The following is a 45,975-nucleotide window of genomic DNA, read 5'->3' as shown; positions in this document are numbered from 1 at the left end:
CTTTCGTTGACTCCAAGGATGGACGACGCTTCTTTGGGTGGGACGTACCTGACAATAGCTTTTTCCTCAACTCTTGTTCTATTATAGCATATTGTCCGGTGATGTCCGGCTAATTTTTTATTGAGTTAGCACTCCTGCAAAGGCAGTACAATTACCGCCGAGGCCAGAAGTAATCGCGCAAGTATTAGTTTTTAGCATTCCCTCATAGGTATCAGCACCGGTGCCGGAGCCTCCCAACTCGTCGCTGTAAAGTTGCTTGTCCGAAATTTTGACATTTGCCTCCCTCGCCACAGTCTCCATCAACTTATGATTAGTTGTGGTTTCGACAAAAATTGTCGGCACTCCTGCAGTCTTCATTTCTGAGGACAATTCCGCAATTCTTGCTGCGGTGGGCTGTTCCTCTGTCGTCACACCCTGCAAAACTCCTGCAATTTCCAAACCATAAGCATCGGCATAGTAAGTCAGAGCATCGTGAGTTGTTACTAACTTGCGTTTTTGGGCTGGAATAGTCGCAATTTGAGATTTTATCCAAGTATCTATTTTTTGCAACTCATCTGTTAAGCTTGCTGCATTTTTGGTATAAAGTTGAGCATTGCTGGGGGAAACTTTGCTCAATTCATCCCGAATTGTTTCTACCATACGGATGCCATTTTGAGGGTTATGCCAAACGTGAGGGTCAGGAATTTTTTCGCCTTCTGCGTGGGATTTGTTTTCCGCTTTCTCTTCGCCGTGTTCGTGCTCGTGTTCGCCCATCAGCGGTTTGGGAACTGCGAGTTCGTGTACGGCGATTTTGGGCGCGGAATTACTGCTGGATTCAATTAACTTAATGATGCTGGGTTCGTGGTTGTAGCCGCCGTATAAAATCAGATTTGCTGTTTCAATCGCTTTGCGGTCTTCCGGCTTGGTTTGATAGGCGTGGGGGTCTTCTCCCGGCTCGATCAGACAGATGATGTCGATCGAACTTTGAGCAATTTCTTTTGTTATGTCGCAGATAACGCCAGTCGTGGCGACGACTTTGGGCAAGTTGGCGGCGGGACTCTCTGGCGTCGGATTGCTTGTGTTCTGTCCTCCACTGCACCCAACCACTCCGCAGCCGATCGCCAAAACAGCCGCACCGCAAAATCTCCCGGTTTTTCCAGGCAACTTCTTTAACATTTTTACCTTTGGAACGATAATCGTTATTGCTTTTTCGAGTTATCCTATTCTAGTAGGTACGAACAAGAATCGTTCTCAAAATCTCGAATTATGTTAGAAGTGCAAGACTTGGCTGTCAATTATCGCGGAATTTCGGCCCTCAACAGCGTGAATTTCCATTTAGAATCCGGGCAATTAACCGGTGTGTTCGGCCCCAACGGCGCGGGGAAAAGCACGATGGTGAAAGCGATGCTGGGATTGATCCCGGCCTGTCGGGGTTTGGTGAAATATCAGGGGCGGCTGCTGAAGCAACAGTTGTCGCGGGTGGCTTATGTGCCGCAGCGATCGCAAATTGACTGGGATTATCCGATTACGGTGTGGAATGCGGTGATGATGGCGCGAACTGTCCAGACTGGTTGGTTTCGCAGTCCCTCGAAGCAGTCGCAAGAATTGGTGAAAGCTGCTTTGCTGCGGGTGGGAATGTGGGATTTGCGCGATCGGCAAATTGGCGAACTGTCTGGCGGACAGCAGCAGCGGATTTTTTTAGCAAGGTCGATCGCCCAACAAGCCGATTTATTCTTTTTCGACGAGCCATTTAACGCGATCGACAAAGCAACAGAAGAGATTATTTTCGATATTTTTGCCGAACTCAAAGCGGAAAATAAAACATTGCTAGTAATCAGCCACGATTTAGGCGAAACTTTAAAACAGTACGACAATTTATTATTGCTCAACAAGCAGTTAATTGCGACTGGTTCCTGCCGGGAAGTGCTCACAGCCGCTAATATTCAAAAAGCCTATGGATACGATTTAAGTTTAGTTGCTGCCTAAGCAAAAAAAGATTTATCTTTAAAGCTGATTGTGGCACGGGCGTCCCGCCTGTGCAGTTGATTGTGCTTTAAAAAATCCTATTATTGATGTAATTCAATGTTAAACCTACTAATTGAGCCACTACAATTCGAGTTCATGCGAAATGCGATCGCCGTCGGAATTTTGCTAGGAATTCTCTGCGCCGTGGTTGGCTCCTACTTAATTGTACAGCAAATGGGAATGATGGTTGACATGATAGCCCATTCAGTATTAGCAGGATTGCCAGTAGCTTTTTCTTTAGGTTTCAATATTTCGATCGGCGCCTTTATATCGGGAATTATCAGCGCCGTGATTATGGCGTGGATTCAATCGCAATCACGCCTAAAAATTGATGCAGTCATGGCCTTAATTTTATCTACATTTTTAGCAATTAGCATCACCTTGATTAGCCTGTTGCGGACCACCAAATTAGACTTAGACGGGTTTTTGTTTGGGAATATCTTGTCAGTTGCGCCTGCTGACGTGCAGCAGACTTTTGTCATTACTTTGATTATTTTGGCGACGGTTAAAATGTTTTATAAAGAACTGCTATTTTATACTTTTGACCCTCTGGGGGCGCAAGCGTCCGGTTTGCCTGTAAACTGGATTTATTTCGGGATGATTTCGGCGATTACGCTGACGATTGTTGCGAGTTTGCAAACTGTAGGGGCGCTGTTAGTAATTTCGCTATTAATCGGGCCGGGAATTACGGCGTATTTGTTGGTAAAAGAGCTGCATTTTATGATGGGATTGGGAGCAATTATTGGGATTACAGCTAGCGTGACTGGTATGTATTTCAGCTATTATTTGAATATGCCCTCTGGGGCGGCAATTGTATTAGTTGTTTTTGGGTTATTTTTACTAGCTTTGCTGTTCAGTCCCAGTCAAGGGATTTTGACAAGAAAGAGAGGATAACAGTCCTGGACGCACTCTATCTGTTGTAAGTTTTTTACGCTTACTTACGCAAAAAGTAATTTAACGCCCTACTTATAACAGCTTGCTCAGCCCGAAATCTTTGCCACCCATAGATTGTGACCAAACCAGCAATTCACCTCCACAGCCCCCAGCGGCAAGAAACTGGCCTTCGGGATGCCATGCGAGACAGGAAAAACCGCCCTCTGCACCTTCTAGAATTTGCAGCAATTGTTCTGCTTCGTACCACAAACAAACTTGACCGTCTGCGGCTGCGGAAGCTAATAAAAATGTGCTAGGTTGAAAGGCGATCGCATTTACCACTTTTTCATGCACCTCTAATCCCCAGGAATCCCAACCGATACTTTCATCAGCGTGTTTTTCCCACACTGAAATACCTTCAGAACTTGCAGCAGCTAACAAAGGCGCACCCAAAGAATTAGTTTTATCCGACCAAGCTAACTCCCGAACTTTCCCCGGAAAACCCTGCATTACCCAGGGTTCAAAATTGCCCCATTCATTAACAATGAGAGTATTGTCCATATTGCCACAACCTAAATATTCCCCTTGTGGCGACCAAGCAATTGCACCTGTTGCAGAGGGTACTGATAAAATTTCCGGGTCTTCGTCCCAGTCTTCGCCATGCCAAACTTTGACACCTTGATAGCCGCTAACTGCCAGATATTGAACCATAGGATGCCATGCTAAATCGAGGATAGATGAGGAGTCGAAATTCAGCGTTACTTCAACAACATTATCCTCAGCATTCCATACTTGAACGTACCGGCCCATACTGAAAGCTAACTGGTTGCAGTTGGGACTCCAAGCTAACTTATCAACCCAGACGCGCTGGTTATCCAAATCAGCAATTAATTCTCCAGAATTAACGCGCCAAATTCGCACTTTTCCATCTTGTCCGCCAGCAGCTAGGAATTGACTGTCGCGGGAAAAAGACAAGCAATCGGCTGATTTACCCGTGGCAGTTTGTAGCGTTTGCAAGGACAATTCATTAACTGCCGCTACTGCCGCCAGCATCACTTCGCCCGCAGCAGAACAGACTGCTAAAGTTGTACCATCCGGCGACCAAGTAACAGCAGTTACGTAGTCAGACAGCATTGCTTTGGCGTGAAATTGCAGGGTTAGTTCACTTTTATTTGTCTTTTTGTTATCCATATTTATTGAATCTGAGATGTTGCACTATTTTTAAGAACGGGCAAGATGCCCGTTCCACAAAAGATGAAGTTTATTCTTGTGGAACAGGCATCTTGCCTGTTCCTAAAAAGCTGATTAAAAATACTTCAAGATTTCAGTTAAACCAAACATTTACGGAAATCCTCTCGCAATTGATTTTCGTTTAAGTTGCGGCCGATGAATACGAGTTCATTTTTCGGAGTTTCAGTGACTTTCCAAGGTCGATCCGGCCGGCCATCAAACACCATGTGTACTCCTTGGAAAACAAATCGCTTGTTGTCTCCGGCGACATTCAAAATGCCTTTTGTCCGAAAGATATTCGGCCCTTGAGTCCGCAACAATTCCTCAATCCAATCGCTGAATTTGTTGCCGTCAATAGCGCCGGATTCTACTATTGCTACGGAAGTAACTGTTTCGTCGTGTTCGTGAGTGTGTTCGCCCAAAAAGTCTGGTTCGATTTCTAATGCCCGGTTCAAATCAAATGCTTTAACGCCCAACAAAGCATCCATCTCCAATTCAGCGTTGCGGGTGCGGTGAATTTTTGCCATTGCATTCATGACGCGAATTCGCTTTTCTAATTCTGCCAATTCTTCCTCCGTCACTAAATCTGTTTTGTTGAGTAAAACTACATCTGCAAAGGCAATTTGTTCTTGAGCTTCGTCTGCGTCCCAGTGCTGCCAGATGTGCTTGGCATCAACTACCGTGACAACTGCATCTAGGAGCAATTTTTCCCGCATATCTTCGTCTACAAAAAATGTTTGAATTACGGGTGCGGGGTCGGCTAAACCTGTGGTTTCGATGACTATGTGGTCGAATTTGTCTCGCCGCTTCATCAAGTTGCCGATAATCCGAATTAAATCGCCTCGGACTGTACAGCAAATGCAGCCGTTGTTCATCTCAAAAATTTCTTCGTCGGCATCTATTATGAGTTGGTTGTCGATGCCTACTTCGCCAAATTCGTTGACGATAACTGCAACTTTTTTGCCGTGTTCTTGTGTTAAAATGCGGTTCAGTAGCGTAGTTTTGCCTGCACCGAGATAACCCGTGAGAACGGTAACAGGAACTGATTCGATCGCCCCAGCAGTCACCATACTTGACCTCGATTTTTGTACAATGATAACCATTATCGCTATTGTACACCAGACTTGCTGGCAGCCGTCACAATATTAAATAATGTTAATAAATTGTTCGTGAGAGCTTGGAGGGGCGAGTTTTACCAATAATATTTGCTGCAATTCAAAATATCGATAAACCCGCCCCTCTCAGATGACAATTAGTTGTTAATTATAGCTGCAATTCGATCGCGCTCTAACTCTCGACCGATCAGCACTAATTTGGTTTGGCGGAGTTCAGAAGGTTGCCAAGGACGATCGTAAAAATATTCTATCCGCGAACCCACACCTTGCAACACCATCCTCATCGGTTTCTTGGGAACCGCCACAAACCCTTTAATCCGATAGATTTCCTCCTGCTGCATCAAGGATTGCAGTTTTTTCACCAAAGCTTCAGGTTCAAATTCGCGATCGGCAATAAAGTAAGTCGAGTTAATATCATCATCGTGTTCGTGTTCCTCCTCAGCATCGTGGTGACTCGGGCGAGACTCCAAATCATCCTCAACCGCCGCATTAAATCCCAATAGCACATCAGGGTTAATTTCGCCACCTTTGCAGGGCACAATTTTCACACTCGGACGCAACTCTTGCTGCAACCAGCTTTGGACTTTCTGGTGAGTTTCCGCATCTACGCGATCGACCTTCGTTAAAAGTACCATATCGGCACAGGCTAACTGGTCTTCAAACAATTCCTCGATCGGAGTTTCGTGATCTAAACTAGAATCAGCTTGCCGCTGTGCCATCAAAGCATCGATATCACCGACAAAAGTACCGCTAGCAATAGCTTCGCAATCGACAACAGCAACCACACCGTCTACAGTAGCACCCGTGCGAATTTCCGGCCAGCGAAAAGCTTGAATTAAAGGTTTAGGAAGTGCGAGGCCAGAAGTCTCAATTAAGATACAATCAATTTGTTCTCGGCGCTTCAACAATTCCTGCATAGTCGGCAAGAATTCCTCTTGAACAGTGCAGCAAAGACAACCATTTGTTAGTTCAACAATATTGCTGCTGACATTTTCTTCTTCGTCGCAAACTTGGCAATCGCGCAGCAGTTCTCCGTCAATTCCGATTTCGCCAAATTCGTTAACCAGAACAGCAATGCGGCGACCTTGATTATTTTGCAATAAGTTGCGAATTAAGGTAGTTTTGCCGCTACCGAGAAAACCAGTGATGACAGTAACAGGAATTTTGTGCATTGATAATTTTCTGCTTATTTAGTGGTGAGATATCTCGTTCCCAAGCTCTGCCTGGGAATGCCGATCAAGAGGCTCTGCCTCGCTGGAATAAAGGAGCGCTTTTAATACGAGGCAGAGCCTCTGCGTATGCGTTACCAGGCAAAGCCTGGGAACGAGAAGGAAAAAACTAAAGTCCCTCCTACAAACCTATCTAATTTGCCAGCGGAGGAATCTTTGCTAAAACACCTTTTTTCAGAGCTTCAGGACGCTCAGACCAAGGCAACAAACCGTCTGGTTTAGCATAGTATTGACCCGCACATTCGAGTACAGCTTCCGCAGTTTTTGACTCATTTGCGGGTAAATCGCCAAACAGATAAGTGTACTTTCCAACAGCAGCAAAAGACACCGCACAAGAGTGACTGCAAGCACTCATGCACTCAACCTCTTGAATCTCAAATTTATCAGAAAACTCCCAATCTTTAGCGAGTTGCGACAAATTTTCCATGAATTGTTGACCGCCGCTTTTACCTTCGCGCTTGCCGTTTTTCCAAACACTAGCGCAAGCAGTGCAAACAAATAGACTGTGCTTTGTGCGTACAGCCGCATTAATTCCATCCATCATCCGTACCTCGCAGATGCGTTCAAAAGTGATTTAGATATCGGCGGGCATTCTGACTTGAGAAACCACAACGGTTTCATTACAGTTGCGGGACAGCGCCGGACTTGCACCGAACTTTCCCCGTTTCCTCTAACGGCTGCTCCCCGCTAGAACCGATCGCGAAGTCACATCATACCGCACTTGCCGTCAATCGATTTTAGATTTTAGATTTTAGATTGGAGAAAGCGACCCCAGGGATAAATCTGGGTACTTGTTTAGTAGTTTGTAGGGTGTGGCATCGGCACCTTACAAATTACAAATTATGCAGTTTCGTGCTGTTTGTGCCAAGCAGGATGCCACAGCAATTCAGCTGTCGATCGCTTCTCGACCATTTCAGGAGTAATCATACAGTGAGCCACATCCTTGCGAGAAGGCAACTCGTACATCACATCGAGCATTAACTCCTCTAAAATGCTGCGGAGAGCTCTCGCGCCGGTTTTGCGGCGGTAGGCCTCCTGGGCGATCGCCCGCAGCGCTTCCGGCTGGAATTCCAATTCCACGCTGTCCATCTTCAACAGCTTTTGATACTGCTTCACCAGCGCATTCCGGGGCTCGGTCAATATCTGCATCAAAGCGGCTTCATCCAGCGGCGAAATCACCGTTACCACCGGTATCCGCCCCACAAACTCAGGAATCAAACCAAACTTGACTAAATCGTCCGGCTGTACCTGCTGCAAAATATCAGCGGCCCGCTTGTCTTTGGCCGGCAAAGTCGAGTTGCTGTCGCTTTCTGTTGGCTGAATAAAGCCCAAGGATTTTTTACCCAAACGCTGTTCAACTATTTTTTCCAAACCGACAAAAGCACCGCCGCAAATAAATAGAATTTTGCTCGTGTCAACTTGAATAAAATCTTGGTAAGGATGTTTGCGGCCTCCTTGCGGGGGCACGTTAACCACTGTTCCTTCCAACATTTTTAGCAGCGCTTGCTGCACTCCTTCTCCTGATACATCCCTGGTAATCGAAGTATTTTCGCTTTTGCGAGCAATCTTGTCAATTTCATCAATATAAATAATGCCGCGCTGCGCCGATTCGACATCAAAATCCGACATTTGCAACAGCCGCAGCAAAATATTTTCTACATCGTCGCCGACATATCCAGCTTCTGTCAGCGTCGTCGCATCGGCTACCGCAAACGGGACTTCGAGCATTTGCGCCAAACTTTGCGCTAACAAAGTTTTGCCACAACCTGTCGGCCCGACTAGCAGGATGTTGGATTTTTGCAGTTCTACATCGCTGTCAGGGGAAGACTTGTCGCTATCTTTAGCTTGGTCAACGCTCAAGCGCTTGTAGTGGTTGTAAACTGCTACAGAAAGAACTTTTTTTGCTGAATGCTGGCCGATAACGTGGTTGTCTAAATGCTGCTTAATGTCTGTCGGTTTCGGAATTTGAGCTAAAACAATTTTCGATTTATTCGATCGACCCGGGCGCCGCGTTCCTTGTCCCTGAGACTCTCGCACCTCTGATTGGGGAATCTGTTGACCAATTGTTTTACTGGAGTCAAAGAACTCCTCCTCTAAAATTTCATTGCACAGTTCCACGCATTCATCGCAAATGTAGACCCCGGGCCCAGCTATTAACTTGCGGACGTACTCTTGCGACTTGCCGCAAAAGGAGCATCTCAGATGGGAGTCATATTTTGACATATTTGCCTCTTACTTTACGGTTGCGGTTGCTTGTTTCGACTGGGGAAGTTGCCGCGGGATCGACCTTAGCTCTGCCCTAGAAAGGTTTCCCGATCGGACACCCAAGCCAGTCAGTCGATTTTAGATTTTAGATTTTAGATTTTAGATTTACTCCACAGATGAATTTTGGAGCTGAACTATGGTCTAAAATTTGGGGCTCTGCACGACTTAAGTCGGGGGCTTGTCTCCGTTTTTTTGGCGGAGTCAAGCTTCGCGATCTCTATTTCTAAGTTAACACTTTTGAGGCCTTAGTCATTAGTCATTAGTCATTAGTCATTCGACCAAATTTTAATTTTTTAATTTTCACTTGAAGGTAAAGCAAGACTGGCTTACCATTTTTTGTATGCCAAAAATTTTCCCGACATAATTATTTTCACTCGATCGCCTTTTGGGTCTGCTTCTTTCTCGACATCCAAAGTAAAGTCGATCGCGCTCATAATCCCGTCACCAAATTTTTCCTGTATCACTGCTTTGAGCGGCATCCCGTAAACCTGCATAATTTCATAGAAACGATAAATCAGAGGATCGACCGGAACCGAGGCCTCCAAAGAACCTTTTAACGGAGGTTCACAAAGAACCGCAGCCGTCTCGCCATCTAGTCCCAAAGCCGAGACAATTTTCTCTGCTTCATCTTCAGATGTGGTTGCTTGACGGTAAATAACCGCGGCAATCCAAACTTCGTCGCGCCCCAAAAGTTTTTCCAAATCTGCAAAACTAATTCCCTTAGCTTTTTTAGCAGCCAAAAGCTTTTCTGTAATTTGTGAAATTGCCATTAAATATTCTCCTACTCACTGCTGGGTTAGATGTGAAATTTGTCTCACATTTTGGTGAATTTGTCAATACTAAATTGAGAAAAAGAACTGAATTGATAACTCGGAACTTCAGCAAAAGCTGGTTTCCTACAGCCCCACAACTGCTAAAATTTTCGATTGAATAATTGAATAATTGAGTAATTGGCAATGACTAATGACTACCAGGGTAGAGAGCTAGTCAACAGTTGCATTCTTTTTACCAACTGGTATCACAACTGATAAATCCCAAAATAACTCATAACTGCCCTGTGGCAATGCTACAGTTAGCAGTATATGTATTACAAGTTACACCAGCAAAGGCATTCGGCAAACGGCCGAATTTTTATCGTGCTAGCCTGAAGCTCAATCCTCGCTCCCGCACCCAAAGCCCCTTTACCGCTAACAACCCACAACCGAGAAAAGTATGGAGATTAAGACCAAAGATTACACGCTCCGCTACGATGGCGATACCCAAACAGTGACCTGCAGCGGCTCGTTCCGACTCAGCCAGGTGGAAGAATACGCGCCGATCGTCGATCTGCTCAACGAAGTGGCTGAATCCTCGCCAAACACGGTTACTCTAGACTTGCGACAGCTAGAATTTTTAAATAGTTCGGGAATTAATATTGTCTCAAAATTTATTATCAAAGTGCGCCAGCAAAAAAATATTCAAATCGCCATAAAAGGCTCTAAACAGATCCCCTGGCAGAGAAAATCCCTGAAGAACTTGCAACGGCTGATGCCTTCCTTGCACTTAGAATTGGAATAGTAGAGAAAAAGGTAAAAAAGATGAACCCCAAGCTAAGTCCGGGAACCAGGATGAGGGTGGCTGAAGTTAATTGGAATAAGTCATAGTTAAGCTAGCACAAAACCGTAAAAAACTTCAAAATCAACTAAAAATTACCAATTTTCAATTGCTATGCAGGAAGAACCATCGACAGAACAGCTACTTTTGGACGTTCAGCAGCTGAGTGCAGAACTTGAAAACTTGAAGCGCGAAAAGGCTGACCTAGAAATTATGCTGGAGACTACCACCGAACATTCGGATACGATGGAAGCTCACTTGCTGAGCAAAGCTGAGTTGGCACTGCGTTCAAGCGAAGAGCAGTTTCGGACGATCGCCTCGGCAACTCCCGTTCCGGTATTGGTTTCTCGCCTCTGTGACGGCTTAATTCTGTATGCGAACCCTCAATTGGCTTCTCTCCTGAACATACCCCTAGAAAAATTGATCGGCAGCAGCACTCCAGACTTTTACTTCAACCCCAGCGATCGCCCAAAGGTACTTGAGGCAATTGCTAAAGACGGACACCTCCAAAACTACGAACTCCACTGCAAAAAGTCAGACGGCACCCCTTTCTGGGTGATGATCTCGGTTGAGCCGCTGCTGTTTAACGGTCAGCAGACGGCATTGTGCGCCTTGTACGACCTCACCCAGCGCAAGGAAGCAGAACAAACCCTCCAAGAGAGCGAAAAGCGGCTCCGCCGCCAGAGTTTGGCTTTGTTGCAGCTAGGTCGGCAGAGGACTCTCAACAGCGGTGCGCTGAATGTGGGAATTCGCGAAATTACTGAGGCTGCCGCCCGCACTTTGGATGTGGAAAAAGTCAGCGTCTGGCTTTACAACCATGGAAGATTTGGAACTCGCTACCCGATCGATCCTCAGCTAAATTTTACCGAGAGAGCGCTCGCCCACAACCAAACAGAATCAATCGATACAGAGACGGCCGCCCCAGAGGAACACGAGTCGGTCAATCGTTCTAAATTTACAATCCCCAACCTCAAATTAGTTTGTCTCGACTTGTACGATCGCACCCGCGAGAATCATTTGAGCCACCAGTCCATATCGGCAAGCGATTTAAAATTTTCAATATTAGATGTTGAAGGCGACGCACCGGGGGAAAATGTGCGATCGGACAAAGCTTTAGAACCTGTGCCAAAGACTCAAAACTCTCTAAAAACAAATTTGTACCCCTCATCTTCGGTAGCCGAACATTCCGCTGTGCTGCCAGATGCCAACAAGCCAAATTCATCCATCTTAAATGTAGCAATTAGGCTCGGCGGCCAGATCGTCGGTATCCTCTCTCTCGAACATATCGGCGCGCCCCGCCAGTGGGCTCTGGAGGAGCGCACATTCGCCGATTCTTTGGCAAATTTGGTAGCGCTGGCGATCGAAGGATTTGAGCGCCAGCGGGCTCAGGAAGCACTCTCCAAAGCCAAAGCGCAGCTAGAAATGACCGTCGATCAGCGCACCGCTCAACTCACCGCCGCCAATAAACTGCTCCGCATCGAAATTGCCGAGCGCAAAAGAGCCGAAATAGCTTTGCAAGAAGCCTTACACAAAGCTGAAGCAGCTTCGAGAGCTAAAAGCACTTTTTTAGCCAATATGAGCCACGAGCTACGGACGCCGCTCAACGCGATTATCGGTTACAGCGAAATGCTACAAGAAGAAGCATTGGAATCGGGACTCGAAGAGATACTTCCGGATACCCAAAAAATTTATAACGCCGGCAAACACTTGCTGACTTTAATTAACGATATTCTCGACCTTTCTAAGATAGAAGCGGGTCGGATGGAGCTTTACTTAGAAAAATTTGACCTCGGCAATTTAATAGAAGAAGTCGTTGCAACTTTGCACCCTTTGGTCGAAAAAAATCACAATCAATTGCAAGTTTCTTGCTCTCCCAATTTGGGAGTGATGTATGCAGATTTGACTAAAGTCCGGCAAATTCTGTTCAATTTGCTCTCGAATGCCCTGAAGTTTACCGAAGGTGGAACCGTTCTGTTGAGGGCGACTCGCGAATCAGCAGGCGGCAGCGATTCGGTTTATTTGCAGGTATCCGATACGGGGATTGGGATGTCGGCAGAACAGCAGCATGGTTTGTTTCAACCTTTTATTCAAGGGGATGCTTCAACTACTCGCAAGTACGGCGGCACCGGTTTAGGATTAGCCATTAGCCGCTTGTTTTGCCAGATGATGGGCGGCGATATCACTGTTGAGAGTCAGTTTGGTGTTGGCTCTACTTTTACTGTTCAATTAAAGGCAAAAGTTAATATTAGTTAGAATCAAGTTATACAACGGATTGTGTACGGGATTTAACGGATTTAAGGAAAGGAAGAGATGGAATAATTCCCGATTACTAATTCCCTCATTACCAATTCCCCATTACCAATTACCAATTCCGGCGTTGCTTAATACAGGGATGAATTGAATAGTTCCCAATTGCCATCAGCCAAGTATGGTGAGTTTTGTAACTTCCGAAAAAAGTTGGTTCATACCGTTAATCAGCAACGCCCCAATTCCCTTTTTAATTGTGACACCGATCGCGATCGATCTCTGTTGCCGATCACACAGTAGCATTTTTTACCAGCCTAGAATAACTGTATTATCCCAAAATTGTCCTGCAGGCAGGATCTGGCGCCTCCCTGCATTCACAAGTCGCACCTCAACCTGATTAAGGGGGTGGGGGGTTGCTTGCAGAAAGGCAATTTGGTAAAAGTAATGCTATGGTCGGTAACCAGTAGAAGGCAAAAGTTAACAGGAAATCAGGAATTATCAAAGGTCTCTGGGCACAGAAACACAATTCTGCTTTTTGCCTTCATACTGCTGTTTCTACTGGCGAGATAGCACTGCTGCTGAAAGCAGTGCGCAAGTTCTGAGAATCAAAGGAGTGCATCTACATGATTAAACCTTGCAGTCAACCGCTAAAAATAAATCCTTTCACTTGTTATCGCGATCCCGCTACAGGCAGGTGGACTACTGTAGTTACAAATGTTCAGAACGCTTGCGAAACAGACTCTAGTTTGACAGCAAAAGCCGAAGGCGAAAACGAAGGTAAAGCAGAAAGGCTCGTTTCTGGTTCTCCTGCTGTCTCGCTGCCGAAAAAAGGCATTTCCTTCTCCTTGTCTCCGTTTAAAAACCGTTCAAAAAAATCTGCTGTTAGTCTCAGCAGGTAGGTATAGCAGGGGTCTAATCTAGTTTCCACGGTTAGTCCCCGGCGATCGTCAAACCAAAAAAAACGAACTTATCCCTAGCATAAATTGCCAAAAAGCGATATACTGGCAGCAAACTTTCTCCTTCAATATCCGTGAAGTATTTGCTCGATCGCTGCGTCCAATTTGTATGGACAGACCGACCAATTCGCCAGCGGGGAACAGTCATCATTACTATCCCCGTGATTTGTCTGTTTGCTTCGCTGATAGCAATTGCAGGGCTTCGGGATAGCGGCCTAAAGATGAGAAAGCGAGCAGATACTAATAGGGCAATACTTGAGGAAACTAACCGCTTGTTAAGAACCGTGGTGGATGCGGAAACGGGCATTCGAGGTTACGGGTTGACGAAGCGCCGCGAATTTCTCTCACCCTACTTAGAAGCCAAGAAGAGTTTGCCTCTGCTGCTGGCTAAACTCAAGGTTATGGTTCAAGGAAATCAACTGCAAACTCAGCGACTTGAAGATATAAAAAAAAGTAGCGAACAGCAAATAAATTACTTGCAAAACACTTTGAATAAGCTCGATAATTCGGCAACAAGGGTGCAGTCGCCGGAAATAATTCAGGTGTTCGCTCAAGGCAAATTGAAAATGGATAACCTGCGCGCAAAAATTAATGCGTTTGCTGATGCCGGTGAAGCATACCAGAAAGCTCTAGATCTGCAAAGACGGGATTTGATAGATTTCACTAATTTTGTGCAAGTTGCTGGTTTGCTTTTCGGCTGTTTGGGTGCAGGGGCTTCCTGGTATTTATTTGATAGTTTAGATAAGGAATTGAGGAAGCGGGAAGCTGGCTTGCAAGAAAGTAAAACTCGTATTCAAGCTGTGGTAGATAATGCGGCTGACGGGATTATTACTTTGGACGAACGGGGAAATATTGAGTCTTTTAATAGGGCAGCAGAAAAAATTTTTGGCGACAAAGCCTCTCGAATAATTGGCTCCAACCTGCGGCGACTGATTGCTCAACCACAGCCGTACAGCAGTGCGGGGGATTATTCGATCGAATATTTTGTGTTAAATCCCGATACTGCGCTGAAGACTTACCAGCAAGAAACAGTTGGAATTCGCAGCGACGGAACTAAGTTTCCGATGGAGTTGGCTGTCAGCGAAATGCGTCTGAAAAATCAACACTTGTTTATTGCGATTTGCCGCGATGCCAGAGGACGGAAACAAGCTGAGGAAACTCTGCGCAAGCAAGCGCAAATGCTGGATTTGGCGAACGATACGATCGCGGTACTCGACTTGAACGGGGCGATTTCTTATTGGAATTTGGGGGCGAAGTGGCTCTACGGGTGGCGGAAGTCGCAAGCAATAGGAAAAAATATTCACGAGCTTTTGCAAACAGAATGGACGCAACCTTTCGAGGCAATTCAAAAAGTGTTTTTCGAGCGGGGTTCTTGGCAAGGGGAACTGGTACGCACCAAGGCAGACGGGACAAAAATAACGGTGGCCAGCCGGTGGACTCTGCAGCACGACGAGCAAGATCAACCAGTGGCTATTTTGGAAATCAGCAACGATATTAGCGATCGCAAGCGCTCAGAAATTGCTTTAGCCCAAAGCGCGCAGCGGTTTCGCGCTACTTTTGAGCAGGCGGCAGTGGGCATGGCCCAAAAGACTGTGGAAGGCAAATTTGTGTTAGTCAATCAAAAACTTTGCGAGATTTTGGGCTACACCCGCCAAGAATTGATGGAAAAAAGATTTCAGGAGATTACTTGGCCGGAGGATTTGGCAAGCGAACAGGAAATTTTGCGCCAATTGTTAGCAGGAGAAGTTGAACATTATGGTATGGAAAAGCGCTACGTCCGCAAAGATGGAGAGTTGGTGTGGGCAAACTTAACGGTTTCGCTGCTGCGAGAACCAGATGGCAGTCAATTTCTGATGGGTGTGGTAGAAGATATTAGGGAACGCAAACAAGCTGAGGAATCGTTGCGGTTGCGCGCTCAAGAATTGAGGTGGACGGCGCAGACGCTGGCTCAAACGACAAGTATTTTGAGAAAGCGGAATCAAGAATTAGACCAGTTTGCTTATGTAGTTTCTCACGATTTGAAAGCGCCGCTCAGGGCGATCGCAAATCTCAGCAGTTGGATAGAAGAAGACCTCAGTGACTCGATGACAGAGGATACTCTGCACCAAATGAACCTGCTGCGCGGCAGAGTTCACCGCATGGAAGGTTTGATTGAGGGACTGCTGCAATATTCCCGCGTCGGACGCATTCAAATGCCTTCAGAAATTGTACAAATTGAAAAGTTATTAGCAGAAATTATTGATTCGTTGGCGCCGCCGTCTGGATTTGAGGTTAAAATTGAACCGGGAATGCCAACTTTTGTGACCGAAAAATTGCCGTTACAGCAGGTTTTTTCTAATTTAATTAGCAACGCCATCAAGCACAATCGATGTGAATCCGGTCACGTAAAAATATCGGTTAAAGAGTTAGATGATTTTTACGAGTTTTCTGTAGAGGATGACGGGCCGGGGATTGCTCCTGAATATCACGATAAAGTTTTTGTAATTTTTCAGACCTTGGAAGCTCGCGATAAAGTTGAAAATACTGGCATTGGTTTGTCGCTGGTGAAGAAAATTGTCGAAGGTCAAGGGGGTACTATTTCCCTAGAATCTGCCGAAGGTAAAGGAGCAACTTTTCGGTTTACTTGGCCGAAGCAATCTATTAGCAAAGACGGAAAATAAAACAACTCTAAACCTAGGGTGCGCGCGGAACACCCCGATCAAAATAGTAAATGTATGGTGCGCACCGAGCACCGCCAGCCCGATAGCAACTGTTTAAACTGCATCACAACGGATTTCAATGATAAATCCATCAGGATCGTAAAAGTAAATGCCGCGTCCTGTAGCGCGAGTGACGGGGCCGCTGTCGATCGCAATTTGATTTGACTTTAGCACTTCCAGAGCGCGATCGAACAAATCCGGCTCGATATCGAAGGCTAAGTGGTTGGCGCGAGTAAAAGCCTTCTCCGGGTCAGGGTTTGGCGGTTCCAAGTCGGGCTGCCAAAATAGGTCAATCACAGTGCCGTCTGGGGTGACGAAATTAGCGACTTTACCGGCTGCTACCATTTCTGTTAAAGTTGCGGGGATTTCTGCACCTGTGAGTTCGTGCAAACCGAGAATTGTACCGTAGAAGTAGCGGGAAGCTTTCATGTCGCGCACGTTTAAAGCGATATGGTGAACGCGCCGCAAGTTCCCCGGCTCCAGGACAATTTTGACGGTGTTTTCGGTAGTTTGCATGATAGTCAATTGCGAATGTTAAAATTGAATGCTGCTATATTTATTCAGATCGTGTCCTGGAAAATAACCGTTTTAAGTTGGTAGTTAGGACTTCATTCCTCAGATTTATATAAGGACTTCACTCCTCACTACAAACACTTTTATTAGGGGCGTGCGATCGCACATAATATCAATTATGGTTATTTTTCTTTAGGGAACGATGCCATGCCTACAAATAGCATTGCCAAGCCGCCTGCAAGAATTGCGAAGGCAAGTAAACCTACAACTAAATCTAATCCCGATGTATTTTCCATTAAATTAAACCGTTCTCCTATTCGATCCCATCATGGGTATTTGTTAATTGCTGAGTGCTTCCAAACAATGGGGAAGAGAAGAAAAAAAGAAGCTCTAAACTTAGAAAAGAAGCATCTTAAGTTCTTCCCTCTTCCCTAAACATCCATCCGTTAAATCCGTTAAATCCTATAGACTGCTTCGTCGCCGAACTTCTTATTTTGCCAATTCTCGATCGATCGCAGCGATCAATTCTGGCGAATCTGGGCCCACGCTGCTGCGGAATCTAGCAACTACTTCACCCTGTTTGCTAACTAAGAATTTTTCAAAATTCCAGGAAACCTCACCCTTGGGTTCGACTGCACTCGTAAGCTTAGCGTACAGCGGGTGCTGCTGACTGCCGATCGCGCGTACTTTGTCAAATAATTCAAAGCTGACGCCGTATTTTGTAGTACAGAAATTGACGATTTCTGAATTACTTCCCGGTTCTTGAGCTCCGAAGTCGTTGCAGGGAAATCCTAAAACGCGTAGTCCAGCAGCGCTGTACTTCTGGCTCAATTCTTCGAGTCCTTTGTATTGAGGTGTATAGCCGCACTGGGAAGCTACGTTAACTATCAAGAGTACCTTACCAGCGTACTCTCCTAGCTGCTTGTCTGCGCCTGCGATCGTTTTTACTTGAATGTCGGAGATTGTGCTGGGCATTTTCAAATACTTTTAAATTTGACCAGCATAATTTTACCGCAATTCAGTACAATTTTGTTGAGATGCCGATCGCTCAAAATTTAAATATCCCGACCGGGCCTAGTTTACGGATCTCGGGCTTATATTATAGATATTGGTGAACCCGCCCCTACGAAGATTACGGTTAATTTACCGAACACGATCTTAGTAGATGCGGGAAAACTTTGTCCGCAGAAATGAGCGCCACAATCCGCTATGAGATTTAAGTTTCTCCCTAATAGCTAAAATCCACAGCGAAAAGGACGAATAGTTTAACTCTCTGAGTGGTGTTCCGTCATCCATTTTTGGTAAGTATCCTCAAGTTGCTTGTCTTCCAGAACGAGTTCTAGGCGGACTTTGACGCAACCGTGGCGGGGTTGAGAGGCGATCGAATTTAAGATTTTGCTAGCTTTCTGCACAGAGGTAAATTCAGCCTTAACTGTCGGTTCCTGGCGATCGCTCTTAATCTCCGTCAAATCTATACCGGTGATGCTTCCCTCGCCCAAATCTATTTCTGCCAACACCTTGGGATCGTCGCCGACTTGTTCGACAATCAGCTTTTCCCACTGGATAGGCACTTGTACCATCCGAGTTTCAATTTCTTTGCGCACGATGACTTCGCCGACTTTGCGCTTGCTGCGATTGATCACCAATCGTTCTTCTAGCAGGCGAATTACTTCTTGATCGACAATATCCAAGTTTTCCTCATCCTCATCGGTCTCCACATTTTCATCTGTGCGATCGGCATCTGTTAGATTTGACATAACTGTTGAGGGGTGCGTTAACTCGCTGTTGTTAAATTCACTATGCGCTTCTGAGGCATTTTCTAAAGACTCACGCCCGCCATTTGCCGAAACTGCCGGCAGCATATCGACTTGATCCGAATTAATACTTACAAACAGCGCTTTTTGGTGATAATCTACTTTTTTTAGCAGCTTAATACTTAGTAAAAAAGTGCGCGTATTTTCGCGACCAAGCCCTGCCACCACAAAGTTTAACTGACCGTTAGGATCGAAATAGACATCTTTAACTTTGCCTACCAAGTGACCTTGGTTGTCTTTGACTGTAAAACTTTTTAGCTTAGTTCTGACTTTTTCCGGAACCCGGTTGAGACGGGCAATAGATTTGGCAGTTGCTATCTTTTCTGCTGAGGCTTGACCGTTCATTTTTTTTTAATTTCCTGAAACTTTTATGCCTAGGGATTTTTATTAGGAATTGCTGAAGGCGGGAAAAGTGCATAAAGTTTGCCAAAACTAGACAATTTTTGTACTCCACCCGCCCCGTTCTATAGGAATTGCGCGATGCCACAAATCTCACCTGCGCAGTGCCAGAATTATGTGATTAATGCGCAATTCCTATGCAATACCTGTTGCGGTTGGTTTAGATATCTTTATGATCTACAACCGCAGTTCCGTCGCTCTTAACGTCTAATTCTTCACGACGCAAGGTTTCTTCGCCCTCAACCGTGCTGCGAACAACTTCTTTTCTGACGTTAACTTCTTCCCGCACGAAAGCTTCCTTGTGAATGTCGGCGGTTTCTTCGTAGACTTCCATGCGTGCAACTTCCCCTGATTGGAAGTCAGCGTCACCGACTGAAACTACTCGACCCGCTTCTACGGGCGTTACTCGCTCGATTACAACTCGTTCTTTTTCAACGGGTACTGAAGCTCGCGCGGTTTCAGTTTCCACGCGCTTGCCAACTGCTACTTCGCCTGTCTTGGCGCGGTGTTTGTTAGCAATCAAGCGTTCTTCATAAAGCTTGAGATTTTGGTGCTGCTGTTCGTTGGTTTCGTAGAGGGGGCGGTCGATATCGTAGCTGTAGCTGCTGCGATCGTAGCTAGCAGGAGTTGCAGTGGTTGCCGCGGCAGTTCCTTGATTGCGGTATACGCCTCTTACCTGTTCTTCGCGATCGTAATCTAGTGCTTCTAATTCATTGTAAGCCGGCAATTGTTCTGCTTGAGCTTTGCTGCGAAGACCTGTTGCGTACACGCGACGGGAGCCGTAGTCGAAGCGGGCAGAGCCGATTGGCAGCAATACTTTTTTGCCAAAAATCCAAATACCGGTATCAATTACCAGATAGCGGAAACGACCCGTGTCATCAACCAAAGCGTCATAAACGGTGCCTACTTTTTCATCAGAGTCGCCAGCATAAACATCAAATCCCTTGATGTCGTCTCCCGCAAAGATTTCTTCCTGATAATTAGGATAAAATTCTGCTAATCTTTGAAGTGCCATGTGTTTTTTCCTCTTCGCTCTACTTAAATTAATAGTAGAAATTAATTCGTTCAGTTCCCTCTCCCTAAAGTCAGAAGTGTATAATTTAGGGCCTTTAATACTATAGGAATACTACGGCATCTCTTCTTCTGTGCTAGCGCGCTCAGCTATTTTAAAGGTTGTAAAATTCCTCTAGATGCAAATAGTGGCTGTTGACAAACTCAGCATTAAAACAGTTTACATTAAACAGGACTGACGCAGAAAACAGGTTTCTTATACCAATTCTGACAAGTAGTGCTACATATAGATGGTACGCGATCATCTGTAGGGACATAGCAATGGGGTGTCCTTATCGCGAGCTGCTACTGTTAATAATTGTTAAGTAGATGGTTACAAATGAACATTACATAGTGAGCTACAAAAATCAAAGCCCCTCATCTTGCAGGAGAGGGGCTTCGGGAAAGCTAGAATTTTGAAGTTCAGAGGTAATTTAGTTGAGTTCTGATAGTTTCTATCCTTTTGCGGTTAACTCCTAAATCTGACTCTCCCAGACGCGAAGCCGATCGCACATGGATGACTTTTGCTGCATCATCTACCAAAAATTCAACGTCATCAACAAACCCCATCAAAGCACTGGTGAACTCCGCATATAGGTAATTATCCGTTGCCGTGATAATTTTAGTTTTTCCCAAAGACTCGATCGCCCCTTTGAGGTTTGCCATCGCTTCAGCAGGGGACGAAGTGTATGCCAAAGGCTCAATTTTGTGTTCCGCATCTTGACTGAAGCTGCTGACGCAGTTGGGGGAACTCGGGCACGCTGCGAGTTTTCCTGACACAATCCCGATATTGGCAGGTCTTTTTCCAGCAAACATTGTTTTTTCTCCGGGTATAGCGATAAAAGTAGCGATCGACAGTACCGCTACTGCTAGCAATGACATTAAAATAACTAGGACTCTTTTCAATGCTGTTGGCGATTTTGTTTCAACTGTTTGCAAAGGATTAGCCCTCCTGAAAGTGCAAATTTAATCTAATTTAGATATTAATTGAAATTAACCTCTAAAAATCAAAAAGATTTACTTTGTTCTTCAATCAACCAGTAAGTCAGGATTCTTCCTTTACCTTTAACCGGGATATGACCCCGTTCTTCAAAAACAAACTGCTCTTTCAAACGCTCGTAAGTCTGCACCGTCACTTGAATTTTACCTGGCAATCCGTTCGACTCCATCCGCGAAGCAACATTAACAGTATCCCCCCACAAATCATAGCTAAATTTGCTAATCCCAATAATTCCCGCCACCACCGAACCGCTGTGAATTCCGATCCGCAATTGAAAATTTTCTCCCATTTTGACATTAAACCTCCTCAAAGCTGCCTGCATCTCCAAAGCTAAAAGTGCGATCGCCTCAGAGTGATCTTCCCGCGGCGTCGGCAAACCCCCAACCACCATGTAAGCATCCCCAATAGTCTTAATCTTTTCCAACCCGTGCAACTCCGACAACCTATCAAATTCCGAGAAAATTCCGTTCAAAATTTCTACCAACTGGGTCGGACTTTTGTGAGCAGAAAACTCTGTAAAGCCCACCAAATCAGCAAACAATACACTCACCTCATCAAAATGATCGGCTATCAACTTTCGCTCTTTTTGCAAGCGCTCGGCAATAGGTTTCGGTAAAATATTCAGCAGCAATTTCTCTGTTTGCTCTTGCTGCAATTTCAGCGCTGCCTCAGCTTGTTTCCGCTGAATCAGCGAACCGAGCTGCGTAGCAACCGCGCTCACTAATTCCAACAACCGCGGCTGACCTTTCAGAACTTTCTCGCGATAAAAAATCAAAATAGCTAACACTTGGTTGTCCGCCAAAATTGGCACCCCAAAAGCCGCTTTTAATCCCACATTCACCGCGATTTCCGAGCGCAAAAAAACTTGTTCCGGTGCAGTAGAAACATCCTCGATCCATTCAGACTGCTGCGACTGCCAAATCCTCCCCGGGAGTCCCACACCGGGAGCAAAAATTAACTGCCAACTTTTTTGTCGGAATTCGGCAAAACTCAAGTCGCTGATGTACCTGCCTGTAGCGCATTTTAAAAAGCCCTCACTGCAAGGAATCCAAGCTTCGCCCAGATTCCATTCAATAGTTTTGCAAATTAAACCTAAAATCACATCTATAGCAGACTCAAAATCCTCAGATTTGCTAATAGCTTGAGTTGCCTTCAGCAGCAATCTCGTTTCCATTTCAACCTGGCGGCGCTCAGCGATTTCCTGGTGCAACTGGACGTTTTGATCGGTCAATTTTTGATTTTTTTCTTGCAATTGCATTTGCAATGAACGCACAGTAAGTTGATTGCTCACTCGCGCCAATACTTCTTTCACCTGAAAAGGTTTTGTGATGTAATCTGCTCCGCCTGCTTCAAAAGCTTTTGCCTTATTTATTCCTTCTTCTAGCGCGCTGAGAAAAATGATGGGAATTTCCCTAAATTGCGGCTCTGATTTCAGTTTTTGACACAGTTCGTAGCCGTCAATATCCGGCATCATAATATCTAGTAAAATCAAATCCGGTGCGCTAGATTCAATCGCCTCTAGGGCAGAAAAACCATTAGTAACAGGTCGAACTTTATAGCCGTTTTTTTGCAGAATTCTAATCAACAAACGCAGATTATCTGGCGTATCGTCAACTACTAAAATATCTGCTTGATAGTTTTCAGTTTGTTCCGCCTCGATCTGCATTATCTGATTCCTCCGTCTCGGCAATTACATTGAAAATTTTCTGGTAATCAAAATTATCGAGATGACCCTGGAGGATTTCGGCAAATTCAGGATGAGCATCCCTTATTCCCTCGATTGTCCTGGAAATTAAGTCAAAATCAGCACTGCGGATTACCTGCTTAATGTTGTTTATCCATTCTGCGGGAAGTTTGGGCAAAAAAGCAAGCCCAGCATTAGAGGGGGAAGCAGATAGATTATTTCGATTGCCTGTTGAGATAAAGTCCGTTGAGTTAGAGTAGACATACTTCACCCCCAAATGCTTGTTGAGGGTATCAAATATATCTGTTTTGCAGAAAGGTTTGCTAATAAAATCGTCGCAGCCGACCAATAAAGCAAACGATCGCCTTCCTTCAATTGTACTAGCTGTCAAAGCAATAATCTTGGGAATTGGGGATTCAGGATCGGAAATATTCATTTCCCCATTTTTTTGCTGCTCTTGCTCTCTCTGCTGTATACTCGCCTTAATTTCTTTAGTAGCTTCGTAGCCGTCCATCACTGGCATTCGCACATCCATCAAAATTAAGTGCGGGTGCCAACTTTCCCACATTTCTAGTGCTTCGCGACCGTTGGTGGCTTGTTGCAGCCCGAAACCCAAGGGAGCAAGCATTTTGACTAAAAGTTGGCGGTTGTCTTCGCGATCGTCCACAATTAAAATCCGGTAGCACGGTTGATTTGGTTCCAACCCAGTAACTTCGCGGTTAATTTGCGGGGCGGGAATATCAGCATCATAAACCGCACCGACTGGAATTTCAAATTTAAAAGTAGTGCCGAGTTCCAGTTGACTTTCTACGACGATTTCTCCTCCCATCAGACGCACAAATTGACGGCTTATATTTAATCCTAAACCCGTGCCTTTATGATTTTTTTGACCTGAAGCTGTTTGCACAAATGCCTTAAAAATATTGCCCAATTCTTCCGGAGCAATGCCAACTCCTGTATCTTCTATTTTAAACTGAAGGAAAAAAGGAACAGTTAAATCCTCAGCCTCCTCCCTCAAATCAACTGTTTCAAAATCACTGCTAGTTCTCGAAAAATCCCGAATACTTATTGTGGTATCAAAGCAAGCTATGGGACTGTCTAATAAATTAATAAATTCCGAATTATCTAACTTTGTAACTTGTAAAATAATTTCGCCTGATTGCGTAAATTGAATCGCATTACTGAGAAGATTAATCAGCACTTGCCGCAGTTTAATATCATCGGTTTGCACGTACTGGGGAACGTCAGGATCGCGCTGAAAAAGCAACTGCAATTCTTGATTTTGTGCCCGCAGTTGAAACATATCTTGCAAATCCTCAAGCAAGCGGTAGAGATCAAAAATTTTCGGGTCGATCGTCATCTGCCCCGCTTCGATTTTTGACAAGTCTAAGACTTCATTAATCAAGGTCAGCAAGTGTTCGCCACTACGGCGAATAATTCTCATATTTTCTCGGTTTTCGACAGTAAGATTCGGGCTGGGCTCCATGATTTGCGCAAAGCCGAGTATGGAATTGAGAGGGGTGCGCAACTCGTGGCTCATATTGGCAAGAAACGTGCTTTTAGCTTTGTTTGCTGCTTCAGCAGCTAATGCGGCTTGTTGCAGTTGTTCTGTGCGTTCGTCAATTTGAGCTTCTAAGGTGCGCTGGTAATCTGCTAGTATTTTTTCGGCTTGTTTGCGATCGCTAATATCTTGAAAAGCTGCGATCGCATAAGCAACATTTCCGCTAGCGTCAAAAATCGGCGTGGTATTGATCTCGATCGCAATTATTTTTCCATCTTGACGGATTTCTACATCGTCAACCTTGACAAATTCTCCTTTCAGTGCGCGCAAAATTGGCAGATTATCCGGCGGGTAAAGCTCATCAGTATTGGCAACATAAAGTTGATAAGTTGCAGCTAATTGTTCCGCAGTGCTTTCCGCGATAGTGTCTGCACCCAGCAATTCCTGCGCTGTCTGGTTGAAATAGGCGATCGAGCCGTCGGGATTGTAAACAGATACCCCCACTGGCAAAGCTTCTAAAAATTGACTCAGGCGGCTTTCACTCGCAGACAGGGCCTCATTTACTAGCTTTAACTCCTCGTTTACTGCTTGCCGTTTCAGAATTTCATCTGTTAACTTTTGGTCTTGCAAGTAACTGTGAACTGCTTCTACTACCGTTAATTTTAAGTCCTCATTTTGCCAAGGTTTAGGGATATAACGGTACAATTTAGCATACTTTATAGCATTGCTCAAAGCTTCCAAATCTGCTTGTCCCGTCAGCATAATCGTCAGCGTCTCCGGCGAGCTTTCGTGAATTTTTCGGAGCAGTTCGTCCCCTTTAATATCCGGCATGATATAATCGGAAAGCACCAAAGCAATCTCGTATTCATCAGCCTGCAAATCGGCCAGCAACTCTAAAGCATCAGCCCCCCCTTCAGCAGTTTCAATAATACACCGATCGCCGATCGCCTTTTTCAGTTCAATCTTTAAACTGTTCAAAACGTCAGGTTCATCATCAATACAAACAATCACAGGTTTTTTCATAACTTAGCCAGCCCAGATTTTATTATCTTTATTAAGTCTTTGCTTTGCCACGGCTTGTACAAACAACAGTATAAACTGGCTTATTCTACTGCCCGCTGAAGTGCCGCTACATCAGCTTGTCCCGTCAACATCACCTTAATAATTTTAGGATATTTTTGGTGAACTTTAATTAAAAGTTCGTCACCTTTAATTCCGGGCATCAGCCAATCAGAAACAACCACAATCACCTGAGCTTCTTCTTGAAAGTCCTCAAGTAAATCTAAAGCTTCATCACCACTTTCAGCTAATTCATAAAAGTAATCATTTTTAAATTCATTCTTTAGCTGCATCTTGAGAGTATTCAATATATCCGGTTCATCGTCAATGCAAACAATTACAGGCTTATTCATCTTTTCCTCTCTGCTTTAATTTTAGTGGGTTTACCGACATGACTTGCTTCTACGTTATTAATTTGGGGCGAGGATACAGGATATCTGTCCCCTATCTTATTTTAATAGGACTTCTGAACAGAAACCCGGTTTATCGCAATAAATCTTGTATTAGTCAGCGAGATAGCCGATCGCACTACCGAGAATCAGCCCCCTACAGATAATGTTTGTTTAATAGATAGGCAGCGAGACTGTAAAGGTTGTCTGCCCCGGTACAGAAGCTACAGCAATTGTGCCTTCGTGTTTTTCAACAATTTTTCTCACAATATCCAATCCCAAACCGCTACCTTCGCCCGCAGATTTAGTCGTAAAAAATGGCTGAAAAATTTTGCGAATAACTTCTGGGGGAATGCCTTTGCCGTTATCAGTAAATTTGAGGAAAATATTTGCCTCTTCCTGCTGAGTTTCAATTGTCAAAATACCTTTATAATCCATCGCTTGCAGGGCATTGTGAACGAGATTCGTCCAAACTTGATTTAAGTCATCTGGATAGCACATAATTTTGGGTAAATCTCCATATTTTTTCACTACTTCTATACCGTGTTTCAGTTGATTTTGATAAAGGGTTAACACCGTTTCAATGCCGTCGTGCAAGTTCGCCTGGACTTTTTCTGGTTTGCTATCGAAATGAGCGTAGGTTTTCAAGGCAAATACTACTTTTCCCGACTTCGCTGTCGCTCTTTGGATCAGGCTAATACTTTTTTTAAAGCTCGCAAACTGGTAAGCAGTATTTAAAACTACTTCCCAATCCGGCAATTTAAAAAGTGGCAACAAGTTTTCTATGTTTTCGTAGATTTCCATGTCAACTAAAGTATCGGCAATGTCTTCGGGGTTTTCAACGGATTCTGCCATCAGATCCCCCGTCAACTTCTGCTTGAATTTCCGCTTCTCTTTACTGGTAAATAAAGTTTCTTGATGGGTAGATCTATACAGCAAAGTTAAAAAATAAGCATGGCTTTCGTCAGAAAGTTTTTGAAAAATTTGAGGCATTTTTTCTAAAAAATCGTCTCCAAAATTAGCTATGTTATTAATAGACGAACCTATAATGCCCAGTGGAGTATTGATTTCATGGGCAATGCCGGCAATCAGTTGTCCCAGGGCTGCCATTTTTTCCGATTGAACCAAATGCTCTTGGGTGGCTTGCAGTTGGTGGAGCGCAGTTGCTAAATCTTGATTTTTTTCTTGCAAAGTTTGTTGCAACGAACAAATTTTTAAATGAGTTTCTATCCGGGCTAAAACTTCTTCAACCTGAAACGGTTTAGTAATAAAGTCTACTCCCCCAACGGCAAAAGCTTTAACTTTATCCATCACGTCGTTAATGGCACTGATGAAAATCACCGGAACGTCTTTTGTTACTTCAGAATCTTTGAGTTGCTGACAAACTTCATAACCGTCCATCTCAGGCATCATAATATCCAGCAGCACTATATCCGGCGGTATTTTTTTAGCTGCAGACAATGCTAGCTTGCCGTTGGGAACCGGGCGAACTTGATAGCCTTTTTCGCTCAAAATCCCTGTCAGCAGCCGCAGGTTTTCTGGAGTGTCGTCCACTACTAAAATATTAGCTCGATTGGTGTTCGGTAAAGTAGAAGTCATCGGGTATTTACTGGTTCTCGCTGATCTCGATTATGTTCAAAATTTTGTCATATTCAAAATTATTAATGCAATCTTGAAGCGTGCCCGCAAGAGAGGAGTTGACAGTGCGGATTTGTGCGATCGAACTGGCGATCGCGTCCATGTCCACACTCAAAATATTTTGCTTGAATTGGGCTATCCAGTCTGGAGAAAGAGAGGCAAAAGCCTCCGGTGTCAGCACCTCCTGACTTGACTCCCCTACACCTGCGGCACTGACTACAGTTGGATCTTCATAAATATAGCGTACTCCTAAATGTTTTCCCATTGCTACAAAGATATCCTCCTCTCGGAACGGTTTCCGCATAAAATCATCGCAACCCGCCGAAAGAATCACCGCCCGTTCTTCCTCCAAAACGCTAGCAGTCAGGGCCACAATCGCGGTTGCTTGCCCGCCAGTTGTAGTTTTAATCTGTTTCGTTGCCTCGTAGCCGTCCATCACGGGCATTCTCATGTCCATCCAAATCAGATGCGGTTCCCACTCCATAAAAATATCCACCGCTTCTTTACCGTTATTAGCTTCTCTCAACTCAAATCCGAGCGGACTGAGAAGTTTTACCAACAGTTGGCGGTTCAAAGGTTTGTCGTCCACAATTAGCAAGCGATAACTCGGCTGATTTGGTTCGAGGGCAACCACTCGACGTTGAGTTTTTTTGCTTTCAATATTACCAGATTCAACCAGATGAACTTGAATGTCAAACTGAAACACTGCACCCTTTCCTACCTCGCTGCTAACAGTAATTTCACCTCCCATTAATTGTACGAACTGGCGGCTAATAGCTAAACCTAAACCCGTTCCTTCTTGAGAATTCTTACCAGTTTTTGTCTGCACGAATGCTTCAAACAACTGATGGATTTCCTCCGCAGCAATGCCTGCACCAGTATCTTGAACTTCAAAATGCAGCGAGTAGCGGTATGGTAATTTGTCAGGGCTATTTTTGTGTACCTTTGGTCTTCCTCCTTTGACTTGCACCGACACTCCCCCTTCAGAAGTAAATTTAATTGCATTGTTGAGCAAATTAATTAAGACTTGGCGCAATTTAACTTCATCGGTACAAATGTAATGGGGCACTTCCGCGTCCCGCTTGAACATTAATTGCAAGCCTTTTTCCTCAGCTTTGAGAGCAAACATATCTTCTAAATCGTCGATCAGCCGGTATAAATCAAAGTTTTTTTCATAGAGAGTAGTGCGTCCAGCTTCGATTTTTGACAAATCTAAAACTTGGTTAATTAAAGCCAGCAAATGTTCGCCGCTGCGCAGGATAATTGCAACATCTTCTTGATTTTCAGGAGACAGAGTTTTACTGCGCATCATGACTTGAGCAAAGCCGATGACCGCGTTCAAGGGCGATCGCAATTCGTGGCTCATATTGGCGAGAAACGTACTCTTAGCTTTGTTTGCTGCTTCTGCCGCTTCTTTCGCCTGCTGCATTTTTATTTCCGCTTGTTTGTTATCAGTAATGTCTTTAATAAAACCTTCGTAGTAAAGTAGATTTCCTGCTTCATCGCAGACAGCGCGACAATTTTCGGAAATCCAGATTATGCTGCCATCTTTGCGGTAAATTTCCGATTCAAAGTTTGATAGTATCCCGTACTCGTCGATCAGGGCTGTAAATTCGTCGCGGCGGTTTGGTTTCACGTAAAGCTGGTTCTTAAAATTCGGCTGTGCTGCTATTAATTCTGCGGGCGATTCGTAACCGTAAAGCTGAGCTAAACCGGGGTTAGCGCTGATGTATTTCCCGTCACTAGCAGTTTGAAAGATTCCATTCAAAGCATTTTCATAAATGTTGCGGTACTTTTCTTCTGCTTCTCGGAGGGCAGTTTCTGCTTGTTGGCGATCGGTAATATCGCTCGAAATCGACAAAAAACAAGCTTCTCCGTCAATGTCGATGGTTTCTATCGACAGCAGTGCCGTTCTTTCTGTACCATTTTTATTGCGAAACCTCAGTTCATAATTGTGAATTGCTGTCTTATCTTTTAACATTTGAATCATGCGATCGCGCTCTCCCAAACTCGCCCAAAAATTGAGCTGCACCGCTGTTTTACCGATAATTTCCTCCTGACTGTAGCCCATCATCCGGCAAAAACTATCATTAACTTCTAGGTGGCAACCGTCACTAATTCTTGTGATCGTAATCGCATTCGGACTCGAACGAAAAGCTTTAGAAAACTTTTCTTTAGCCTTAGCAAGATCGGCAGTACGTTCTGCAACTTGCACTGCTAAATTTTGGTTGTATTCCCTTAATACTTTCTCCGCTAGTTTCCGTTCCGTAATATTTTGAAAAGCGCACATCCCGTAGATAACATTTCCTCGAGCATCGTAAATAGGAGTTCCCCAAACTTGCAGGGGAACCGTTTTGTCAGTGGAGGAGATTTCAATGTCATCAACAGTTACACTTTTACCCTGCAAAGCATTTAAAATTGGGTCGCGTTCCGCCGGGTAAATTTTCTGAGTACCAGCTAAATAAACTCGGTAGATTTGACGTAAATTTTGGGCAGTGGCGGTCACAATTCCTTGAGATAAAAGTTGCTCTCCGCTAGGATTAATGTAGTGAGGTTTACCGTTTTTATCTACAATAAAAATTCCTAGCGGCACTGCATTAAGAAATTGCTTGACTCGGCTTTCGCTTTCCGATAGGGAAGTAAATGAATGCTGCAATTGCTCGGCCATGCTGTTAAAAGCAGCGGCAAGTTCTCCGAGTTCATCTTTGCGATTCAGACTGAGCTTTGTATCCCATTCATTCCGCGCCAAAGCTTTCGCCGCCGCATTCAATCTTAAAATCGGTCGCACCACCCATTTAGCAGTAAGAATCCCCAGAATTGTCGCCCCAATCAAAGCTGCAACCGACAGTAAAAAAGTGGTGCGCGTATTGAGGTTAATTTGCTCCATAAAGTCGGACTCGGGTACAACTACTACAATCAGCCAATCCAACCCGCGATCGTCTTTAAAAGGAGCTACCTGAATAAAATTTCGCTTGCCGTCTACATCAAAAGTAAGCTGTTGAGAATTAGAGATTTTAGCTAAGCTGACGTAGGATTTCTCTAAATGCTGTGCGGTTTGTCTAGTTACCGGATTCTCGCTTTCTGAAGCTTTGATGCGTCTTGTTTCTTTACCTTCCACCACGAATTCTGGACTCGCTGTTGAAGTGGCAATTAACATCCCCGATCGCTCCATCACAAAAGTTTGCCCCGACTTGCCAATTTTGAGGCTGACGAGAAATTCTTTGATTTTGGAAAACAGCAAATCGCTGCCAGCTACTCCTAACAGTTTGCCCGCGTCGTCGTAGATAGGCAAAGCAGCAGTAATTGCCAGTTCTCTAGTCAAAAAATCCGTATAAATTTGACTCCAAATAGGTTTTTTTGCCGCTGCGGCTGCTATGTACCAAGGGCGAACTCGCGGGTCGTAAATATCGGGTGAAATTTCCACTAATTGAACGCGGTTTCCCTGAGAATCAGCAGTATATCGAGCTAATTTATTGCCAGTAGAGCTGTCAGCAGCCGATATCAAAGTCTGGCCTTTAGTGCGGATTGCTCCCGAGTGGTCTCCATTTTCTGTGGCTGTGTAAATGATGCTGATCGAATCAAAATATTGAATTTGTTCGAGGAAATGATGTTCTAGTTTTTGCTTGTCTTCTAGGTTCAACTGTCCCAATTTTATCGCTTGAAGGTTCAGGTGATTGACTATGTGGGGAATTGACATATAATTTTCAATACGGTCTTTGATGCGATCGCTAATTTCTCCCCGCAACTGAGCGGCAACATCGTTGACCGCCCGCTGACCGTTTTGGAATGACAGCCAACCTACAACTCCTACGATGCCGACAATTTGCACTAAAAAAGGAACTACGAGCACAGTTTGTAATGGAGCTTTGCCGATAATTTTGGTAGCAAAGCGATTGAGCGGTGTAGGCAACATATTCATCCTATGGTAATTATCAAGTGAGTGAGGTACAGATTTGTAATCGGTAATGGGTAATTGGTAATTAGTAATTAGTAATTGGTAATTGATAAGTGTTAAAATACTGGGTTTCTTGGTGTGGAGTGCGTGACCTCATCAACCCGGTTTCTTTCTGGATTTCTCGTTATTTAACCAGAATTTTTTCGTAGAAACCGGGTTCATCGCCCAAGTTTATTAGGCTTATTGCATAAATTTTTGATCTTGATAAATAAACCGCTGATCCAACGCAGAGGCATTTCAAGATAGGAGAGCGCATACCTGCCATTCAAGTCTATTGTGGTGGTTCGAGTTGACATGATAAAGCGCTTCCCTGAAAAGTGCTTTATCATGTACACCGCCTACTTATTCCAGGCAATGGAAATTACTATGAGCGCAGGACTGGGATTGTAAGTTACTGACAACAGTACAGGTAAGCTGTTCTGCATCTAAATTAGCTATTGCGAAATCGTGAAACCTTTGCATTGCAAGCCGGAGAGGTCGCTGGGATAGCATCGTTTAAATGCAGAACAGCTTATGAATTTAAATTACTATAGCGTATTTCTGCGGAAAGGGAGAGTACGATCGCCCTATCCACAGCCGCGCGCACCATAAAAACCTGCATTTACCTGCGATTCAACTCCATCCTTTCGCCGTAACGTAACAGCATATCCAAACTCTCCAAACGATTTTGCCAAGTTTGAACTTGATAGCTATTTTCTGCAGAATGCAAGCGCATCGAAGATTGAAATTGAGATTGAAAACTTCTTAACAATCTTTTAGCAGTTACTAAACTTTCCCTAGAAGGATCTGCCGCCAATTTGCTCAAAGCTTGCGCTAATTCGTCCGATCGACTTTGCAAAACTTTCAGTTCAGATTCCGACACCCGCAACTGATTGTTCGCCAACAAAAAACTCCATTCCTGCTTGAGAGCAGTATAGCGCGAAGCCGCCGCCGCAAACGGCTGCCGGTAAGGAATCGGCTCCGCAGCAGAAGTGGAACGCACCGGCCGGCCTTGAGTGCGGTTAAAAAACCCCTGCATCCCGCTGCTGATACTTTCCACCGCAAAAATAGCATAGCCCCCTGTCGGCAAATCGCGCAAAGCTTGAATTTGGTCGATCGCCACAACTTCCGGGAGAGTCAATAACTTAACCGACGGAGAAATCAAAGCCGAACCGAGCATTTGTTCCTTTACCAGCGGTTCGGTAATGCGCTGAAGTCGGTTCGTATCCAAAGCATAAGTCATCGGCACAATCAAATCTACAATGCCCTGACGAGCCCAAACTTCCCAATTTTGCTGAATTTTGTAAATCCGCTGACTTTCCGGGTGCGGAAACACCGCCACTGACAGAATTGTGCGCGGATAATTCTGTCGCAAAAGCTGAGAAACTTCAGCTACAAAAGTATTAATTTGATTAGTTTTAAACTCAACCCACTGCCGCCACAAACTGCCGTCCCTGGGGGAAATATTCACCGGATCTGCACCAGTTAACTGCCTAAATTGCTGCCTCGCCGCAATACCGTAACCATAAGTAAAATTCGCATTGTCATCTTGAAAAGGATAGCGAATATAGTCTAATTGTACCCCATCTACTTTGTAGTTGTTGGCAATTTCGCTGACAATTTGCAGCAAATAACTACGCGCTTCTGGGTTCGCCGGATCGAGATAAAATTTACCATCGTTAGGATGTTGCGTGCGTCCTTTATTGTCAATATTGGCCCAATCTGGATGAGCGGAAAGCACCGGCCCCGGATAAGAACTAGGTTTGCCAATTAAAGTATTGTGGCGCTTATTTCCTGCGGCAAAAACCCAAACCCAAGCGTGCAGTTCCATGCCTCGCACGTGGGCTAATTTAACCGCAGATTCCAGGGGGTCCCAGCCAACAGTCAGGGGGTTTTGTTGCGGTGCAACTTGACTGGGATAAATCGTATATCCGGCATTCAAAGTTTCAAAGAAAACGGTATTGATCCCGGCGGCGGCGAGCCGATCGAAGACTGCCGCCAAACCCTGTTCAGATCGCGCGGCGACGATCGTACCGCGATCGAGCCAAACCGCCCGAATTTCCGCCCCAACGCGCTGCCCTTCCTTCGGGTAATTTTGCCACAGCAACTGCCGCGCTTCCACCCACTGCTTTCTAGCCTCCGCGTAGTTTTGCTCTTGCAGGAGTTGGTCAAAAGTTTGCAAAACCTGTCGCGCTTGGGCGATCGCCCCCGTCCTGCTCGATTGCAGAACAGGCGGGCGACTGGCTGCCGGGCCGCCGGCACTGTTGCTTGCAGCCACCAGTTGAGGGGGGGTAGCAGCATTGAGATTAACAGGCGTATTAGCTGAATTAGCTGCTGTCAGGGCGCTTTCAAACCTGCCGAGGAGGTTGGTGAGTTCTTGGCGCATCAAGTACGCTTCAATGCTGACGATCGGCTTATTGGAATTTGCCTGCACGTCCAAACCCGCCGGCGCCGACTGATCCGAAGGGTCTGTAAAAGTTGCAGGTACTGGATCGGAAAGCGCACCCGATGGAGAAAGTCGGCTCAGCGGGCTACTACGTGGCGAACTAGGGCTGTTTCTATTGAGTCTGGAGGGGGGATTGGGTAGTGGAGCGGTGGCAGCAGTGGGCGGCGCTACAGGCCCAGAAGCAATTGTGCCTCCCCAGCGGGCGATCGAGGCTTGCAGCCAAGCCTTATCTACATTTCCCGAACCGTCGCTACCCCAGCGCCAGCCGAGATAGGTAGCGCGATCGGTGGCGATGGCTGCGGAGGAACCGGAACTATCTTTCCAAGTAGCAATAGTTTGACTGTTCGCATCAGCCGGAATCAAGACACCACCTTGGACAGAAGCACTTTGTTGTGCAGTCGGCACCCAATTGCTAGAAGTAGTGCAAGCAAGATCCCGACAGCGGCTGCGCGGTTGCGGGGTAGCTGGCTGGGTTAACGGAAAAGCCCAATAGGCCCCGAGGAGCGATCGCAAAGATTGGCGCACCAAGGCCGGGGAACTGCGACCGACTGGGCCCGAAGCAATCAAGCGGCCGCCCTGGGATGCCCAAGCTTCTAAAACTTTAATTTGCGCCGGACTCAAAGTTTCAATATTGGGCAAAAACAGCACGTTAACGCCTGTTAAATCCGCCGTACTTTTGATTTCTTCGAGGTTGATTGGTTTGTAAGCAATGCCGCTTTCCCAGAGGCGCGTGGTAATCTTTACCCAGTCGGGAGAATTCTCGGAACTGCGAACAACCCCCAGAACTACTTCTGCGAAACTCGGAGAGGGAAATAGGATGAAGAGATTGAGTAATGTACTTGCTAGAGTTCCAATTAAGACTCTTTGCAAGAAAGTGAAAAAGCGAATTTTTTGAGCCTGAGAGCAGGCATCAGGCATTTGATCAGGCTTATTGATTTGTTGCATAAATACGAGAATTAGCCACCACACCGCTTGAGAAAAATTCAATTACAATTAAGAGCGATCGATCCGCACCATACAATTTTCTATCCTGTTCTGCAACCTGAATCAGGAAAAAGTGCGATCGATCGATTTTAGATTTTAGATTTTGGATTTTAGATTTAAATCTGGGTGTAGTCCTCATGACAGTTGACAGTTGACAGCTTACTGTTGACTGTTTGGACATTTGAACTGTACCGATGCAACCGGAAACGATTTTAGATTAAAATCTGCGTACATTTGGGTTGAAAAACCCCAAATACAATTTAGATGCCGGACAGCTTACAGCCAATTGTCAACAGCCAACTGTCAACAGTCAACTGTCAACAATTTTCTAAGTTGCAGCTTCATTCACCGGGAATCGATCTATTAACTGCATCGCCCGACAAGCATTCCTCCGCAAAGAATCCGAAACATGAGGAACATGAGGAATCTGAGACAAGAAATCCAAAGTCCGGCGCAAAATCCGCACCACATCCCCTTCATCCAAACTCGTATGGCTAATCAGTTCCAGCCATTCAACACCCAGAGCCCACTGCTCGACCAAAGTCACTAAATCCCGTTCCAGCCAAATCGGGATTGCAGCTTCATGACGGTACTGCACTTGAAACAATCGGCGACGCAAGCCTTTTTGCAGATTGTCCAAAGGTGCCAAAACTTCCGGCGACAACGAGTAGTGAGTCCAACTGTCGGGCCTGGAAACTTCTGTAACTAAGGCCGCGCAAGCAGCAGCGAGGTGGTGGGGGTCGAGTTCGTCAAACTCCGCAGACATTAGGGACAAACCCAGCCACAGTTCGTTATCGCCGCGAATGGCGGCGCAAGCTTGGCCCAAGATTGTGGGTACCAACCTGTCGGAGGAGTCATCTCGGTTTGCAGTTGCTGAAACTACTTTTTCCAAGCAGCCGAAATTCAGCAAGATGTCGATTAAGTTGAGAAATTGCTCCCAGTAGCGAGCTCGCTGCTTTTCTAACTCTTGTTCGCTTTTGCGGATTTCTTTTTTCAATTCTTCCCGGCGGCGCTGGCGTTTGAGCAAAGTACCGGGATTGCCCCATTCTAGAACCGGGTGAATTTCTAGCTTAGCTTCTAGGGCTGCGATTTTCTGCTGTTGCTCGATCGCCTCTGGGCTCGGTTCTGGCGCGGGCAATTCTGGGATCGATCGAGCAATTGAAGCAGTTTCTTCATTTGCCAACCGGCATTGGCCGAGTCTCAGGGGCATTTCCGACGGCGGGTTCAAGGTATCTGCAACGCTCAAGCGAGGTAATTCGGCGTGCAGGGTAGCGACATCGCTAATGGCGACGACATACCAACGGTTATCTTTGCCCAAGCACACCAAATTTGGAGCTTGGCCAGAACCTGCGATTTTGGCAACCAATACGGCGGGTACAGGAGTTGTGTGCGATCGTTTGGCTGTCGGAACGTGCTTACCTTTGAGGCTCATAACCGTGCCGAGCACTGCAAAAGCCACAGCTACGGACATCTCCTTAAATCTGGCTTCTTCAGCTTGCTGCAATAGAATTTTGAGCAAACGTTTGTCTTCTTTGAGTCTTGCCTGCAATTTTTCGTAATGGGCGAGCTCTTTTTCCAGGGTGGAGACATTTCCTCCGGCCGCCAGGGACTGTTCAAGCACCGCCAATTCTGTTTGCAATCGGTCTAATTCTTCTTGCTGCGGCTGCAAGTACAAGGTAGACAGGTATTGACCAAAACTCCGCTCTACCAACTCTTGAGCTTCGTCGAGAGTGTGAGTTTGCAGCAAATTCAGCACCATGCCGTAGCTGGGCGTAAACTGACTGGCGAGGGGGTCGGCTTTGGCTGTTGCCAAATACGAGGCTTCTTTTGCGCCTTCAAAGCGCGTCTGAACTGCGACGACGTGCCCCAGCTTGTCCATGCCCCGCCGACCCGCCCGACCGGCCATTTGCAGGAATTCTGAAGCGTTTAGCAGTCGGTGTCCCTTGTCGGTGCGCTTGGACAGGGTGGAAATGACTGTGGTGCGGGCGGGCATATTAATCCCGGCTGCTAGGGTTTCGGTGGCAAATACGACTTTAATCAAACCTCTGCCAAAGAGTTCTTCTACTAAACCTTTCCAAGCGGGCAAAATGCCTGCGTGGTGGGCGGCGATGCCTTTTAAAAGTGCTTCTTTTTGACCGAAGCGTTCTGCTTCTGGGTTTCGCTGTAAAAAATCGTCAATGATGCGTTTGAGTTCGGCTGTTTCGGCTTCGTTAACCAGGGAGAAATTGCCGACTTCTGCGACTGCTTGGTCGCACCCGCGACGGCTGAAGATGAAGTAAATTGCTGGTAGCATATCTCGATCGTCCAACCGGGCCAAAACATCGGTCAAACTCGGAGTGGGGATGCTGCCTCTTTCTACTTTTTGCTGCTTCTTTTTGGGGACTAACCGGACATTCGCTCTTTTGCCAGTCTCGTCTAGCAGGGGAAATATCCCTTTTTGGTTGGCGAAGTGGAATTGCAGCGGCACTGGCCGAAAGTCTGAGTAGACGAGATCTGTGGGCCCGTGGACTTTGTTAATCCAGTCTGTGAGTTGGTCGCTATTGGCAACGGTTGCTGAGAGGGCGAGCAGTTGAATTTCGCTCGAACAGTAGATGATCGATTCTTCCCAGACGGTACCGCGCTGGCGATCGTTCATGTAGTGACACTCGTCTAGCACCACGGTTTCGACTCCGGTGAGGGAAGTACCGACTTCTCCGATCGGCGTACCGTAGAGCATATTCCGAAATATTTCCGTAGTCATCACCAAAATCGGCGCATCTCGATTGACGGAGATGTCGCCCGTGAGCAAACCTACGTTGTCCTCTCCAAATTGACTGCGGAAGTCGCGCAGCTTTTGGTTAGAAAGAGCTTTGAGGGGAGTGGTGTAGAAGACGCGCCGCCCCCGGTCGAGTGCTTGATGGATGGCGTATTCCCCGATTAACGTTTTCCCAGAGCCTGTGGGAGCGCACACGACAACGGATTTACCTGCATCGAGGGCGGCGATCGCCTCTCTCTGAAAGTTATCTAGCTCGAAGGGAAATATGGTCTTCAGATCCAGCTCTGGGCGGTTCTGGGCAGTGTCTGGCACAAGGATTATTATAAGGTTTCAGGGTAAGTATGCTTAAATCTTGCTGAAAGCAAGTCAGCAGAGGACTGTATTGATTTTAGACCTTCGTCAGCAAATCGGCTATCAAGTCATTAGTCATTAGTCATTAGTCATTAGTCATTAGTAACAATTACCAATTACCAGTTACCAATGCCCCATGCCCCATGCCCCATGCCCAATTCCCCATTCCCCATTCCCCATTCCTCATTCCCCAAGTTTCCTTCTCTATGATTCCAGTTATTTCGACTATTCCTGTGGTGCAGCTTGCTTCGGGCGATCGGCTTTCACTGCAAGTCTATCAGTTCCAAGGTGCGATTCCGGGCAAAAAAGCTTATCTCCAATCTAACCTCCACGGTGCTGAGATTAGCGGTAATGCTGTGATTTACCAATTAATTGAGTTTTTAAGGTCTTTGGACAGCAGTCAGTTAAGCGGGGAAATTTGGCTGGTTCCTGTTTGCAATCCTGTGGGTGTCAGTCAGCGATCGCACCATTTTTCCCCTGGTCGCTACAATCTTTATGATGGGGTAAATTGGAACCGGATTTTCTGGGATTTTGAAAAACAAGGGGAAGATATTCTGGCTTTTGCTAAGTCTCACATCCATCTCGATGCCGATACTGTCAAAGTTAATTACAGAAAAGCGATTGCTTTGAGTTTTGCGAAAGAGTTGGCAAAAATTAACGCTCCTAGCTGCCGCCCCTACAGCGAACTTTACCGATATCAGCTACAATCTTTGTATTTGGATGCTGACTATGTGATCGATTTGCACAGTTCTACGAATCAAAGTTTAGATTACCTTTACTGTTTTAATTCCCGGGAGGATAGTGCGAAAGCTTTTTTGCTCGATCGCGCAATCTTGTTTGACGACTACGATGGGGATGCTTTTGACGAGGCGTTTCTCAAGCCTTGGCTGGCTTTGGAAAAGATTTTGGCAGAATTGGGAAGTGCACTCAAATTTGACGTGGAAGCTTGGACTTTAGAATTAGGTTCGGGGATGGAAATGAATCCCCAGTCGGTGGCGAATGGCTTGCGGGGAATCAAAAATTACTTAGCAAGTAAGGGTTTATTGAAAATCGATGGATTTCCTCTCCCGGAAACTGCGGCGCATCCAGTTATTCTCACCCCCAAAAATTCGGTGAACAAATACTACGCGCCGGCGGGCGGGATGATTCAAAATCGAGTGCAATTGGGGAGTTATGTCAAAAAGGGCGATCGGCTTTATCAAATTCTCAGCTTTAATAAGAATGGGGAATTTCCCAGTTTGGTTGATGTTTGTGCTGAGTCGGATGTTTTCATTTTTGATGTTTCGACCAATCAGTCAGTAAATCAAGGAGAGTATGTGTTGTCTGTGATGGCAGATTGAGAATACCAAGAAACCCGGTTTCTGTAAGAATTCGGGTTTCTGAAAACCTATTGGTAGTCGAACCATAATTTACGATATACTATTGAATAGGGCTTGTTTAAATTGCGCTGCACTTTTATAATAAATTTCTGGATTGTCAATTAAAGCGCGATCGATAAGGGTGGCTAGCGGTTGAGGAATCGCAGAAGTGCGATCGCGCACAGGAACCACATCATTTTGTAAAACCGCCAAAAACGGGTCTTGACCCTGCAAATTGCGCGGGGACTATCCCGTTATCATCACATACAAACAAGCCACTCTATTTGGGATTATAGAAACTTTTACTCCCCCCCTTAGCAAGGGTCTAACTCTTACTCCCCCCCTTAGCAATGGGCTAACTCTTACTCCCCCCCTTAGCAAGGGGCTAACTCTTACTCCCCCCCTTAGCAAGGGGGGGCTGGGGGGGGTAAAATACCCGATGTTCTCAACGATTGAATCTAATCTACCTTTCTAACTCTTACTCCCCCCCTTAGCAAGGGGGGGCTGGGGGGGGTAAAACACCCGAAGTTCTTAGCGATTTAATCCTCTCTACAATAACCTCTAAAACCCCATCCAAATTATGATAAACATCCTCATTAGTAAACCTCAAAAACTTAATTCTTGCCGACTCAATAAAGGCCTGCCTTTCTGCATCATATTCTACAGCGCCCTCCACAAAATGGCTGTCACCATCAACTTCTAGTGCTAACTTGATTTCCGGTGAGTAGAAATCTAGCACAAATGCTGCTACACTATATTGTCTGCGAAATTTACAATTCTCAAGCCGTCTGTTTCTAATGTGTTCCCATAGTCGCTTTTCAGCTTCTGTCATTTCTGTGCGAAGCTTCTGTCGCTTGAATTTTTCTGAGGGTCTGTTGTAGAGTTTTGTCATTGTTATATAGGATTTTTTTGTGGGTCTTTTGGTTTTTTAACCCCCCCAACCCCCCCTTGCTAAGGGGGGGCTAAGAGTTTTTTGAGTTTGTTCGGTGGTGGTACGGTTTATGGTTGAATGAAAATACCGATCGCATTATGAACTCTCGCAGCAGTTGACGGAGGTCGATCGAGCAAACTACCTCCCAAATACAAACTCGTCGAACTTCCCCCATCCAAATTTAAAGCCTCCACAGCACCCATTTGCTGCAATATCTGCGCCAGTTCTGCAAAATTTGGCCCGGCCCCGCCCGCGCGATTGTGCACCGCTACAATTAGCAAATTCCCCGCAGCAGTTCGCCCGATCGCACTTCTAATTGCTGTCTGTCGAACGTAAGCATCGCTAAACCCTTCCGCCTTCGCATCCAGCACAATTCGACTGTTTTGTACCAACACGGGCCCGCCGCCGAGAATGTAAGGAAAACGGTTGAAATCCGCAGGAATTGTGTTAGTTTCCAAACGCAATAAAGTGCCGATCGAAAGTTGAGGTACAGGGGAAAAATCGGAACGCAAAGCTAAAATATAACCGTTAGCAGGAATTGGAAAAGTTGTTGTTTCCGCCGCACCTCCGGGGGATTGGCTGACAACTCTATCGCCCGCAACTGTTACAACTATCTCATTTTCAGAAAACGGAGTATAAGTTGTTCCCCAATCGGGATTGTAGCGACCGATTCCCGATTGTACGTAGGCACTATTTAGATGAGAAACAGGCAAACGCTGATTTGCAGGAGTTATCAAAGTTTCTTGCAAAGTCAAACGATTGATGACAAATTCGCCCCGATCGTTCCAGGCGATCGCCCCCCGGTTCAATATCGGCCCGGAAAGCCATTTATTCTCGCGCCGAATTGCCCCTAAAGCTAATCGATTTATCCGATTGAAAAACCCTGCATTAATCGCCGCAGCAGTTCCCGAAACTTCTGCTGTTTGCAAGAGAGGTGCAGTGCCTTTATCTGTCGGCGGATTGCTGAGAATTGGTCGAACTTTCACACCTGTTTGACGAGGATTAACTTCTAACCAAACTACTGGAAAACGAGCTGTTCCTAAATTTTGATACTGCTGCCGCCATCTGACTCCCTGTGCCCAAAGAATGTTTTTTTCTATTAACGAATCGGGGCGAATGTCGATAACTAATCGATTGGGATTTCCCAAGCTGAAAACTTGCGGCCGCCAACCTAAAGGAATTGTGACTTTGACTTTGGTTTGAGCGCCAGCAGGTTCGACTTTTAGTGATAGCAATTGTTTGCTGGTGGCAAAAGTGCGATCGACCGCATTGCGATCGACTTTGGCATCGATCGCGATCGACCATTCTTGACCGGCGATCGGTTTTGCGGGCGTTATTTGCAGCGGGAGAGCGGGTTTGGTCGGGTCGTCTGGTGTTTCGAGGTTTGGCGCTGCGGGGATGATTGGCAGCGGGAGAGCGGGCTTTGTGGGGTCGTCCGGGGTATCTGGCGGTGTGGGTGTCGGCGACGGGCTTGGTTTATCGACAAAGTTGACTTGCCACGGGGCGGGGCGATCGAGATCTACAACAATGCGATCGCCCGATTCTATTTCTGCTTGCCGAATTCCGGTAACACTTGCAGTTTGAGAAGTAATTTTTAGAATATTCCCATCAGCAGATATCTGCCAGCCCGCAAGTCTAGCAAAATCGGTAACATCTAAGTAACGATACGGGCCTGTTGCGCGCGCTGCTAAGCTTTGAGCGCCGGTTAAAGATACCGAAAACCACTGCACCGGTTGTTTGGCACTGTCGGTGGCGCTGAGCAAATCCACTCCCGCACTTTGCATCAATCCAACATCAGCAATCCAAGTTCGGAAATCCGCAGAAGTGCTGTTTGCCGGCTGCTGAGTCCAAGCTAGGGGAAAAATGCGACCGTTTAGGGACACTTGGCGGCCTTGTCTAATTATCGAAGAGGGCGGTACAGATTGAGCCAAAAGCCTAAAGTCCGACAGGGGTTTCAACCCCTGTCTTATAGCTGAAGTTCTCTCAACAGAACTATGGGTCAATATTTCATTCGGTTTTAACCGACTTTCACTATCAGCCAGGGAATTCATTCCCTGGCGGGATCTCGAAGCATGAATCAACCCAGCCCCCTCCCCGTCTTGTGCTCTTCCGGGTTGATTCCAGAGCAAAGACGGGGCGATCGCCAGTACGGGTAAAATCGACACTGACAATATAGAACGCCAACAGGACAAATTACATTTCACAGCTTACAACTCACAATTTCATTCCTAAACGCATGGGGATCTAGAAACCAGGAATATCCGTATGTTTCTTCTTACTAAGCGGCGCTAATTGCCCTAAAGATCTACTACCAACTGCTCACCCCGGAAGAGAAATCACAAACTCCGAACCCTGCCCCACGGAGGAATTTACGAGTAACGTACCTCCATGTTTTTCCACCACAATTTGGCGGGCTATAGACAATCCTAATCCGGTTCCTTGACCCACAGACTTAGTTGTAAATAAATGGTTAAAGATGTTTTCCTTGACTGAGTTCGACATCCCCACTCCATTATCCTTAATCCGAATCAAAACCTGATTGTTGGATTCGCTCAGAGCAGTTTGAACCGTGATTTGATTGGGTAGGGCTTTAATTTCACTAAAAATGCGCCCCTTATTTGACTCCTCCAGAGCATCAATGGCATTAGCCAGTACATTCATAAATACCTGGTTCAACTGTCCGGGAAAGCATTTTACGAGGGGTAAGTTACCGTACTCTTTCACAACTTCAATAGCAGGGCGGAACTCGCTGGCTTTTAAACGGTGCTTGAGAATCAGCAGAGTGCTGTCGAGTCCGTCGTGAATATTGAAAGAAACTGGTCGATCGCTATCTGCCCTCGAAAACGTTCTCAAACTCGTACTGATATTGCGGATGCGATCGACTCCCTCGTTCATTGAGCTAATCAATTTCGGCAAATCTTCTCGCAAATACTCCAAGTCTATATCCTCAATTTTTTCTTCAATTTTAGATCCTGGCTTGGGAAAACTATCTTGATATAGATCGATTAGCTCGAACAAATCTTGTAGATATTCTTGAGCGGGTTGCAAATTGCCGGCGATAAAGCCTACGGGATTGTTAATTTCGTGGGCTACCCCTGCGACTAAGTTTCCCAGAGCAGACATCTTTTCACCCTGCACCAATTGCAACTGCATCTGTTTGAGATCGTTGAGATAAACCTCTAATTTTTGGGCATATTCCTGAGATTGTTGATACAGTCGCGCGTTCTGTAAGGAAATTGCTGCTTGCGAGCAGAGGATGTTGAGGATGGCGACGCGATCGCGCGTAAACGCCCCCGTTGTGAGATTATTCTCTATATACAAAATCCCCATGACTTTGCCTTGATGGAGAATGGGAGTGCATAAAACACTCTTGGGTTGCTGTTGGATGATGTAAGAGTCAGAAGCAAACGTGGTTTGAGTGCTGACATTATCAAACACTAAGGTTTCTTTTGTGCGTTTGACATAATTAATTAAGCTCAGAGGAATTGCTTGACTCTCTTCAACTAGCAGAGAGTCTAGATGGCAATCTTGACGATTTGTACAGTGGACGGCAACTCTCCAATTTCCCTCTTCATTTAAAATTAATGCTCCGGTTTGTGCTCCGGCATTCTTCACAACCACTTGCATCAAAGTAGTCAGCAATTGCTCTAGCTCGATTTCGCTGGAGAGAGCTTGAGACGCTTCAATCACGGTTGGCAAATCTACTAACTCCGAACTGCTGGTGCTGCCAATAATTGTCCTATTACTATTAGAGATGGATGATGATCCATTGGTGGAGGTGTGAATTGTTTCGTTCGGATGCTGACGATTTTGATTCGCTTGTAGGATAGCAGCAAGAAGTTGGGGATAACGCTTTTCTAGGTGGTCAATCTTCGCTTTTGCTCCCCAACGAGCGTAGGCATAGTAGGCATCGATTAAATAGGGTTTTGCGAGTTTCTCTTTGCCCCATTCTAAGTAGAATTTAGCCGCGAGTTCGTTAGCTAAAGCTTCTTCGTTGATGTACTCGTTTTCTTTAGCAAGGGCAATGGCGCGATCGTACATCTCTATCGCCTCGACTTTTTCTCCTAGAACCCGATGCCGTTGGGCCTCTACTAGATAGAATTTATGCAGATGATTCATGGGGGCATGATGCGCCCAGTTTTGCATTTTTTCTTGATTAGCTTGTACTCTGTTGAGAAGTTTCTGTTGTTCGGACTGTGGAGTGTCAGAATACACCGCCAACCGCCCCAAAGAATCGTAGAAATGGAAAACAGGAACAACGGGCATTCCTATTACTGCATTTAAATAGTTCTCTGCTAGAGCGATATTATCAATCGCTTCTGAGTATTTTTCAAACCAATAACAAAGTAAAAACTTGTTTAAATATATGTAGGCAAATCCCACTTGGTCATTTGTTTGCTGGTAAACTAGCAACTTGATCTGCTCATCGTAGGCTTCACCCTTAAGAATGCAGGAATTTTGACTTTTTCCCAGCAGATTCAAGACAGCCTGCCAATAAATTTCTATATAATTAAGCGGTTTTTTTTGTTTGATTTTATCAATAGCATCTCTGTTTCTTGCTATCTCTCTTTCAAGGGCAGTCAGTTCTTTGCCACTATAGTAAGCTGAACAGGAATACTGTAATAAATTATAGGCTGCATATTCTAAATCTCCTGTCTCCATTCCGCTCGAATAAGCTGACACCAAAGGCTCTAAGGTTTCTCTGAGATGCTCTTTGCAATGTCGGATCAAGAAATTTACTACGAAGGCTGTCTTGGCTTTGATTTCTTGAGAATTTAACTTTGACACTAGACTTAAAGCCAATTGACCGAACTGATAACCTGAATCAATATCTCCCACAACTCCACAAAGAAGAAAACCATAATTGGCGTAAGCAAAGGGAGAAACGGAAGCATTCCCATATTGGACGGATAATTGTACTTGTTTGCACACAGTCAAAGGCAACAGTGCAGGAGCAGCAAGGTATGCAGTAGCAAAGATACTTGATAAAAGTCTTATGGCTGCTAGTTTATAGGGCTCCCTCATTTGAGGCAGCTCAATTAAATCCTCAATTCGCTTCCCGTTCAAAATTGCCGCAGTTTCCCCTAATGCCTGCCCAATATCAGACGGATTTGGCTCGGAGGGAAACTCTACCCCCAACAGTTTTAAAACTTGTAGTCCCGTATTCAGCGCTTCCTGTAGCTTATTTTGCGCCATATAAGCTTCTATCTGTACTTCATATACCTTGACTTTGTCCAGTAGCATTTTGGCGCAGCTTTCCACCACTGATGCCAATTCTTCCATCCCGTCAAAGTCACCGTTTAGATATGCCGCATCTGCTCCTTCTGAGTACAGTGATAACGTCATTTCATATTGATTTTGCCAGTTATTTGCTGTCAGTAATTCCCTACCTATTTTGAAGTATTCAACCGCAGCCGAATAAGCAGTAGCAGCTTTGGCTTTCTTTCCTGCAACCAGATTCAATCCTGCTAATTGCTCGCGTTCTGCCTCCTGGGTAATTAGCTCAACTCCCACATTTAAGTGGTTGACAATATCAAAGATTCTTTCTTCTCGATCGGCTTCGGGCGTATTCTTTAACAGCAGTTGACCGATTTTTAAGTGAGTCGATCGCTTTTGGTCTTCAGGAATCAGGGAATAGGCAGCTTGTTGGACGCGATCGTGTAAAAACTTATATTTGGGTACTTGGTCGTGGGTAATTGATAATTGGTCAAATTCCTGACCATTCCCGATTACCGATTCGCTATTTTCCTCTGTTTGATAAAACTTATAAACTTCGGTAATGGGTAAAATTAACCCATCTTGTAGTGCCTTCCATAAAGCTGTTGCGGTTTCTACTGGCGAATTTTCATCAACAATTGCTAACGTCGCCAAATCGAACTGATTGCCAATACAAGCAGCTAATTTTAAAACTTCCTGCGTCCTGGTTGGCAACTTTCGCAACTGAAGTGCCATGAATTC

Annotated in this window: 32 protein-coding genes, 1 pseudogene and 1 riboswitch (1 of these 34 cut by a window edge); of the genes and pseudogenes, 6 read left to right on the top strand and 27 right to left on the bottom strand. The window is 45.4% G+C overall.

What is annotated here, in order from left to right:
* Positions 1 to 117 precede the first annotated feature (117 nt).
* On the bottom strand, positions 118 to 1,155 hold the full coding sequence (locus QUA78_RS10430; RefSeq protein WP_333306233.1) for a metal ABC transporter solute-binding protein, Zn/Mn family: 1,038 nt from the start codon (positions 1,153 to 1,155) through the stop codon (positions 118 to 120).
* A 90-nt stretch (positions 1,156 to 1,245) separates the two neighbouring features.
* On the opposite strand from QUA78_RS10430, the gene QUA78_RS10425 reads away from it, so the two are divergent.
* Positions 1,246 to 1,965, top strand: a complete 720-nt coding sequence (locus QUA78_RS10425) for a metal ABC transporter ATP-binding protein (RefSeq protein WP_172185247.1) — start codon at positions 1,246 to 1,248, stop codon at positions 1,963 to 1,965.
* A gap of 96 nt (positions 1,966 to 2,061) precedes the next feature.
* A complete protein-coding gene (locus QUA78_RS10420) occupies positions 2,062 to 2,898 on the top strand; it encodes a metal ABC transporter permease (protein WP_333306236.1) in 837 nt (278 codons plus the stop codon).
* A 72-nt stretch (positions 2,899 to 2,970) separates the two neighbouring features.
* Here the strand turns inward: QUA78_RS10420 and QUA78_RS10415 are convergent, their stop codons facing one another.
* The 6 genes from QUA78_RS10415 to cynS all read right to left on the bottom strand — a co-directional run bounded on the left by QUA78_RS10415 (position 2,971) and on the right by cynS (position 9,486).
* Positions 2,971 to 4,068 carry a WD40 repeat domain-containing protein gene (locus tag QUA78_RS10415; RefSeq protein WP_333306238.1) on the bottom strand — a complete coding sequence of 366 codons (1,098 nt, stop codon included), beginning with the start codon at positions 4,066 to 4,068 and terminating at the stop codon, positions 2,971 to 2,973.
* A gap of 137 nt (positions 4,069 to 4,205) precedes the next feature.
* Positions 4,206 to 5,177 (bottom strand): GTP-binding protein, encoded by a 972-nt coding sequence (locus QUA78_RS10410; RefSeq protein WP_333306245.1) that lies wholly within the window; start codon positions 5,175 to 5,177, stop codon positions 4,206 to 4,208.
* 182 nt (positions 5,178 to 5,359) lie between these two features.
* Positions 5,360 to 6,394: a cobalamin biosynthesis protein CobW gene (cobW, locus tag QUA78_RS10405; RefSeq protein WP_333306240.1), complete on the bottom strand. Its 1,035-nt coding sequence runs from the start codon at positions 6,392 to 6,394 to the stop codon at positions 5,360 to 5,362.
* A 190-nt stretch (positions 6,395 to 6,584) separates the two neighbouring features.
* Positions 6,585 to 6,995: a DUF1636 domain-containing protein gene (locus QUA78_RS10400; protein WP_333306241.1), complete on the bottom strand. Its 411-nt coding sequence runs from the start codon at positions 6,993 to 6,995 to the stop codon at positions 6,585 to 6,587.
* A 22-nt stretch (positions 6,996 to 7,017) separates the two neighbouring features.
* Positions 7,018 to 7,164, bottom strand: a riboswitch (cobalamin riboswitch).
* A 127-nt stretch (positions 7,165 to 7,291) separates the two neighbouring features.
* Positions 7,292 to 8,674, bottom strand: a complete 1,383-nt coding sequence (gene clpX / locus QUA78_RS10395) for an ATP-dependent protease ATP-binding subunit ClpX (protein ID WP_333398775.1) — start codon at positions 8,672 to 8,674, stop codon at positions 7,292 to 7,294.
* A 368-nt stretch (positions 8,675 to 9,042) separates the two neighbouring features.
* The gene (gene cynS / locus QUA78_RS10390) at positions 9,043 to 9,486 is read right to left on the bottom strand and encodes a cyanase (protein WP_172185231.1); all 444 of its coding nucleotides are present in this window, start codon (positions 9,484 to 9,486) and stop codon (positions 9,043 to 9,045) included.
* 442 nt (positions 9,487 to 9,928) lie between these two features.
* On the opposite strand from cynS, the gene QUA78_RS10385 reads away from it, so the two are divergent.
* Positions 9,929 to 10,273 (top strand): slr1659 superfamily regulator, encoded by a 345-nt coding sequence (locus tag QUA78_RS10385; protein ID WP_333306081.1) that lies wholly within the window; start codon positions 9,929 to 9,931, stop codon positions 10,271 to 10,273.
* Positions 10,274 to 10,423: 150 nt separating this feature from the next.
* Entirely contained in the window at positions 10,424 to 12,562 is a 2,139-nt protein-coding gene (locus tag QUA78_RS10380; protein ID WP_333306083.1) for an ATP-binding protein, read from the top strand.
* 165 nt (positions 12,563 to 12,727) lie between these two features.
* Here the strand turns inward: QUA78_RS10380 and QUA78_RS10375 are convergent, their stop codons facing one another.
* From QUA78_RS10375 to QUA78_RS10365, 3 genes are all read right to left on the bottom strand, one after another.
* Complete coding sequence (locus QUA78_RS10375; protein ID WP_333306085.1) at positions 12,728 to 12,859, bottom strand: hypothetical protein; 132 nt, start codon at positions 12,857 to 12,859, stop codon at positions 12,728 to 12,730.
* A 415-nt stretch (positions 12,860 to 13,274) separates the two neighbouring features.
* Positions 13,275 to 13,484 (bottom strand): hypothetical protein, encoded by a 210-nt coding sequence (locus QUA78_RS10370; protein WP_333398774.1) that lies wholly within the window; start codon positions 13,482 to 13,484, stop codon positions 13,275 to 13,277.
* Between the two features lie 2 nt (positions 13,485 to 13,486).
* Complete coding sequence (locus QUA78_RS10365; RefSeq protein WP_333306089.1) at positions 13,487 to 13,663, bottom strand: hypothetical protein; 177 nt, start codon at positions 13,661 to 13,663, stop codon at positions 13,487 to 13,489.
* Positions 13,664 to 13,733: 70 nt separating this feature from the next.
* Here QUA78_RS10365 and QUA78_RS10360 point away from each other — a divergent pair, with 70 nt between their 5' ends.
* Positions 13,734 to 16,172 carry a PAS domain S-box protein gene (locus tag QUA78_RS10360; protein WP_333306091.1) on the top strand — a complete coding sequence of 813 codons (2,439 nt, stop codon included), beginning with the start codon at positions 13,734 to 13,736 and terminating at the stop codon, positions 16,170 to 16,172.
* A gap of 93 nt (positions 16,173 to 16,265) precedes the next feature.
* On the opposite strand, the gene QUA78_RS10355 is transcribed toward QUA78_RS10360, so the two are convergent.
* The 13 genes and pseudogenes from QUA78_RS10355 to QUA78_RS10295 form a co-directional block, all read right to left on the bottom strand.
* Positions 16,266 to 16,727, bottom strand: coding sequence for a VOC family protein (locus QUA78_RS10355; protein ID WP_333306093.1), 462 nt, complete (start codon positions 16,725 to 16,727; stop codon positions 16,266 to 16,268).
* A gap of 486 nt (positions 16,728 to 17,213) precedes the next feature.
* Positions 17,214 to 17,699 carry a glutathione peroxidase gene (locus tag QUA78_RS10350; protein WP_333306095.1) on the bottom strand — a complete coding sequence of 162 codons (486 nt, stop codon included), beginning with the start codon at positions 17,697 to 17,699 and terminating at the stop codon, positions 17,214 to 17,216.
* Between the two features lie 290 nt (positions 17,700 to 17,989).
* Complete coding sequence (locus QUA78_RS10345; RefSeq protein WP_333398773.1) at positions 17,990 to 18,883, bottom strand: PRC-barrel domain-containing protein; 894 nt, start codon at positions 18,881 to 18,883, stop codon at positions 17,990 to 17,992.
* Positions 18,884 to 19,097: 214 nt separating this feature from the next.
* Entirely contained in the window at positions 19,098 to 19,952 is an 855-nt protein-coding gene (locus QUA78_RS10340) for a DUF2382 domain-containing protein (protein ID WP_333304308.1), read from the bottom strand.
* A 458-nt stretch (positions 19,953 to 20,410) separates the two neighbouring features.
* A complete protein-coding gene (locus QUA78_RS10335; RefSeq protein ID WP_333398772.1) occupies positions 20,411 to 20,869 on the bottom strand; it encodes a DUF1499 domain-containing protein in 459 nt (152 codons plus the stop codon).
* Positions 20,870 to 20,994: 125 nt separating this feature from the next.
* Positions 20,995 to 22,653, bottom strand: coding sequence for an adenylate/guanylate cyclase domain-containing protein (locus QUA78_RS10330; protein WP_333304311.1), 1,659 nt, complete (start codon positions 22,651 to 22,653; stop codon positions 20,995 to 20,997).
* A complete protein-coding gene (locus QUA78_RS10325) occupies positions 22,628 to 25,195 on the bottom strand; it encodes a response regulator (protein ID WP_333304312.1) in 2,568 nt (855 codons plus the stop codon). The genes QUA78_RS10330 and QUA78_RS10325 overlap by 26 nt, the downstream gene beginning before the upstream one ends.
* Positions 25,192 to 25,584 (bottom strand): annotated as a pseudogene (locus tag QUA78_RS10320) (response regulator). Before QUA78_RS10320 ends, QUA78_RS10325 begins: the two are co-directional and overlap by 4 nt.
* A 210-nt stretch (positions 25,585 to 25,794) precedes the next feature.
* Complete coding sequence (locus QUA78_RS10315) at positions 25,795 to 27,219, bottom strand: response regulator (RefSeq protein ID WP_333304313.1); 1,425 nt, start codon at positions 27,217 to 27,219, stop codon at positions 25,795 to 25,797.
* A gap of 7 nt (positions 27,220 to 27,226) precedes the next feature.
* Positions 27,227 to 31,171: a PAS domain S-box protein gene (locus QUA78_RS10310; RefSeq protein WP_333304314.1), complete on the bottom strand. Its 3,945-nt coding sequence runs from the start codon at positions 31,169 to 31,171 to the stop codon at positions 27,227 to 27,229.
* A gap of 643 nt (positions 31,172 to 31,814) precedes the next feature.
* Positions 31,815 to 34,556 carry a family 10 glycosylhydrolase gene (locus tag QUA78_RS10305; RefSeq protein ID WP_333304315.1) on the bottom strand — a complete coding sequence of 914 codons (2,742 nt, stop codon included), beginning with the start codon at positions 34,554 to 34,556 and terminating at the stop codon, positions 31,815 to 31,817.
* Between the two features lie 10 nt (positions 34,557 to 34,566).
* Complete coding sequence (locus QUA78_RS10300; RefSeq protein ID WP_333398771.1) at positions 34,567 to 34,803, bottom strand: hypothetical protein; 237 nt, start codon at positions 34,801 to 34,803, stop codon at positions 34,567 to 34,569.
* Between the two features lie 147 nt (positions 34,804 to 34,950).
* Positions 34,951 to 37,689 (bottom strand): DEAD/DEAH box helicase, encoded by a 2,739-nt coding sequence (locus QUA78_RS10295; protein WP_333398770.1) that lies wholly within the window; start codon positions 37,687 to 37,689, stop codon positions 34,951 to 34,953.
* Positions 37,690 to 37,934: 245 nt separating this feature from the next.
* Here QUA78_RS10295 and QUA78_RS10290 point away from each other — a divergent pair, with 245 nt between their 5' ends.
* Complete coding sequence (locus QUA78_RS10290; RefSeq protein ID WP_333301654.1) at positions 37,935 to 39,068, top strand: succinylglutamate desuccinylase/aspartoacylase family protein; 1,134 nt, start codon at positions 37,935 to 37,937, stop codon at positions 39,066 to 39,068.
* A 69-nt stretch (positions 39,069 to 39,137) separates the two neighbouring features.
* Here the strand turns inward: QUA78_RS10290 and QUA78_RS10285 are convergent, their stop codons facing one another.
* From QUA78_RS10285 to QUA78_RS10270, 4 genes are all read right to left on the bottom strand, one after another.
* Entirely contained in the window at positions 39,138 to 39,320 is a 183-nt protein-coding gene (locus QUA78_RS10285; protein ID WP_333301625.1) for a hypothetical protein, read from the bottom strand.
* A gap of 256 nt (positions 39,321 to 39,576) precedes the next feature.
* On the bottom strand, positions 39,577 to 39,978 hold the full coding sequence (locus tag QUA78_RS10280) for an endonuclease domain-containing protein (RefSeq protein WP_333301626.1): 402 nt from the start codon (positions 39,976 to 39,978) through the stop codon (positions 39,577 to 39,579).
* A gap of 107 nt (positions 39,979 to 40,085) precedes the next feature.
* Complete coding sequence (locus QUA78_RS10275) at positions 40,086 to 42,182, bottom strand: phosphodiester glycosidase family protein (protein ID WP_333301627.1); 2,097 nt, start codon at positions 42,180 to 42,182, stop codon at positions 40,086 to 40,088.
* 154 nt (positions 42,183 to 42,336) lie between these two features.
* Positions 42,337 to 45,975, bottom strand: partial view of an AAA family ATPase gene (locus QUA78_RS10270; protein WP_333301628.1) — the 3' portion only. The gene runs 1,836 nt beyond the window's last position; 3,639 of the gene's 5,475 nt are visible here — the last part of the coding sequence; its start codon lies off the right edge, out of view; it ends in the stop codon at positions 42,337 to 42,339.

The sequence above is a fragment of the Microcoleus sp. K4-B3 genome (genome assembly GCF_036704615.1).
Lineage (GTDB): Bacteria > Cyanobacteriota > Cyanobacteriia > Cyanobacteriales > Microcoleaceae > Microcoleus.
This window is presented reverse-complemented; position numbering and strand designations above follow the sequence as displayed.

Bases quoted from the DNA above. Each gene is read 5' to 3' on its own strand.
- QUA78_RS10430 (WP_333306233.1), bottom strand. From the start codon at position 1,155: ATGTTAAAGAAGTTGCCTGGAAAAACCGGGAGATTTTGCGGTGCGGCT.
- QUA78_RS10425 (WP_172185247.1), top strand. From the start codon at position 1,246: ATGTTAGAAGTGCAAGACTTGGCTGTCAATTATCGCGGAATTTCGGCC.
- QUA78_RS10420 (WP_333306236.1), top strand. From the start codon at position 2,062: ATGTTAAACCTACTAATTGAGCCACTACAATTCGAGTTCATGCGAAAT.
- QUA78_RS10415 (WP_333306238.1), bottom strand. From the start codon at position 4,068: ATGGATAACAAAAAGACAAATAAAAGTGAACTAACCCTGCAATTTCAC.
- QUA78_RS10410 (WP_333306245.1), bottom strand. From the start codon at position 5,177: ATGGTGACTGCTGGGGCGATCGAATCAGTTCCTGTTACCGTTCTCACG.
- cobW (WP_333306240.1), bottom strand. From the start codon at position 6,394: ATGCACAAAATTCCTGTTACTGTCATCACTGGTTTTCTCGGTAGCGGC.
- QUA78_RS10400 (WP_333306241.1), bottom strand. From the start codon at position 6,995: ATGATGGATGGAATTAATGCGGCTGTACGCACAAAGCACAGTCTATTT.
- clpX (WP_333398775.1), bottom strand. From the start codon at position 8,674: ATGTCAAAATATGACTCCCATCTGAGATGCTCCTTTTGCGGCAAGTCG.
- cynS (WP_172185231.1), bottom strand. From the start codon at position 9,486: ATGGCAATTTCACAAATTACAGAAAAGCTTTTGGCTGCTAAAAAAGCT.
- QUA78_RS10385 (WP_333306081.1), top strand. From the start codon at position 9,929: ATGGAGATTAAGACCAAAGATTACACGCTCCGCTACGATGGCGATACC.
- QUA78_RS10380 (WP_333306083.1), top strand. From the start codon at position 10,424: ATGCAGGAAGAACCATCGACAGAACAGCTACTTTTGGACGTTCAGCAG.
- QUA78_RS10375 (WP_333306085.1), bottom strand. From the start codon at position 12,859: ATGCTACTGTGTGATCGGCAACAGAGATCGATCGCGATCGGTGTCACA.
- QUA78_RS10365 (WP_333306089.1), bottom strand. From the start codon at position 13,663: ATGATGACTGTTCCCCGCTGGCGAATTGGTCGGTCTGTCCATACAAAT.
- QUA78_RS10360 (WP_333306091.1), top strand. From the start codon at position 13,734: ATGAGAAAGCGAGCAGATACTAATAGGGCAATACTTGAGGAAACTAAC.
- QUA78_RS10355 (WP_333306093.1), bottom strand. From the start codon at position 16,727: ATGCAAACTACCGAAAACACCGTCAAAATTGTCCTGGAGCCGGGGAAC.
- QUA78_RS10350 (WP_333306095.1), bottom strand. From the start codon at position 17,699: ATGCCCAGCACAATCTCCGACATTCAAGTAAAAACGATCGCAGGCGCA.
- QUA78_RS10345 (WP_333398773.1), bottom strand. From the start codon at position 18,883: ATGAACGGTCAAGCCTCAGCAGAAAAGATAGCAACTGCCAAATCTATT.
- QUA78_RS10340 (WP_333304308.1), bottom strand. From the start codon at position 19,952: ATGGCACTTCAAAGATTAGCAGAATTTTATCCTAATTATCAGGAAGAA.
- QUA78_RS10335 (WP_333398772.1), bottom strand. From the start codon at position 20,869: ATGTCATTGCTAGCAGTAGCGGTACTGTCGATCGCTACTTTTATCGCT.
- QUA78_RS10330 (WP_333304311.1), bottom strand. From the start codon at position 22,653: ATGCAGATCGAGGCGGAACAAACTGAAAACTATCAAGCAGATATTTTA.
- QUA78_RS10325 (WP_333304312.1), bottom strand. From the start codon at position 25,195: ATGAAAAAACCTGTGATTGTTTGTATTGATGATGAACCTGACGTTTTG.
- QUA78_RS10315 (WP_333304313.1), bottom strand. From the start codon at position 27,219: ATGACTTCTACTTTACCGAACACCAATCGAGCTAATATTTTAGTAGTG.
- QUA78_RS10310 (WP_333304314.1), bottom strand. From the start codon at position 31,171: ATGTTGCCTACACCGCTCAATCGCTTTGCTACCAAAATTATCGGCAAA.
- QUA78_RS10305 (WP_333304315.1), bottom strand. From the start codon at position 34,556: ATGCCTGATGCCTGCTCTCAGGCTCAAAAAATTCGCTTTTTCACTTTC.
- QUA78_RS10300 (WP_333398771.1), bottom strand. From the start codon at position 34,803: ATGTCCAAACAGTCAACAGTAAGCTGTCAACTGTCAACTGTCATGAGG.
- QUA78_RS10290 (WP_333301654.1), top strand. From the start codon at position 37,935: ATGATTCCAGTTATTTCGACTATTCCTGTGGTGCAGCTTGCTTCGGGC.
- QUA78_RS10280 (WP_333301626.1), bottom strand. From the start codon at position 39,978: ATGACAAAACTCTACAACAGACCCTCAGAAAAATTCAAGCGACAGAAG.